Consider the following 57101-nt stretch of genomic DNA (forward strand, 5'->3'; position numbering starts at 1 on the left):
GGGACAGGAGTTTAATCAGGTGGAAATGGATCGATCCCGGACTGACTTTGTTGCCGCTGGCGAAGATATTTATCGCGTGAGGGATATGCGGGCGGGCCTGCTCATTCTGGCCGACGATATCTTCCTCGACGATGTCGCCGGGATCGCGCAGGCCGCACAGTTCAGGCTGCTGGATATCGTCGCGCTGGATCAGGCGATGCTGCGGCTCGACATGCAGGTGGGCTGCGATGTCATCCTGCTCTTCTGCACCCATCCATCTGTCATGCTCGAGCGGCTGCTGGTGCAAGTGGAGACGCTGGCGGTGCAGAATGACATGGCCGTCATTCTGGTCGCAGGTCTCGACACCGTGGACTTAGCCTTCGCCTGCATGCGAAGTGAGCGGACGCAGCTGCTCTGTACACCCGATCATGCCGATCTTGCCGCCGCGCTGCTGACGGCGGGCGGCACTACGCCGCAGCGGGCACTTCATGAGGTGAACCAGGAAAGCGAAGGCGTTCGCCTGCAGCAACTGAGCGAAGAAGTCAGCCGCCTCGCCCGGACGTTGGAGGCGCTGACGGCGCGCCCGCGCCATGCCATGCCTTCCTTTGCCTTGGGCCCCCGCATATCGGATCGTGCGAGCGACTATATCGGTATGCCCGCTGTCGAACCGATTGGCGAGCAGCGAGCGCCCGCCAAGGAAGCAACGCTTGGCGCGGCGCAGGTGCGGGACATGCTGCGCGCGCGGCGGCTGCGGGAGGATTTCCTGCCTGCCGACCTTTTCGCCGATCCTGCATGGGACATGCTGCTCGACCTGTTGGCAGCGCGTCTGGAGCAGGAGCGCGTGTCGGTCTCTAGCCTCTGCATCGCTTCGGCCGTGCCGCCGACGACCGCGTTGCGCTGGATCCGTACGCTGACCGACAAGGGCATCGTTCACCGGCAGGCTGACCCGCATGACGGGCGCCGCGTGTTCATCGCGCTGACCGACGATACCGCCGAAGCGCTGACAAGATGGTTCACCGCGAGCCGCCGTTTCCTGTGCGGGTAAACGGGCCGCTATCATCAAGGCTTGACCGGCGCGCGGATTGGCCTAGATAGCGCGCTCCGGCTGCATCGCCATGATGCGGCATCGGGCGATTAGCTCAGTTGGTAGAGCGTCTCGTTTACACCGAGAATGTCGGCGGTTCGAGCCCGTCATCGCCCACCATTTCCCATCGCTGCCAGAAAGCCCTGCCGGATATTGCGGTGCGATGGAGCCGCTGCTAATCGAACGCGTCATGATACAGCCGCCTGAAATTCTTCGAGTCACCAAGCCCCGCGTCGCGTGCGATGGTTCGGGCGACATCCCCGCTGCTCTGGGCCACCCCCGCGTGTTCCTGGAGATTGACGAACATGGCTATGTCGATTGCGGCTATTGCGACCGGCGCTTCGTCCTGATCGGCGGTCCGGCTGACACGCCCGAAGTCGCGGGGCTGCCTGACATCCCATCCGGCGCCAGCATCTGAAACGGGTTTCGCCATCGCGAATTTGATTGGGCTTGGGAAGCTGCGCCCCTATATCGGGCGGCATGACGGACATCGCTTCCCAGTTCACCGATGCGCGCGGCCTTCTTTACCGGCCGGGCCTGCTGGATCCCGATGGCGCGCGGCGGCTGACCGCCCAGGCGCTCGCCAATTGCGATGATGGCGAGCTTTACCTTCAATATCGGGCAAGCGAGAGCTTCGGATTTGACGATGGCCGGCTGAAGACGGCCGACTATTTGACCGATGCGGGTTTTGGCCTGCGCGGCGTGTCAGGCGAGATGACGGGCTTTGCCCATGCCAATGACATTAGCGAGGCCGCGATTCGCCGGGCGGCCGAGACGCTGACGCTGCTCGACCCAGCGAGGGGCCAACCCGCGCCGCCGCCGCAGCGGACCAACCGCCACCTCTATACCGACGCCAATCCGCTCGAGATCGTGCCCTTCGCTGAAAAGGTGACGTTGTGCGCGGCCATCGACGCAGCCGCGCGAGCGCGAGATCCGCGCGTTGCGCAGGTGTCGGTCAGCCTGGCGGGAAGCTGGTCAGTGGTGGAGATCGTCCGCGCCGATGGCTTTACCGCGACGGATATCCGCCCGCTGGTGCGGCTGAACGTCTCGCTGATCCTGGAAGAAAATGGCCGCCGCGAAACAGGCAGCTTCGGGATTGGCGGGCGCTATCTTTATGATCAGGTCATGGATCCCGCGATCTGGAACCGGGCCATTGACGAGGCGCTCGCACAGGCGCGGGTCAACATGCGATCAGTCGCCGCGCCTGCGGGCGAAATGACGGTGCTGCTGGGTCCAGGTTGGCCGGGCGTACTGGTGCATGAAGCGATCGGCCATGGCCTGGAGGGCGATTTCAACCGGAAAGGCACCAGCGCTTTTTCCGGCCGGATCGGCGAGCGTGTCGCGGCGCCGGGGGTCACGGTGGTGGATGACGGGTCCATCCTCAATCGCCGCGGATCATTGTCGATCGACGATGAAGGCACGCCCACGCATGAAAATATCCTGATCGAGGACGGCATCCTCAAAGGCTATATGCAGGATCGGCTGAACGCGCGGCTGATGGGTGTCGAACCGACGGGCAATGGCCGCCGCGAAAGCTACGCCCATGCGCCGATGCCGCGCATGACGAACACCTTCATCAAGGGCGGCCAAGACGATCCCGAAGAACTGCTGTCCCGCATGAAGTCGGGCATCTTCGCCAAGAGCTTTGGCGGCGGACAGGTCGATATCGTGTCGGGCAAGTTCGTTTTTTCGTGCACCGAAGCCTATAAGGTCGAGAATGGAAAAATCGGCGAGCCGATCAAGGGTGCAACATTGATTGGCGATGGGCCAACGGCGCTCACCAAAGTCATCGGCATAGGTAACGACTGGGCGCTGGATGAAGGCGTCGGCATGTGCGGCAAAGGGGGCCAGAGTGTTCCGGCCGGGGTCGGGCAGCCCACCCTACTGATGGACGGGTTGACGGTCGGCGGCACGGCGACCTGACAGCCGGACGCCATGGGCTGCGGAACCGGCCGCTCGCCTGATCTTTTCTTCCTGTATGAACATGCTCACGGACAGCCATGACGCGGTGACCGCCGACTGGGCGGCGGCTCTGCTCGATTTCTGGTTCAATCAAGTCGGTGAAGAAGGCTGGTGGAAGCATGACCCGGCGCTTGACCGGCAATGCACGAGCCGTTTCCAGCATCTGTGGCGGGAGAAGCAGGCGCTGCCCGCCGAGACGTTCCTGGAGCGTGCCGACGATGCGTTGGCAGCCGTGCTGCTGTTCGACCAGCTGCCACGCAACATGTTCCGGGGCACGGCTAAAGCTTACCAGACGGACGAGCTTGCCCGGACCATAGCCCGCGGCGCGATTGCCCATGGCTATGACATTCAAATCGGCGGCGCCGGGCGGAGATTTTTCTACATGCCGTTCCAGCATAGCGAAGCGCTGGAGGATCAGGAGTTGTCCCTCAACCTGTTCGAGGCGGCCGGCGATGAGCGGTCCATGGAATTCGCACGCCAACATCATGCAGTGATCGCGCGGTTCGGGCGTTTTCCCCATCGAAATGCGGCGCTGGGCCGCGCCAATGCAACAGGCGAAGAGGAAGCCATCGCGGCAGGTTCCGGATGGTAGCCGGAGCGTGCCCATTTTTTAGGCAAGGTTGATCACCTGCCCATTTTTTTTGCTGCCCTTTCGAACTCCCTAAGGAGAAAGCCCGGATCAGGCCCAGTTTTCTGAACTGGCACGGCTCTTGCTGGTATGTCGCCGCACACCATTAACAGGGGGCGACATGAAACTTGTCATGGCTATCATCAAGCCGTTCAAGCTTGACGATGTCCGCGAGGCACTCTCCTCGCTGGGCATCGCGGGTATGACGGTGTCCGAGGTGAAGGGCTTCGGCCGCCAGAAGGGGCAAACTGAAATTTATCGGGGCGCCGAATATTCCACGAACATGGTTCCGAAGATCAAGATCGAGGTCGTTTGCGACGACGATCTTGCACCGCGCGTAGTCGAAGCGGTCCAGACGGCAGCAAATTCCGGCGCGATCGGCGACGGCAAGATTTTTGTCCTGGATGTTGGTCAGGCCGTGCGCATCCGCACCGGCGAGACCGGCGAGACCGCGCTGTAAGAAGGGGGGAATAATGACCTTTGCCAAGAAATTCTCCGGCGTGATGGGAGCGGCTGGCCTTTCCCTCTTCGCCGCGCTGCCCGCTTGGGCGCAAACGGCGGCGGCCGCTGCGCCGACGCCTGACAAGGGCGATACTGCCTGGATGATGACCTCCACCGTGCTGGTGCTGGCCATGATCCTCCCCGGCCTGGCCCTCTTCTATGGCGGCCTGGTTCGTACCAAGAATATGCTGTCGGTCATGACGCAGATCGGCGCGGTCGCGGGCCTCGCGATGCTGATCTGGGTGATGTACGGCTACAGCCTGGCTTTCGCTGGTCCCAGCAACGGCTTCATTTCCGACCTGTCCAAAGCCTTCCTGAAGGGCATCACGCCGGATTCGACGGCTGCCACCTTCACCGATGGCGTCGTCATCCCCGAATATGTGTTCGTCAGCTTCCAGATGACCTTCGCCGCGATCACGATCGCACTGGTGCTGGGTTCGGTCGTCGAGCGCATCAAGTTCTCGGCGGTGATGGTGTTCGCAGCTGTCTGGCTGACGATCGTCTATTTCCCGATCGCCCACATGGTTTGGGCAACGGGCGGCCTGTTCTTTGAAATGGGCGCGCTGGACTTCGCTGGCGGTACCGTGGTGCATATCAACGCCGGCGTTTCGGCGCTGGTCGCGTGCCTCATCCTCGGCAAGCGCGTGGGCTTCCCCAAGGAACCGATGCCGCCGCACTCGCTGACGCTGACGGGCGTCGGCACCGGCCTGCTGTGGGTTGGCTGGTTCGGCTTCAATGCAGGCTCGGCTCTGGAAGCCAATGGCTCTGCGGCCCTGGCGATGATCAACACCTTCGTTGCAACGGCTGCTGGGGGCCTGTTCTGGATGATCGCCGAGCGCATCAACGGTCACAAGGGTTCGGCCCTCGGCTTCTGCTCGGGCATCATCGCCGGTCTGGTTGCCGTGACGCCTGCCGCGGGGAATTCTGGCCCGTTCGGTGCCATCGTGCTGGGTGCGGTCGCGTCGATCATCTGCTTCTACATGGTTACGGTCATCAAGCCCAAGCTTGGCTATGACGACTCGCTGGACGCCTTCGGCATCCACGGCATCGGCGGCATGATCGGCGCGATCGGCACCGGCATCGTCTACTCGCCGTCGCTGGGCGGTCCGGGCGGCGCTGACTTCTCGATGAGCAGCCAGCTCGTCACGCAGCTGTTGGCCACCGTCACGACCATCGTCTGGGCATCGATCGGCACCGCGATCGCCATCTTCGTCGCCAAAGCCGTCACCGGCCTGCGGGTCAGCCGCGACGTCGAACTGGAAGGCCTCGACCTCGGGGAACATGGCGAGCGCGCCTACAACCCCTGATCCTATTCGGAAGGGCGGGCCGCAAAGAATGGCCCGCCCGCCACACGATGTTCCTCCTGCGAACACACCTTGGGTCCGGTACGAAAGTGCCGGCCCTTTTTTTTTGGATCAGCCTCTAGGCCGGGTCCAGAGATGCGGTGGGCGAGGCGCGGATGCGGGCCAGCGGGACGAACGGCCGAAAATCTGAAATCCGGCCCGGCACACCCATCCCAGCTTCTCGCTCTTGGGCGTCATCACCCGGGCGTCCCAAGCGCGTTCTCCACGCCTCGCGACTTCCCGCGCTATGTCGCCATAAATGCCTGCCGCAGCCAGAACCGCCCAGGCGGCGCGCGGCGGCAAGGATCCGGTGCCATGGCGGGCGCTCGCTTCATAATCTGCGGCAAGGCTCGTAAGGCGGCCCGCCAAAAGGGTGAGTTGCGGGCGAAAGGCTGGCTCCATCTGGCTTCCCGGCGGGATCGCCATTTCCGCCAGCCATTGCTGGGGCAGGTAGCAGCGGCCGGCTTGCTGATCCTCGGCGATGTCGCGGGCGATATTGGCCAGCTGGAATGCCAAACCAAGGTCGCAGGCCCGGTCCAGCGTGGCTTCATCCTCAGGGCTCACACCCATGAGCACAGCCATCATGCATCCCACTGCCCCAGCGACATGATAGCAATAGCGCAGCATGTCGGCTTCGGTGACGGGCCGCCAATCCTGCGCATCCAGGGCAAAGCCTTCGAGCAGGTCATGGGCGTAGCGCGCAGGAATGGCGCATTCGCGCATGACGAAGCCAAAGCCGTCAAAGGCAGGGTCTCCGGTAGCTTCGCCGCGTAAAGCTGCATCGGTCTGCGCTCGCATGGCGGCCAAACGGACCTGCCCATCGGCCACGCCCGTCATCACACCCCCATGATCCTGCCCATCGGCGATGTCGTCGCATTTGCGGCACCAGGCGTAGAGGAGCCAGGCCCGCTCCCGAGTTTGCCGGTCGAACAGCCTGGACGCCATGGCAAAGGATTTGGAGCCACGGGCGATGCTGTCGCGCGCATGGGCGACGAGGGCGGGACGATCGAGATGGGTCACGCCGCCGACATGCCTCGCGACGATGATTGCCGCAAGGGTGGCGGCTATTACAGCTTATCCGCCTTCATCGCGAAAATCGGCTCGTGCGCCTCATAGGCTGTCATTTTTTCGAGCAGTCCATCGATCGTGTCGGCATGGGAGAGGATGCCGGCATGTTGAGGCCGGATGAATCCGGTGGCGATCATATGCTGGTTGAAGGCGATAAGCTGGTCATAGAAGCCCGCAACGTTGAGCAGACCGACAGGCTTGGCATGGTAGCCAAGCTGCGCCCAGCTGATCGCCTCCCATAGCTCATCCATCGTGCCGACGCCGCCAGGCAGCGTGACGAAGCCATCCGACAGGTCAGTGAAGAGTGCCTTGCGCTGATGCATGGTCTGGACGACATGGAGCTCGGTGCAGCCCTGATGCGCGACTTCGGCCCTGACGAGGGCTTCCGGGATGACGCCGATCACCTCCCCGCCTGCTTCGAGGGCAGCGTCGGCCACCGCACCCATCAGGCCGAGCCTTCCGCCACCATAAACGACGCCGATGCCTCGCCGGGCAAGGGTACGGCCGACCTGGCGAGCCGCTTCCACGTAAACCGGGTCCGCAGGTAGAGCCGAGCCGCAATAAACGGCGAGGCGCTTCACAGCAGGTCTTGCAGCATCAGCGCGGCGGTCGCCTTTGCGCTCCCGACGACGCCGGGGATGCCTGCGCCCGGATGGGTGCCCGCGCCGGTGAGGTAGAGGTTGGGGATTACGTCATCCCGGTTATGAGCGCGGAACCAGGCGCTTTGGGTCAACAGCGGCTCAAGGCTGAAGGCGCTGCCGAGATGGGCGGACAAGTCGCTCTGGAAATCGGGCGGCGCGTAATGGAATTGCGTGACGATGCGAGAGCGGATGTCGGGGATGAGGCGATGCTCGATCTCGTCCAGGATGCGCTCGGCATAGACGGGGCCGAATTGCTTCCAGTCGATCGGCAGCTTGCCCATGTGGGGCACGGGCGCAAGAGCGTAGAAGGTGGAATGACCATCGGGCGCCATCGACGGATCGGTGACGGTCGGATGATGGAGGTAGAGCGAGAAATCCTTCGGTAACACGCCATGATCGTAAATGTCGGTCAGAAGCCCATCATAGCGGGGGCCGAACAGGATCATATGGTGCGGGATGCCGGGCCAGCTGCCCTTGATCCCGAAATGCAGGACGAAGAGGCTGGGCGACCAGCGCTTTCGGCCAAGCTTCTCGGCCTGCTTCTGGCCGCGGGGATGGTGGCCGAGAAGATCGCGATAGCTGTGCATGAGGTCGCCGTTGGTAGCGACCGCATCGGCCTCTCCGCGCCAGCCTGAAGCAGTAGACACGGCGACGGCGCGGTCGCCATGGGTCTCGATCCGCACGACCGGGTCAGCCAGCCGCAGCGTGCCGCCGAGCCGTTCGAAATGCGTCGCCATGCCCTGCACGAGGCGGTTGGTGCCGCCCTTGGCGAACCAGACGCCGCCATCCTTTTCCAGCTTGTGGATGAGCGCATAGATCGCGCTGGTCTGCATCGGGTTGCCGCCGACCAGCAGCGTGTGGAAGGACAAGGCCTGGCGCAGCCGCTCATCCTTCACATAGGAAGAGACGATCGAATAGACCGACCGCCATGCCTGATGCTTGGCCAGCGCCGGAGCGGCGCGGATCATCGACGCGAAATCGAGGAACGCGACGGAGCCGAGCTTGCGATAGCCCTCCTCATAAACGCCGTCGGAATAGTCGAGGAAGCGCTGATAGCCTGCGACGTCCTGCGGGTTCAGCTTGGCGATCTGGGCGCGGAGGGCATTCTCGTCGTTCGAATAGTCGAAGTTCGTGCCGTCGCGCCAGTTCAGGCGATAAAATGGCGTCACCGGCACAAGGGTGACATCCTCCGCCATGTCATGGCCGGACAGGCGCCAGAGTTCCGCAAGGCAGTCGGGATCGGTGACGACGGTGGGACCGGCATCGAAGACGAAGCCGTCCCGCTCCCACATATAGGCGCGGCCGCCGGGGCGGTCCCGCGCTTCGACGAGCGTCGTGTCGACACCCGCGGACTGAAGGCGGATCGCCAGAGCCAGGCCGCCAAAGCCCGCTCCTATGACTATCGCTTTGCGGTTCATCAGGCGGAGGGGGTCAACAATGCGCGCATGGCGCTCCTTATGGGCACGGGCGGGCGTCCACACAAGATGCGGATGCGATCGGCCCAACTGGACTGCCCGGCATAGAAGCGGCCGATCAGATGCGGGTTGAGCCGGTAGAAGCGTTCGAAGATGCGCCAGCGCTGATACGGCTGGGCGGCGCGGAAAAGCATCTTGCCCAGCAGCCGGTAATAGCCCCCTGCCTGCCAGTGCGCCTTGGCGCGTTTGCGGGTCGCGGGGCCAAGCGTTTCAAGCGGCTGACCGCTGAGCCAGAGCGCGGTGGAGGTCGCGTCGGGAAGTGAATAGCCGGTCATCGGGTGGAACATCGCGGCGCGGACGCCGGCGCGAGCGACGGCATCCTGCGCTGGCCAGAAGCGATCGAAGTCGCCGCCATACACCACTGGCAGGATGCCACTTTCCTGATGGACGATTTCTTCGACCTGCCAGTTCTGATCCTGGGCATAGCTGGCAATCCGGCTGGCGAGCGCTGGGACGTCAAGTGAGGCGTCGTTGCTGTAATAGGTATCTTCGACGAATATCGTCTGTTGGTCGAAGGGAAGCAGATAGACGAAGCGATAGCCGTCGATCTGGGGAACGGTCGCGTCCATGATGACGGGGCGTTCTAGGCCGTGCGGTTGAGCCAGGCGGAGGACCTGGCCGACGAACTTCTGCCAGCCGCAATCAAGCGCCGACAGATCGCCGCCGCCGCGCGTATCGAGGACGGCGTCGGCTTTGATCTGGCTGCCGTCGCTCAAGGTGACGCAGGTGGGTGTGACGCTGGTCGCATCGGCGTTGAGGAGGACGCGCTCCCCGAGCAACGGGCGAGCATAGGCGTCCAGTTGAGTGGAGGAGATGCTGTTATAGGCGGTGTCGAGGTGCCGCTGATAGGCGGGGAAGCGGACCTGGTGTCCCTGGGGCCAGCGGTGGGTGACGAAGGGATCGATCAGCCAGCGATCGGCGGGCCGAACGTCGCTGTCGAAGAAGGACCAGAGATGGTTTCCGCCGAGCGTTTGGCCGCTTTCGATCAGGAGGACATTCACGTCGGGGCGCAGGCGGGTGAAGGCTAGAGCGGTGAGAGTGCCGGAAAGGCCGCCGCCCAGAATCGCGAGGTCGCAGTCGAAGCTTTTGGCCATGCTGTTCTGTTAGGAAGGGGGAAATCATGAAGCAAATGGTGAATTGGCGGCGTTTGACGAAAAAGTGAAGATAGTATAGGGGGGTATCCTATGCATATCATCGAGAACAGGGACAAGCTGCTGGCGCGGGTGCGGCGCATTGCAGGACAGGTGGGCGCGATCGAGCGGCAGTTGGGCGGCGACGCGGACTGTTCCGAGACATTGCAGCTGGTCGCGTCGGTGCGCGGCGCGGTGGGGAGCCTGATGGAGGAGTTGATCGAGCAGCATATGCGCGATCATGTCGCCCGCCCCGGCCTGACCGACGCGGAGCGGCAGGCTGCGTCGGAGGAGATGCTGGCACTGATCCGGCGATATGGGAAATGACGATGCACGACCAGGGCCACCATCATCACGGGAACCATCATCACGGAGACCATGCGCGAGTTAGCGCCCTGCCCCCTTCTCCCGTCAATGGAGACGAGGAGGAAAGCCATTATTTCGACCATATCTACCTCAGCGCCGGGCATGACAAGAATGCGCGGCGGACATTGTGGGTCGTATGGCTGACCGCGGTGACCATGGTGGTCGAGATCGCTTTCGGCTGGATCACCGGGTCGATGGCCCTGCTGGCCGATGGGTTCCACATGGCGACCCATGCCGGCGCGCTGGCGGTGGCCGCGGCGGCCTACAGCTATGCCAAGCGCCATGCCCGCAATCCCCGCTTCACCTTCGGCACGGGCAAGGTGGGCGACCTGTCGGGCTTTGCGTCCGCCCTTCTGCTGGGCGTGACCGCGCTGTTCATCCTGGTCGAATCCGTCCTGCGCTTCTTCGAGCCGGTGCCGGTGAAGTTCGGGGAAGCGACGCTGGTTGCGGTGGTCGGCCTGGCCATCAACCTGATCAGCGCGCTGCTGCTGGGTCATGACCATAGCCATGATCATGGTCACGGCCATGATGGGCACCGCCATGATCATCAGGACGGACATGCCCATAAGCATGGCCATGAAGATAATAATCTGCGCGCGGCCTATGTGCATGTGCTGACCGACGCATTGACATCGGTGCTGGCGATCGCGGCACTGCTTGCCGGGCGTTATATGGGCTGGTGGTGGCTCGATCCGGCGGTCGGCATCCTGGGCGCGGTGGTGATCGCCCGCTGGGCCTGGGGACTGATGAAGGACACTGCCGCCATCCTGCTGGACAGCGCGGAGCCCGCGCTGATGAAGCGGATCAAGACGCTGGTGGAGGCGGAGGGCGGCACCATTCGTGACCTGCATGTCTGGCGGATCGGGCCGCATGCCCATGCGGCGATCATCAGCCTGGCGCCCGGCAGTGATGCGGCGGCGGTTCGCGCGCGGGTGCGCAGCCTGCCCCGGATGGAGCACGTCACGGTGGAGTGCGGTTGACGGGATCTGAGATCCGGGCGTTCGCTGGGATGACGTTGATTGGGGCGGGTGATACATTGTGTCACCCAATCGAAATATAGCTGTCACTTGTTTGTCATCGAAATTTCATAGGCCGCACCTCGATTGAGACAGGGGATTCGTGGTGACAGGTTCAAACAGGAAGCGCATGGCTCTGGCAGTGAGCATGCTGGCGTTGATGCCGGAGGTGGCGCAGGCGCAGAGCAATGAGGAGTTGCAGCGCCAGATCAACGAGCTGAAGGCGCAGATACAGGCGCTGACCAGCGCACTGGCAAACAATGGCGGGCGCGGGAGCGCGAGTGCGAGCAATGCCGCGTCCCCTGCCCCATCAGCGAGCGCTCCAGCGCCGGCACCGGTGGCTGTCGCCGCTGCGCCCGGACAGCCGGTGGTGACGCAGACTGCGGCTCCCGAGAAGAAGTCGAAGCCCTGGTATGAGCGGCTGTCGCTGCGCGGTTACACGCAGATGCGTTACAACGCCTTCCTGTCGGGGGATGACACGGCTCCGGCAGGCCAATCGCGCCTGCGGTCGGTGCATGACAGCTCCATTTCCGACAAGAGCAGCTTCTCGCTGCGCCGGGCGCGCCTGGTCGTCCAGGGCGATGTTTCCGATCGGGTCTCGCTCTACCTTCAGTCCGATTTCGCTGCCGCGGTCAACAACCAGGCGGGTAGTGAACGGCGGGAAGGCTTTGTGCAACTGCGCGACGCCTATGCCGACATCTTCCTGGACAAGGCCAAGACATTCCGCCTGCGCCTGGGCCAGTCGAAGGTGCCCTATGGCTGGGAGAATATGCAGTCTTCGTCCAATCGCCTGACGCTGGATCGCAGCGATGCGATCAACAGCGCCGTGCCGGGCGAACGCGACCTGGGCATCGTCGGCTACTACACGCCGGCGTCGGTCCAGAAGATCTGGGACCGGCTGGGGCATGACGGACAGAAGCTGTTCGGCAATTATGGCGCATTTGGCTTCGGTGTGTTCAACGGTCAGGGGATCAACAGGACCGAGCAGAATCGAGGCCTGATGAAGGTCGCTTTCGCAACATGGCCGTTCGAGCTGGATGGTCTGGGCGGCATGTTCGAGGATCAGGTATTCGAAATCGGCGGATCGGCGATGATGAACGATGTGCAGCCGGAGGTGCGCAGCGGATCGACGACTGTGATCAGCTCGCAGGCTTATGACGATGATCGGGTCGGCATCCATGCGATGCTCTATCCGCAGCCCTTCGGCATTCAGGCGGAATGGAATTGGGGCAAGGGGCCTGAGTTCGATCGGGTGAGCCGGTCGATCGAGACGAAGAAGCTGAACGGCGGCTATGTCCAGATGATGTATCGCCTGCCTACCGATTCAATCGGCGTGCTGATGCCCTATGGTCGGTGGCAACATTATCGCGGGGGTTGGAAGGCATCGACCAACGCGCCGCGTCTGGAAACGGATGAGTTCGAACTGGGGCTGGAATGGCAGCCGTGGAAGGCGCTGGAGATCACGCTGGCCTATGCGCGGATGAAGCGGGCCGAAGCGGACGAGCGGCGCACGGGCCGTGCAACCGGCGATTTGATCCGCACGCAGGTGCAGTGGAATTATTGAGCTGGAAGTTGCGGGCGGTCAGCCTTCGCCGATCGCCTGCCCCGCCGCCCAGCCGCTGGCCCAGGCCCATTGGAAATTATAGCCGCCCAGCCAGCCGGTGACATCGACCGCTTCGCCGATCGCGTAGAGGCCGGGGACGCGGCGTGCCTCCATCGTGCGGGAGGAGAGTTCGGCGGTGGAGATGCCGCCAACCGTGACCTCCGCCTTGGCGAAGCCTTCGGTGCCATTGGGCGTGAAGGACCAGGACGCGAGGCGGCGCTGCGCCTCTTCCAGCTTGCGGTCGGCGATATTGCCAAGATCGCCGGGAAGCGCGAGGCGTTCGGCAAGGGCGTCGGCGAGGCGTGCTGGCAGAGAGGCGCGCAGCAGGCTGACCAGCGAGGCGCGGGGCTTGCCGCGCTTGGCTTGCGCCAGCCAGTTGGCAGGCATGTCGGGCAGGAAGTCCAATGCGACTTCGCCGCCATGACGCCAATAGGAGGATATTTGCAGGATCGCCGGGCCGGACAGACCGCGATGGGTGAGGAGCGCGGCTTCGCGAAAGGCGGTCTTGCCGTGGCGGGCGATCACCGGGGTCGAGACGCCGGATAGTTCGCGGAACAGCATGTCCTCGCCGCCAAGGGTGAGCGGGACGAGTGCGGGGCGCGGCTCCACCACCTTGAGGCCGAACTGGCGGGCAAGGTCATAGGCGAAACCGGTTGCGCCCAATTTGGGGATGGAGGGGCCGCCGGTGGCGATGACCAGCGCGGGGGCCTCTACGGTCCTGCCTCCATGAGTGACGCTGAACCGGCCATCGGCGTGGGTGATGGGGCCGAGCGCATGGCCGAGGCGGATGGTGACGCCGCCCGCCTCACATTCGGCGAGCAGCATGGCGACGATCTGCCGCGCGGACTGATCACAGAAAAGCTGGCCAAGCGTCTTTTCATGCCAGGCGATGCCATGGCGTTCGACCAGCGCGAGGAAATCGGACGGCGTGTAGCGGCCCAGCGCGGACTTGGCGAAATGGGGATTGGCGGAGAGGTAGCGGTCCGGCGCGGTGTGGATATTGGTGAAGTTGCAGCGCCCACCGCCCGAGATCAGGATCTTCTTTCCCGGCTGGTCGGCATGGTCGAGCACGAGGACGCGCTTGCCGCGCTGCCCGGCCGCTGCCGCGCACATGAGGCCTGCTCCGCCAGCGCCGAGGACGATGGCGTCGAATGGATCAGCAGGGCCGGACAAGATCAACCTGCGGCGAGCGCATCCATGATCTGGCGAATGGGGGCGAGATCATAGCCCGCCGCTTCCGCCTTTTCGCTCAAGACCGTGGGGTGATCACCGGCGCGGGCGCGCGTCAGTGCCCAAAGGAGCGTGCTGCGGGTGCCGGAGCGGCAATAGGCGAGCACCTTCCCCTCGCCTGCTTGGTCGAGAGCCGCCGCCATCGCATCGAGCTGCCATGGCGCGAAACCGCCATGGGCTACGGGAACGGCAGCGTAGGCGAGGCCAGCCGCTTTTGCCGCTGCTTCGATTTCCGCGCCGTTGGTCTGGCCCGCTTCCTCGTCATCGGGGCGGTTGTTGATGATGACGGTCACGCCCAATGCCCTGGCTTCTTCTACCTGATCCACGCTGATCTGGGGGGAGACGTAGAGGCTGGGGGTGATCTGACGGAACATGGGACGGGGACTCCTTCTGCCGCGAGCCATGCGCTTGTGGGGGGAGGGTTTCAAGGGGTTTTGGCAGGCGGAGGCGCACGGGCCGCTGGGGGGATGAATTATGGTTCACGCGGAGGCGCGGAGACGCGGAGGTGGATTGAGGTGAGGGTATTCGTGTCTTGGTGGATTTGCGGGAGACGGGCTGGTTTTACTGCGCTCCGCGCGCGAACGGCAGACGCGTCTCTGGGCAGTCTTCTCTCCGCGGCTCCGCGGCTCCGCGTGAACCAAGCTCTGCTTCCAAATAGGCCTAGCTGCTGAAGCAACAAGGCTCCCTGGCCTCTCCGCTGAAGGAGAGGATTAGAGGTGCGGGCGGATGGCGGCGAGGAAGGCGTCGCCATATGCGTCGAGCTTGCGCTGGCCGATGCCGCTGATGTGGCCGAGTTCGGCGAGGCTCGACGGGCGCTGTTCGGCCATTTCGCGCAGGGTGGAATCGTGGAAGATCACATAGGGCGGCACCCCCTGTTCCTGCGCGAGTTCGCGGCGGCAGGCGCGCAGGGCATCGAACAGCGGATCGCCTACGGGGTTTTCCGCCTTTCCGTTGCGTGCGTTGCGGCGGCGCTCCCGGCGGGGCGGGAGGACGAGGCTGACCGCCTCTTCTCCACGCAGGATGGGGCGAGCGCTCGGGCCGAGTTCGAGGACGCCATGTTCATTAGTTTGCAAAGCATCTTTTACCAGAAGCGCGCGGGAAACCGGGCGGAGGAGCGGCGTTTCTTCTCCCGACACGATGCCGTAGACCGAGATTTTGTCATGGCCGCGTTCGCGGATGCGGTCGGTTACGGCACCGGTCAGCACCTGTTCGATATGGCCGACGCCGAAGCTCTGGCCGGTGCGATAGACGGCGGAGAGGAATTTGCGGGCCGTCTCCGTCGCGTCGATGCTGGCGGGGGGATTGAGGCAGTTGTCGCAGTTGCCGCATGTGGCAGGCGGATGCTCGCCAAAGTGGCGGAGCAGGATGGCGCGGCGGCAGGTGCCTGTTTCGACAAGGCCGCCAAGTGCGGTGATGCGGGTACGCTCGCCCTGCTGGCGGGCGGGATCGAGTTCGGCGATGCGCTGGCGGGCCCGGGCGAAGTCGTCGGCGCCCCAGAAGAGGTGCGCTTGCGCGGGCTCGCCGTCGCGGCCTGCGCGGCCGGACTCCTGATAATAGCCCTCGATCGATTTTGGCAGCGCGGCGTGGGCGACGAAGCGGACGTCGGGCTTGTCGATGCCCATGCCGAACGCGATGGTCGCGACCATGACCATGTCTTCGCTGGCGATGAAGGCGGCCTGACTGGCGGCGCGGACGGCGGGGTCGAGCCCGGCATGATAAGCGCGGGTCGGGCGACCGGTGCGGGTCAGTGTCTCGGCCAGCTTTTCCGTCGCGGCGCGGGTGGGGGCATAGACGATGCCGGGGCCTTCGCTGGCGGCGATGAGCGCGGACAGCTGGCGCGGCAAGCCGTCGCGGGGATGGACGGCATAGCGGATGTTGGGGCGGTCGAAGCCCGCGATGATCAGGCCTTCGCGCGGGATGCCGAGCTGGACGAGGATGTCGTCGCGGGTGTGATGGTCGGCCGTCGCGGTGAGCGCCAGGCGGGGGACTTGCGGGAATTCGTCGAGCAGCGGGCGCAGCAGGCGGTAGTCGGGGCGGAAATCATGGCCCCATTCGGAGACGCAATGCGCTTCGTCTATGGCGAAGAGGGCGACTTTCGTGGCGCGAAGGAGATTGCGGAACCCCTCCCCGCTCGCGCGTTCGGGCGCGACGTAGAGGAGGTCGAGGTCACCATTGCGCAGGCGGTCCTGCGTCTCGCGCCAGTCGGCATCGACGCTGGTGAGGCTGGCGGCGCGAATGCCGACCGCCTGGGCCGCGCGGAGCTGGTCATGCATCAGCGCGATGAGCGGGGAGATGACTACGCAGCAGCCATCGAGCGCGACGGCGGGCAGTTGATAGCAGAGCGACTTGCCCGCGCCGGTCGGCATGATGGCGAGCGTGGGCTGGCCCGCCATGATGCGGCCGACGACCTGTTCCTGCACGCCCCGGAAGGCCGGGAAGCCGAAGATGTCGTGGAGGAGAGTGGGGATGTCGGGGCGCATCCGAGGGCTGTAGCGGTTGTGGCTGGAGAGGCAAATAATGGGTTAACGCGGAGGCGCAGAGGCGCGGAGATTTTGAGATGCGCTGCGCGCGGGCTTTTTGCCTCTGCGCGCTCTGCGCCTCGGCGCGATCAGTCCAGCGGGTCGAGCAGGCAGCCCCAGCCCTTGCGGTAGCGTGCGGTGCGGGAGGCGAGAAGCGGGACGCTGGCTTCGACGCTGCGCGATTCGGGGTCGTCGGAGAGGGTGACGAAGGTCATGCCGGGTTCCTTGTCATGCCTGCAGCTGTCCATGCCGCGCCCCTCCACATAACGGCAGGAGCAGGTGATCCGTGCGCCATAACCCGCGCCCACGGCGGCGCGGGCGCGCATGCCGCTCCAGTTCCACGCCAGCAGCAGGACGAGCAGCACTGCAATGGCGGCGAGCGCATAAATCCATTTCGGGCGTGTGGACATGCTCCCCTTTCCGATGAGCCGTGCTAAGGGCGCGGCTTATGAAGCTCGAGCGGAAAAGCGTAAAGCCTGTTGGCATCGGCGTCGCCATTTTGTCGCTGCTGGCGCTTGCTGGCGGACTGGCGGTGCGCGCGGCGGACCCGGCGCCCGGCTATCAGGTGACGGCGCCTTCGGGGGTGAGCGAAGCGGATCTGCGCGCGGCGATCGATCCGCTGTTCGAGGGTGAGGAGGATGTCGGCGAGACGCGGGCACTGATCGTCATGCACCGGGGCGAGATTATCGCGGAACGCTATGCGCCCGGGTTCGGGCCGGAGACGAAACTGCTCGGCTGGTCGATGGGCAAGAGCGTAACGGCGGTGCTGGTCGGGTTGATGGTCGCGGATGGGCGGCTGGCACTCGATTCGCCTGTGCCGGTCGCGACGTGGGGCCAACCGGGCGATCCGCGCGGGCGGATCACGCTGCGGCAACTGCTCGCCATGACGTCAGGGCTGGACCATGTAGAGGACGATGAGCCGCTGGCGCAGGCCGACACGGTGCGCATGCTGTTCACCGACGGCGCACAGGACATGAGCGGCTTTGCCGAGGCCAAGCCGCTCGCCCATGCGCCGGGGTCGCGCTTTTCCTATTCGACCGGCAACACGCTGATCCTCGGGGACCTGATGGCGCGGATGCTGACGAGCAATCCCGATCCCGATGCGCGGCGGCAGGCGATGCAGACCTTTATCGACGGGCGGCTTAAGATCCCGGCAGGGATCAGGAGCCTGACGGTGGAATATGACGCGGCGGGCACGATGATCGGCGGCAACTTCCTGCACATGACCGCGCGCGATTATGCGCGATTTGGCGAACTGCTGCGCAACCATGGGCGTGGCCCCAATGGACATCAGATCGTGCCGGAGAAGTGGGTCGATTTCATGCGGACCCCCTCTCCCCGCAATCCGGCTTATGGCGCGCATCTCTGGTTGAACCGGGAGAGCGACGAGAGCGCACTGATGCCGGGAGACGCGCCGCGCAGCCTGTTCGGCTGTGTGGGGCACGGCGGGCAATATATATTGGTGTCGCCGGGGCAGTCATTGACGGTGGTGCGGATTGGAGCGTCACCGGATAAGGAACAACGCGCAGCGCTCAAGCAGGGGCTGGCGAGATTGATGCGGCTGTTTCCGGCCTGAGGTTTAGACGGGTACGGGTGCCGCTATATTCTGACGGCCGGAGCGGCACTGCGGCCTGAAAGGCAAGTGAGGGGCCTCGACAAGCTCAGCCCGAACGGGGTGGCCGAAAGTCGGCTAATTTAGGTCGATGCGCCAGTGGCCAAAGGTCGACCCAGGCCAAAGCGGCCGAGCAGTTGCCGCCATCGGCGAAGCGGTTGCTTTATAGGCGGGTCGATCGGCGATATGCGATGCACGTCCAGCAGGTCGAAGCCCGACCGCCTTCCTTCGACCTTCACTCGCATTCCCAGATAGCGCCGTGCAGCTCGAGGCGCGTCCAGCTGCCAGATGCCACCGCCATCCGTTTCCAACGCACAGCCCCATCGGCCCGGGCGCAATATTCCGGTTTCCACATGACATAGGCCTCTAGGCATCCGGGTTCATCCCGGAAGCCGATGGCGGCGCAGTTCGGCAGCGCCATCTAAGGCTGACAGGCGATCAAAGATGGCGCGCTTGAGCAGCGGCGATGCGTGGATGAGATGTTGAAGTTCGCGGATCGCGCCATCAATCACGCCCTTGTCATAGTCACTGACTGCGGTGCGACGCGTGGATGGCGGCGTCGGATCGACGAAGAAGCATATGCTGTCCTGTTCGCCCGCCAAAAGCTCTACATGATGCTGCCTGAGCCGATCGATCAGCATGTCGGCGACATATTGTTCCCATTTCATATCCGTGCCCATCTTTCCAACGCTGGAGGTCTGTCCCGCACTCAACAGGTGAGCCCAAAAAAAGGGCGCGCCGAAATCGACGCGCCCAGTGCATGAGGAGAGTTGGATCAGAAACCGAAGCTGATACCGCCGCGGATCTGAGCCAGGCTGTTGTGCCCGCCGAAGCCGTAACCACCGGACAGGAACAGGTTGACGCGCTTGTTCACAGAAGCGTCGATACCCAGTTCGATCAAGCCATGACCATCGGGGTCGACGCCCTTCAGGTTGAAGGCATTGCCGCCACCCACATATTGAACGGTGCGGTCGCTGCCGATGTTGCCCTGGAAGCTGTACTGCACCTTGGCATAGGGGCGGTATGCGACGCCTTCGACGTCGCCCAGCAGGGCACCCGCCTTCACACCGATGATCGGCGAGAAGACCGTCTTCGACGCATCATCCACACGCAGACCGATGCCTGCGCCACCTTCTTCGGTGAAGCCGTTCATCGACCAGCGGCGCAGAGCCAGCTTACCATAGGGCGTCACGACCAGACCGTTGCCAGCCGCGAAGTCATAGCCCAGTTCCAGGCTGGCATCCCATTGCGAGCCCTTGAAGTCGCCTTCGATGGTGCGGGCAAGCAGGGTCAGGTCGCGTTCGACTTCGAACTTCGAGAAGCCGTAGGCGAACTGGAAGCTGCCGTAGAAGGGACCAAAGCCCTGGGTCGCATAGGCACCGATGGTGTAGGTGCGGACCTGCGCTTCTTCCGGCGAACCCTTGGCCGAAACGTCATGCTGACCATAGCCGAAGCCGATGCCGAAGGCGCCGTCTTCCTGATAAGCGACGTCGATACCGAAGGCGCCACCATAGCTGTTGGTCTTGATCTTCGACGCGCCCGAGCGGGTGCCGCCCGTCTTGGCGAAGTTGGCCGATGGATTGAACCAGATCTGGGTGCCCAGAGCCTCTCCATAACCGCGACGCGCCGCCAGACGGCTGACCGTGGTGTTGAAGACGGCATTCTGATCCACCGCAGCAAGCGAACCGTAGATCTCCGCCGAGGAAAGCTCGTTGAAGACCTGCGCCGCCTGTGCGCTGTTGAGGCGCCAGTCGAGGCCAGCCGCGATGTTCGCGATGTCCTGCGCATTGGCGATCTCGGTCGCGGTGGCAAAGCCGTTGCCGCCAGCAGCGTCCGTTTTAACGCGGGCGATGACGTCAGCAAGCGCGCTGTCCAGACCCACAGCCGCAGCAGCCGCGTTGCGGTTGGTCGCGCCAACAGCATAGCTGTTGCGGGTCGCTTCGATCGACACGGTCTTGGCAGCCGTGTCATGCGTCAGGCCGAAGGTCACGAATTGCGAGTTCAGCGACGAGGTGGCCGTTGCCGTGACATCGCCCGTTCCGGTGTAGGTGAACAGCGTGTAGCCGTCGCCGGTGGAATAGAGGCTGTCCTTCGACACGGTCACCGCGACCTTGCCAGCGAGGTTCAGGTTCCCGTCCACCGTGACGGATGACGGGGTCGAGAAGACACCGGTATTTTCCGGAGTGGTGAAGTAGGGAATCCCCACGCCGCCCGTGATCGGACCCAGGACTTCCGGAGCCGAACCGCCGTTGGCAATGCTGAGACCGGGGCGGATCAGCGAGGGATTGACGCCGACAACCGTCGTGCCGGTGGCACTCTGGGTGTAGTTGCCCTGCTGATAGACTTCGATGCCCTTGATAGCTTCCGGACCCGAGCTGACGATGCTGTTGCCGACCGTGCGGATAACGGTGGGTTCGCGGCGGCCGATGACCAGGGTCGCATCATTGTTGATGTTGCCCTTGATCCCGAAGACCGCATCAGCCGAAGCCCTGTCCAGCTGAAGCTCGCCAGCCTGCACGTTGAGGTTGCCGACATCCATCGTCCAGGCAGCAGGCGTGGAGCCTTCAGCCGGAACATATTCGGCACCCGTCACAACGAAGGTGCCAGCACCGGTCTTGTTGACGGTATTGACGCCAAGAACGCGAACCGCCGTCGGACCGAACAGGCCTTCAGCATCTTCCGGCAGGGTCGCGACCGGCGTGAAGTCGGCCGGGGCGGTCGAACCAGCGAGCTTGAGTTCGCTCGCACCCAGGAAGCCAGCGCCGTTCAGGTTGACGGTGGTGTTAGTTAGATAGGCGCCGCTGTCATCGCGCTGAGCGTCAATGTCGCCAAGCGTGATCGAGCCGTTGTTGAGGTTGATCGTGGCATTGATGTCAGCCGTCTTGACGGCGGCTTCGCCACCGACAGTCAGGTTGAATGCAGCCGGATCCACCTGCGACGGGTCAAGCGGAACTCCTGCGCCCGAAACCAGCGAGGTCAGAGCAGAAGCGACATCGTCCTGCGTCGATACCGCACCGGTGACGGTGAAGCCGCGGGAGATGCCGTTCTGGTCAACCGTGTAGGTCTGTGCAGCCGGAGCGGCGGTAACGGTGACGGCCGTCGTATTGACGGTCGCATCGACAGTGGCCGTGCCGCTGAACACCGACCCGCCGAGCGTCGTGGTGCCCGTCAGGATGCCGTTGTTCGTGACAGCGCCCGTGACGCCTTCCAGTTCTACGTCACCGAACGCGATACCGTTGTTGGTGAAGCTGGCGTTGCCGCCGACCGGAGCCGCCGTGATGCTTGCCGCGATGGTGCGTGTGCCAGCATTGGTCGGGTTGGTGTCGGTGATCGTGGCCGTGCCGCCCTGATCCAGCGCGGAAACGCTGAAGACATTGCCTGCGCCCGGCGTACCGAGCGAGCCATTGTTGACGAGCGAGGCAGAGGTGAGGCCTTCAACATCGACATCACCAAGGACGGTGCCGTTGTTCGTGACCGAGGCCGCCGCGCCGACTGGCTGGCCAGTGAGCGTCGTCACGATGCTGACGGGAGTGAAGCCGTCCGCCGCATAGGTGGTGACGGTTTCAGCGCTGCTGTCGAAGCCAGAGCTGCTGGCTGACAGGGTGCCGCCAGAGCCGTTGTCGGCGTCGCCAATTACGCTGCCTTCGCCGATGGTGATCGATGCGCCGCCCAGGCCCGAAGCGAAGACATCGCCCGCAACGCTGGGCACGCCCTGCTGCGAGGGAGCGTCCACGACTACCGAAGCCTGACCGCCTGCCGAGGTCAAGCTGCTGCTGTCGCTGCTGGTGGTCAGCGTGTCGATGCCGCCAGCGACGGTGTAATTGTCAACGCTCTCGCTGTTGAAGAGGTCGGTGCCGGACGAGGCAGATACCGATCCACCAACCGAGCCGGTGATGTTGGCGCTCGCATTGCCGAAAGCCGAAACAACGGTGCCGTCACCATCGATTCGCCCTGCATTGTTAAGCGTTGCATTGCCAGCAACAGCGGGAGCCGCTTGCGTCGAGGTGGTGGTGAAAGTGGCCGTGCCATCTCCAGCGGCATCTACCGTGCGCGTTGTGGAGGCTGTGGATGCCACATCAGCGGGCGTCGAGACGAAGGGCCCGATCTGCGCGGTGCTCACGAAGACATTGCCGCCAACGGACGCGTCGGCGCCGATGTCGGCAGATGCCGCAGCGCCACCCGAGACATTCACGCTGCCGCCCACATTGGCCGCACCCTGAAGCGCCACGGAAGCTGCGCCGCCGGTCTGGCTCTGGGTGAACTGAGTGCTCGCGGACGAACTGGTCCCCTGCAGGACGCCAGCGTCGTAGGTGTCGGTGCTTTCCGAGTTGGTCGTCACATTGATGGCGAAACCCTGGCTGGTCGAGCTGACATTGCCGGAGATCTGGCCGCCATTGACGTTCACCACGCTGCCAGCGTTGCCGAAGGACGTCACATCGCCATTGCGGCCGGAATCGCCAGGAGCAACCGTGCCGTTGACGTTTACGGTGCTGGTGCCGCCGGTGGAGGCGAAATCAGTGGTGTCGACGCTGGTGGCGACCACCGTGCCGGTGCCCGCGCCATCGCGAGAGTCGGTTGCAACGTCCGTGCTGGCAGTGGCGGATGCTATGCCCTGCGCGGTGGACGACACATCGCCATAGACACTGCCGCTGACGGTGGCCGTGCTGTTGGCGGCGGAGAACTGGCTGACGCTGCCGTCATTGCCGGTGCCGAAGTTCAACGAGCCGTTGATGCCTGCATAGGTGCCAGTGACGTCGCCGCCGATGGTCTCGCTCGAGCTGCTGGACTGCGTGGTCGTGGTCGTTCCCGAGACCGTCACCGTGGGACCAGTGCTGGTCGAGACCGTGCTGCCGCTCGACGCGGTGGTCTGACCCAGGACCTGGCCATTGTTCGCGATGGTGATCGCGCCTGTGCCCGACGCAGCATCAACGTCACCGCTGATGCGCCCTGCGGCCGCGTTGGTGATCGAGATCGCGCCATCCGTGGTCGAGGCAAAGGCATCGCCGCCGACCAAGCCGCTGTTCGCCAAGGTGACAGAACCGGTCGTTGCCGCGCCGACCAGGTCGCCATCGACAGAACCGTTGTTGGTGACCGCGACGTTCGCGGTGCCCAGGGCCGAGCCAATGAGGCTGCCGCTCACTTCGCCCGCCGGGCCATTCACCAGCGCCACATCGCCATAGGCCGAGCCGATAACGTTGCCGTCTACGACAGCATTGTTGGTGATCGAGGCTGTGCCGCCGAAGTCGGTTGCGCTGAGGCTGCCTGCTACTTCGCCATTGTTGGTGGCGGTGAAGCTGTTTGCCGCAGCCGTGCTTCCGACGCCGCCAAAGGCAATGCCTGTCACCCGGCCGTCATTGGTCAGCGAAACCGCACCGTCGCCTTCGCCAGCCGCATAGCCGCCCGCGACGAAATCATAGCCGACGGTGCCGCCGGTGATGTCAGCCCCAGCGGCGATCGTGACGTTCAGATCGGGATTGGCAGGCGTCGTGATCGCTGCATCGATGTCGGCGTTCACTGCAGCCGCCGTACCTGCGCCGGTGGGCACATTCACAGCGGCAGGAGCGGCAGAGGCTCCGCTGGCGTTGGCGAGGAGCGCCATCGCCGGCATCGAGGCTGACAGAAGCAGCATCCGATGCAGTTTCGAGTTAGTTCTCATTCGTCTTTCCCCTAGTCATCGTGCAAAGCCGCGAAGCCAAGCGGCGCAGGGGAGAAGGCCCGGGGCGACACCAGCCCGGCCTTTCCGCATCTAAATGCGCGGTGAAAAATCCCCTTCACCCCCTGCACAACGCCAGACGCACTTCGCGTGCGTGTGCGCAACTTGCGCAAACGTCCTATGCGCAATCCCTTTTCTTCGCAACGGCTTTTTGCGGTAGCGCAAACAGAAGCGCAAATGACTCCGAATTTATGAGCTTTTGTCTCCGCATCGGAGGGATTTGGATGAATTTTCTAGATATTCATGTGCGCAAATTGTATAGATGTTCAATATGCAATTGGCAGGTTTGCAGCGGAAATGTGAAGCCCTCTAGAAACCATTGATAGGAGGCCGGGCGTTTGCGCGGCTGCCGTTTCTATCGAAGTGGTCACACCGGTGTGCCCAGAGCAGGCGCGGAACAACATGCCTTTTGACTATGAATGGGATCAGCAGAAAGCGCGCGGGCTGATCAGTTGCCTGATCGAGGAAACCGGCCTTTCCGCGACCGAAGTCGCGCGGCGATCAGGCTTGTCACCATCGACGCTCACTCGGATCTACCCCACGCCATCGGTCGGCTATTCCCTCTCCGCCCGCAGCATCGCCAAACTCAGGGAAGCCTTTCCCGAGCCGTTCGCCATGTGCGAGGCGCGGGGCAGCGTGGCTTCGATCCCGAGCCACAGCCATATGGTGAAGGAACGGCCGCTGCCCTTTGCGATGCCTGGTGATCGGTCGATACCCGTCTACGCCGCTTCGCTCCTGTTCCCCGACGACGACAGCATATCGGTCGCAAATGATCTGGAAATCTGGGAAGGCGACTTTACGCAACCGGCTGCCTACATGCCTGCTCCGTTCGGCCGTGGCGACGCCAACCGCTATTTCGCCATCTACATCCCCAGCGAGGCCATGGAGCCACGCTTCCGGGCTGGTGAGCGCGTCATATTGGACAGGATCAAGCCTGCGTCCATCGACACAGATGTGATCGTGCAGCTGCGCGACGACGACGAGCGGTCCTTATGGACGATCGGCAAGCTGAGCGCCCGGGATCGCAACCTGATCGGCCTGACGCAATATAAGGATCGGGTGACCGCCTCCATTCACCGCAGCAAGGTGCGGCATATCTTTCCCATCATAGCGATGCTCGACGACGAAGCCTGAGGCAGCGCGGCTCTACAGCAAGAATTGCCCCTCTATTACCGTGCGGCAGGCTCCGGTCAGGGTGACGCGGTCGTCTTTCAGTTGGCAACTCATACTGCCGCCGCGTAGTGAGGCTTGAACGGCGCTGAGCTTCGTCTTCCCGAGCCGGGCTGCCCAGAAGGGAGTGAGCAGGCAGTGCGCTGAACCGGTCACGGGGTCCTCGTCCACGCCGCCGCCGGGCACGAAGACGCGGCTGATGATGTCGCTGTCTTCGCCTGGAGCCGTCGCGATGAGCATGATGTCGCCCAGCGCTTTCAGGGCCGCATAGTTGGGCTGGAGCGCGCGGATGGCGGCAGCATCGGGGAAAAGGAAGAGGCTATAGCCGCCGTCGCGCCAGTGGGACTCGATGGGGGCGCCGCCTAGCCCGGCGGCAAGGTCAGGCAGCGCTCGGGGCTCCATGTGCCAGGCGGGCAGCGAGAGGGCATAGCCGTCGCGATCCCTTGCCACCGTGAGGACGCCTGCATGCCGGGTGCGGAAGCGAAGCGCGGTGCGGCCGCCCATGAGCACATGGCCGCTCGCGAGGGTAGCGTGGCCACACAGCTTTACCTCGACCGCGGGCGTGAACCAGCGCAGCGCATAATCGGCGTCCGGATCATCAGGCAAGGGAACGGTGAAGGCGGTTTCCGACAGGTTGTTTTCCGCCGCGATCGCCTGAAGCGCGGCATCGTCGAGCCAGCGGCCGAGCGGCATCACAGCGGCCGGATTGCCAGTGAAAGGCGCGTCGGCGAAGGCGTCGACCTGGGTGAAAGGAAGGCTGGTCATGGAGATTGTCCTGGCTGGTGACGCCATGATGGCGGGATGCGGGGCGGGAAGACAGGGCCAGCGGAGACATATTGGTCTGGGTTCGAATATTGGGTGGGGAGCGACGTGGCGTTCGGTGTAGAGGCCCGAGATGCCAGCCTTCGCTGGCATGACGATGAGCAGGGGTGGAGACGATTGCCCGTCAGGCATGTCAAATCGCTGGCGTGGCCGCCGCATTCGGCGATGGAGCCAGCTTTACTGACTTGAGGTACAAACGAAATGGGCCAGCCACATGCATGGCTGGCCCGTGTTCGCGGCTTGAGGGGACGTTTTGACCGTCAGGCCATGCTCTGCATGGTGACGCTCCCCAGGCTTACGCACTGCCGCTCGCCCTCCCGCGGGCGATCGATGGTGCAATGTTAACGCAGATTTACTGAGTCGTCTCGCCTTTAGATGGCTTTCAACGGGAAATGCGCTCGGTTCAGCCGGTTAGACGCTGCCACATTGCGCGCGGTGGAGCAGTTTCTGGTCGGCCAGCACCAGCGCCATCATGGCTTCCACTACCGGCACGCCGCGAATGCCGACGCAGGGATCGTGACGACCCTTGGTGATGATGTCCGATGCCTCACCCTCCCGAGTGACGGTTTCCACTGGGATGAGGATCGAACTGGTCGGCTTGAAGGCGACGCGCAGCTTGACGGGCTGGCCGGTCGAGATGCCTCCCGCGATCCCGCCCGCGTGATTGGCGAGGAAGGCAGGACCATCTTCGCCGGGCCGCATGGGATCGGCATTTTCCTCACCCCGCAGCCGGGCTGCCGCGAAGCCATCGCCGATTTCGACGCCTTTGACCGCGTTGATGCTCATCATGGCGGCGGCCAGTTCGCTATCAAGCTTGGCATAAAGCGGCGCGCCCCAGCCCGCAGGTACGCCGGAAGCCACGCATTCCACCACGGCCCCCAAGGATGAGCCGTCCTTGCGCGCGTCATCCACCAGCTGCTCCCATCGCTGTGCAGCTTCCCGGTCAGGGCAGAAGAAGGGATTGTTGCCGATCTCCGCAGCGTCGAACCGGGCGTAGTCGATCGCGTCGTCGCCGATTTCGCTGACATAGGCGAAGATGTCGACGTCGGGCAGCACCAAGCGGGCGACAGCGCCAGCCGCGACGCGGGACGCGGTCTCACGCGCCGACGAACGGCCGCCGCCGCGATAGTCGCGAAATCCATATTTGGCGTCATAGGCATAGTCGGCATGGCCGGGGCGATACGCCTTGGCGACATCCGAATAATCCTTTGACCGCTGGTCGGTATTTTCGATCATCAGGCTGATCGGCGTGCCCGTGGTGCGACCTTCGAACACGCCTGACAGGATGCGCACTTCGTCAGGCTCACGGCGCTGGGTCGTGAATTTGGAAGTGCCGGGCTTGCGCTTGTCGAGGAAGGGCTGGATGTCGGCTTCGCTCAATGGCAGGCCGGGAGGACAGCCGTCCACGACCGCGCCGATGGCTGGGCCGTGGCTTTCACCCCAGGTGGAAAAGCGGAAGACGCGGCCGAATGTGTTGAAGCTCATGCCCTGCCTTTTGGTCCGCGGATCAGCCCTTGTCGAGTGCGATGTCGGGGGCGTCTTCGGCCTTCATGCCAATGACGTTGTAGCCCGCGTCGACATGGTGAACTTCGCCCGTCACGCCCGACGCGAGGTCGGACAGCAGATAAAGCGCAGCGCCGCCGACATCTTCAATCGTCACGTTGCGGCGGAGCGGGCTGTTCAGCTCGTTCCACTTCATGATGTAGCGGAAGTCGCCGATGCCGCTGGCGGCCAATGTCTTGATGGGCCCTGCCGAGATCGCGTTGACGCGGATATTTTCGGGGCCCAAATCCATCGCCAGATATTTGACGCTGGTTTCCAGCGCAGCCTTGGCGACGCCCATGACGTTATAGTGAGGGATGACCTTTTCCGCGCCATAATAGGAAAGGGTGAGCAGGCTGCCGCCCTCCGCCATCAATTCGCGCGCGCGTTTCGCGACGGCGACGAAGCTGTAAGCCGAGATGTTCATCGTCATCAGGAAGTTTTCGAGGCTGGTGTCGACATATTTGCCGCGCAGCTCATTCTTGTCGGAAAAGCCGATCGCGTGCACGACGAAGTCGAGCTTGCCCCAGCGCGCCTTCACCTCGTCGAAAGCCGTGTCGAGCTTTGCCATGTCCGACACGTCGCAATCGAGCAGGAAGTCCGATCCCAGTTCCTGCGCAAGCGGCCGCACGCGCTTTGCCAGCGCTTCGCCCTGATAGGAAAAGGCAAGCTCCGCCCCCTGTGCGCGCAGTGCCTTCGAAATGCCCCATGCAAGCGACTTGTCATTGGCGAGGCCCATGATGAGACCCCGCTTCCCCGCCATCAAGCCCGTCATTCTGATGTCCCGTTCCCTTTGCTGTCTGCGGCGGCCTGCTCCAGTTCCTCTTCGGGAAATTCAGCAAGCGCCGCATTGAGTTCCGCGCCAATTACCACGCCAAGGCCGACGAGGAAGAAAAAAATCAGCGTGATCATCACACCGGCCAGGCTGCCGTAGGTGCGATCATAGCCGCCAAGCAGCGAAAGCGTGGGCGGCAGCAGCATGGTGACGCCATACCACCATAATGCCGTGGCAACCGCGCCGGGCCATTTGGGGAAGCGTTTGTCCTTGTAAGCGCTCGGCGTCAGGGAAAAATAGAGATAGTAGAGGGCAAAGCAGAGGATCAGCATCGGCAGCACGCGGGTGAGGCTGACGATCTGGATCGCCTGGTCGGCAAAGGGCAGGATCTGGTGCAGGAACTGGTCTATGCCGGTGATGATGATCTGAAGCGAGAAGGCGAACATCACGGCAAACACGCTGACCAGGGTGATGCCGATGGCGGTCAGGCGGTAATGCCAGAAGGGGCGCGTGCTTTTCGTGCCATAGGCGCGGCGGAGGATGTCGCGGATCGTTTCGATGAGGCTGCCCACCGTCCAGAGGCCCACGAGGCCGCCGAGCCAGAGCAGCGGTCCGGTGCGGGCGTTGAGAACGTCGATGATCGGTTGCTTGACGACGCTCGCGACGCCAGGCGGCACTGTTTCGAGAAATGCGCCCACTGCCGCGAGACCGTCCTGCGACCGGCCGAAGATGCTGGCCACCGCCGCCGCCACGATGAAGAAGGGGAACAGCGTCATCAGCGAGAGATAGGCAAGGTTGCCCGCATGGATGAAGCCGTCGCTGTAGGTGCCGACGGCCACGCGCTTCATGATTTCGAAGGCATGGCTGCCGGGACGAACCTTGGCCATGCCCCGGTCGAAGCGGGCACGGGCGTCATGGGCAAGCTTTTTACGACGCGATTCAGGCGAATAGGGTGAAGGCTGCGGCATCCCTCCCCTAACGCCCTAGACGCCGAGATGGGCGCGAACGGCCCGGCTGTCCTGCCAGCCTTCGACGAAGGACTTGAGCGCCGCATCGTCGCCGGGCAAGTCGATGAGCAGACGGACGAGCTGATCACCCCGCTCGCCGCCCTTGTGCGTGAAGCCCTTGCCGCGCAGACGCAGTGTCTTGCCCGAGGTCGTACCAGCCGGGATGCCAAGCATCACGGGGCCGTCGACGGTCGGCACCTTCACCTTGCCGCCCTTCACCGCCTCGTCGAGCGAGATGGGAAGATCGAGAATGACATTGTCGCCATCGCGGGTGAAGAAGGGATGCGGTTTTATTTCGATCGTGACGATCGCGTCCCCCGCCCCAGCCGGGCCTGCCTGGCCCTTGCCCGACAGGCGCATCTGCGTGCCGCTTTCGACGCCAGCGGGAAGCTTCAGGTCGATGGTCTTTCCGTCCTGAAGCGTGATGCGCTGCGGGGCGAGCGTGGCGGCGTCGACGAAGGCGACGGCGAGCCGGTAAGAGACGTTCGCGCCCTTCTGCGGCGGCGCGCCCCGGCCGAAACCGCCAAAGCCGCCGCCGCGCTGGCGCGCGCCGCCACCACCGAACAGTCCTTCGAAGATATCGCCGAAGTCCCCGCCCTCGCTGAACTCGAAGCCGCCGCCCGCGCCGGGGCGGCCACGAAAGCCGCCACCATTGCCGCCAAAGCCGAACGGCGCGGTCGGATTGCCGTCGCCGTCTATTTCGCCCCGGTCAAAGCGGGCGCGCTTATCCTTGTCCGACAGAAGATCGTAGGCGCTGGTGACGGCCGAGAATTTCTCCGCCGCTTGTGGGTTATCCTGGTTCCGGTCGGGGTGAAGCTCCTTGGCGAGCTTGCGGTAGGCCGACTTGATCTCTGCCTCGCTCGCGCCGCGCGCGACGCCAAGTGTGGAGTAGGGATCCGCCATTGCCGATTGTCTATCCTTGTTCGTGAAAGCTGATTTGCAGCATATGTGGCGAAACTGTCACGATCGTTCAAGCGGCGCGACCATCGACATCGGCCAAATCGAGCCCTAGACCAGCGGCATGACCGATCCCTTCACCCTGTTCGACCAATGGTATGGCGAGGCCCGCGAGGCCGAGATCAACGACAGCAACGCGATGGCGGTGGCGACCGCCGACGCGCGCGGGCGTCCTTCGGTGCGGATGGTGCTGCTGAAAGGGCACGGGCCGGACGGATTTGTCTTCTACACCAATTTCGAAGGACGCAAGGCGGAGGAGTTGCTTGCCAATCCGCACGCGGCCCTGCTGTTCCATTGGAAAAGCCTGCGGCGGCAGATCCGGATCGAGGGGCCGGTGGAAACGGTGGAAGAAGCCGCCGCCGACGCCTATTTCGCGACGCGCAGCCGCGACAGCCAGCTGGGCGCGTGGGCTTCGGACCAGTCACGTCCGCTGCCTTCTCGCCATGTCTTCATGAGCCGCTATGCCGATGCCGTCGCCCGGTTCGAGGGCGGGCCGGTCCCTCGCCCGCCACACTGGTCGGGATTTCGCGTCGTGCCGCAGCGCATCGAGTTCTGGCAAGACCGCGAACATCGTCTGCATGAGCGGCGTTTGTTCGTCCGCGATGGAGAGGGATGGAGCGAGGGGCTGCTATATCCTTGAAACGAACATCCCCCCCCTCCCCGAGAAGATCAGGGCCTTGCCTTGGGCGAGGAAAGCGGGGCTCCGTTCGTTCAAAAGGTTAGGCGTCCGGGCGGGCGCTTGCTAGATGTGCGGCCAGCACGGCGAAGAGGACATGCATGCGGAATCGACTGACGGCCTTCATCCTCGCCGGCATGATCCTGGGCGTGGTGACCGGCTTCGCCGCCAATCTGTGGGTCGGCGGCGACAAGGCATTGGCGAAGGACGTCGCGGGCTATTTCCACCTGCTGGCCGACATATTCCTGCACCTGATCAAGATGATTATCGCGCCGCTGGTGTTTTCCACGCTGGTCGCGGGCATCGCCCATATGGGGGACAGCGCGGCGCTGGGGCGGATCGGCGGGCGTGCTCTTGCCTGGTTCATCATCGCTAGCCTGATCTCGCTGACGCTCGGCCTTATCTTCGTCAATTTCTTTGCGCCGGGCGAAGGGTTGAACCTGGTTCGATCCGGCGCCGAGTCCGGCGTCAACACCGAAGCGCTCAATTTCAGGGATTTCGTGCTGCACGTGTTCCCCACCTCCATGGTGGGGGCGATGGCGGAAAATTCGATCCTGCAGATCGTCGTCTTTTCCCTGTTCATCGGTGTCGCGCTGACGGCGATCGGAGAGAAGGGCAAGCCGATCATCACCGTCATCGAGGCGATGGTCGAATTGATGCTGCAGGTGACCAGCTATGTGATGCGGGTGGCGCCCCTCGCCGTGTTCGGCGCGCTGGCTTCCGCGATCACGACCGAGGGGCTGGGCGTTCTCAAGACCTTCGGCGAACTGGTCGGCGAATTCTATTTGTCGTTGCTGGCGCTATGGGTGCTGCTGTGCTGCGCGGGCGCGATCTTCCTCGGGCGGCGGATGATCAAGCTGCTCAAATATGTGCGCGAGCCACTGCTCCTCGCCTTCTCGACCGCATCGTCCGAAGCAGCCTATCCCAAGATGCTGGAGCAGTTGGACCGCTTCGGGGTTCCGCGTCGGATCTACAGCTTCGTCCTGCCGCTCGGCTATTCGTTCAACCTGGACGGGTCGATGATGTATTCGACCTTCGCGACGATCTTCATAGCACAGGCCTATGGCATCGATCTGCCGATCGCGACGCAGATCACCATCCTGCTGGTGCTGATGGTGACGAGCAAGGGCATCGCCGCCGTACCGCGCGCCTCCCTTGTCGTGGTCGCGGCAACGCTGGGGCAGTTCGACCTTCCGGTCGAGGGAATCGCGTTCATCCTGGCGGTCGACCACTTCATGGACATGGGCCGCACCGCGACCAACGTGCTGGGCAACGCCATCGCAACGTCGGTCATCACCAAATGGGAAGGCATGCTGGAAGTCGAGGAGCCAGACTATGTTCCGCATCCCAAGGCGCCAGCCCATACACCGGCGCACGGTCGTGCCGGGCTGGAGCTGGCGCCGGACATGGTAGAAGAGGACCATCGGCGATGAGCCTTGGAAGGCCGCGCAACTGACGGATTGAACCACGGGGAGCCTCATCCCCGACCTATGGCAACAGGAAGACTTATCGCGCGGCACATTGCCGCAGGGCTGCGCAGCCTGCAACATTACGCTGCGTCAACGGTTCTTAGTGCATGCGCGTCCTGGCAAGCATGAGATGACGATAGCGGGCAGACGAGCCCTGTCACTTCAGTGGCAGATGCTGGCCGGATTCCTGATCGGACTGATCCTGGGGCTGATCGTCCATGCCAGCGCGCCTGAAGCGGCCTGGGTCGATCAGGTCACCACCTATGTCACCGGGCCCATTGGCCAACTGTTCCTGCGACTGCTGTTCATGCTGGTGATCCCGCTGCTGGTGTCCGCTCTGATCGTAGGCATCGCCGAGATGGGCGAGATGCGCACGCTGCGCCGGGTGGGGATCAAGACCCTGCTCTACACGCTGCTGGTATCGAGCATCGCCGTCGTCATCAGCCTGGCCGCCGTCAACATCCTGCGCCCCGGCGACGGGGTCGATCCTGTTCAGGCGCGAGCGATGCTGGACGATGCCGGCGCGGGCGCCCGCGCCATCCTGGCCCGGGGCGGCGAAGCACCTCACGGGATGGACGCCCTGATCGCGATGGTGCCGGACAACATCGTCAAAGCGATGGCGAACAACGACATATTGGCGGTGATGGTCTTTGCTCTCTTCTTCGGCATCGGCCTGGTGCTGGTTCGAACCGAACAGAGCCGCTTGCTGCTATCGGCGATGGAAGGGTTGTTCGAAGTCACCATGCGGCTGATGGGATTGGTCATTCGGCTGGCGCCCGTCGCAATCACATGCTTCATGTTCAACCTGGCGGCGCAGTTCGGATGGGAATTGCTGGAGCGGCTGTCCGCCTATGTCGGTGTTGTCGTTCTGGCACTGCTGTTTCAAATGGTGGTCGTCTATTCGCTGCTGCTCGCGATTTTCGCACGACGATCGCCGATCGCCTTTTTCGCAGGGGCGCAGGAGGCGATCGTGATGGCCTTCGCCACAGCATCGTCCAACGCGACGCTGCCCACCGCGATTCGCGTGGCCGAGGAACAACTGGGCCTGCCCCGCCGGATCGCGCGGTTCGTTCTGACGATCGGTGCGACGGCGAACCAGAACGGCACGGCCATGTTCGAGGGGATCACCGTCTTGTTCCTCGCCCAGTTCTTCGGCATCGAACTGGATTTGGCCCAGCAGTTGATGGTCATGCTGGTGTGCATATTGGGCGGGGTAGGAACGGCGGGTGTGCCAGCCGGATCACTGCCCGTGATCGCGTTGATCCTGGGCATGGTGGGCGTGCCGCCAGAGGGGATCGCATTGGTGTTGGGCGTCGATCGCTTGCTCGATATGTGCCGCACCACGCTGAACGTCACCGGCGATCTGGTCGCCGCAGCCGTCATCTCGGCAGGCGAACCGGCAGAAGCGGTCAGCGAGCCGCCTTCGCCGCCTCTGCCCACCAAATGAGACTGTCGGCAAAGCCGTTGAATCCGCGCGCGAGCGCCGCGCCGCCGTCACCTTGCGGCTGGCCCTGCTCGTCAAGCGTTTGGCCGATCTGGCCGACGCTCAGGCGTTCGGGAATGACCGCCATGCCCATGGCGGAGAGCGTCACCGTCCATGCAGCGTGGCTGTTCACCCCGGCATAGCGGCCAGCCGAATAGCTGGCGATGCCTGCCGGGCGCTTGTCGAACTCCTTGAGATAATGATCGACGAGGTTCTTGAGGCCGGGTTGGACGCCGCGATTATATTCGCCCGCGACGAAGACGAACGCGTCGGCGGCAGTGAGGCGGTCGGCGAGCGCCGCCATGGCAGCGGGCGCTTCGCCGGGCGGATAGTCGCTGTAGCGCTGGTCGAGCATGGGGAGACCCACCTGCATGGCGTCGATCAGTTCCGCTTTGTGGCCGAGTTGCTGGAAGCCGTTGATGAGATAGTCGGCAAGGCGGATGCCCATGCGGCCACGGCGGTAGGAGCCGTAGAGGACGAGGATGTTGAGGGACATGCGGCCATTGTCGCAGACGGTGGAGGCTGCGTCCAGGGTTTGCAGATGGCCTTCGCCAGCGGCCTCCCTCTCCCGTTTACGGGAGAGGGAGGGGCCCGCCGCAAAGCGGTGGGAGGGTGAGGGCTAGCGGGCCACCCTCATCCAACTTCGCCTAGCCAGCACGCTGGCAAGGCTGCGTATCCTTTTCCCACCAGCGGGAGAAGGAGCAGGCGCGTCTTGTTCCGTTGGCGACCCTAGCGCAGCTTGGCGATGGCGAGGCCGTCCTGCTTGGCGCGAGCCTTTACCGACTCCTCGCTGCGCGTCAGGGCCTTGGCGATCGCCTTCAGCGCCATGCCCTTCTTCGCCAGCGTATGGAGCTTTTGCAGCTCGTCGGCCGTCCAGGGCTGCTTGTGCCGTTCGAAGCGATCGCCTGCCATGCTACTTAGTCCGCGAAAGGATCACGCACGAGGATGGTGTCCTCACGCTCGGGACTGGTGGAGACGAGCGTGACCGGGCAGCCGATCAGTTCCTCGATCCGGCGGATATATTTGATCGCCTGGGCCGGGAGGTCAGCCCAGCTGCGCGCGCCCGCCGTTGTGTCCTGCCAACCTTCGATATCCTCGTAGATCGGCTCCGCCTTCGCCTGGTCCTGCGCATGGGCGGGGAGATAGTCGAAGGTCTGGTCGCCGATCTTATAGCCGACGCAGATCTTGAGCGTGTCGAAGCCGTCGAGGACGTCGAGCTTGGTGAGCGCGATGCCGGTGACGCCCGAGACGGCGACCGACTGGCGCACCAGCACGGCGTCGAACCAGCCGCAGCGGCGCTTGCGCCCCGTCACGGTGCCGAATTCATGGCCGCGTTCGCCAAGGCGCTGGCCGACGTCATTTTCCTGCTCGGTCGGGAAGGGACCGGAGCCGACGCGGGTGGTGTAGGCCTTGACGATTCCGAGCACGAAGCCCGCGCCGTTCGGGCCAAGGCCCGTGCCGCTCGCCGCCGTGCCCGCGACCGTGTTGGACGAGGTGACGAAGGGATAGGTGCCGTGGTCGATGTCGAGCAAGGTGCCCTGCGCGCCTTCGAACAGGATGCGCTGGCCCGCTGCCTTTGCCTTGTTGAGCGCCAGCCAGACAGGCTTGACGAAGGGCAGGATGAACTGGGCGATGTCGCGGAGGTCCGCCATCAGCGCGTCGCGGTCGATCGGGGCTTCGTTGAAACCGGCACGCAGGGCGTCATGGTGGGCGGTCAGGCGGTCAAGCTGAGGACCAAGGTCGTCGAGATGAGCAAGGTCGCAGACGCGGATGGCGCGGCGGCCGACCTTGTCCTCATAAGCGGGGCCGATGCCGCGGCGGGTGGTGCCGATCTTGCCCGCGCCCGAAGCGTCCTCGCGCAGGCCGTCGAGATCGCGGTGGAAGGGGAGGATCAACGGGCAGGTTTCGGCGATCTGCAGGTTTTCGGGGGTGATCTCGACGCCCTGCCCCTTCAGCTTCGCGACTTCATCGCGGAAGTGCCAGGGATCGAGGACTACGCCATTGCCGATGACCGACAGCGTGCCGCGCACGATGCCCGAGGGGAGCAGCGAGAGCTTATAGACCTTCTCGCCCACGACGAGCGTGTGGCCGGCATTATGGCCGCCCTGGAAGCGGGCGACCACGTCGGCGCGCTCCGACAGCCAGTCGACGATCTTGCCCTTGCCTTCGTCGCCCCATTGAGCGCCGATCACGGTCACATTTGCCACAGATACAGTCCTCCGCCCGCCGCGCGGACCGGCCATGCCCTTCGACGGGACTCGGCATGCCGGTGGGATAGGATGGGCGCTTCACGCCCTATGCGGGGCGCGCGTTAGCCCCGCGCCACCCCGGGGTCAAGTCAGTAGGCGTGCGGTTCGTCGCCATTCAGCCAGTGAGTGCAGCGCAGCGCTTCGCCATTTTCTTGCGCCGTGAGGGCGGCAACGGTCTGCCAGCCATCTGCACGAAGTTGCGCGGCGCGACTTTGGTCGTGGTGGAGGGGAAGAAACAGGCGATTCGGACTACCCGCGCCGAAACCGGCATCGATCAGGGGATCGGGGTAGAGCGAGAAGCCCATGGCCGGTTCTTCCGATCCGTCGGCGCGGGTGATGGCGTAGCTTCCGCCCCGGCCGATCTCCCCAATGAACCCTTCCGCGAAAATGGAGAAGCCGAACCAGTTCTGATATTCGAAACCGTGGCGCTCGGTTGGGTCAAGCGTCAGCGTGATGTCCCAGCCGATCGGCTTGGCGATGGCGCGCAGCCCCGCAATGCGGCTGTCAATCGCGCCGCTTAGCTTCGCACTCAGCGCTTCGAGCTTTTCCATGGCGGGGTGGAAGGGCCCTGTCGCTTCCATCAGCGGGAGATAAGCAGCAGCGGCAGGGCTGATCGCGGCAAGCGCGCCAGCATCCTTGGCATCGAGTTCCGCGCGGACCGCTTCTATCTCGTCGCGCGCGAGCGGGAGCGGCCCGGCGGCAAGGCTATCGATCAGGTCCGGCAGGGTGAAGTCAATCGTGATACCCGTCACGCCTGCCGCCTGGAGTGCTTCGATCGCGACGTTCACGATCTCGACCGCTGCTGCGACGCTGTCGCTGCCGATGAGTTCGGCGCCGACTTGCAGCCTTTCGCGTTCCGGGCGGAGCTGGTTCGCCTTGAGGCGGATCACGGGACCGCCATAGGAAAGGCGGAGTGGGCGCGGCGCGCTGGCGAGGCGAGTGGCGGCGATGCGGCCGACCTGTGCGGTCATGTCGGGGCGAAGCGCCAGGCTGCGCTGCGATACCGGATCGATCGCACGGACGAGGTCCTGCGCGCGCATGGATTTCAAGCGGCTGACCAGCGTTTCTTCAAATTCGGCGAGAGGAGGCATGACGCGCTCATAGCCGTGCGATGCGACCGTATCGAGCACGCGGCGCGCGAGGCGCGCGGAGGCTTCGGCCTGCGGCGGCAGGCGGTCGGACAGTCCTTCGGGGAGGAGGCCGGGAGGGATGCTCATTTAAGCCCTCCCCCCTTGGGGGGAGGGTCTGGGAGAGGGGAATCCGCGCAACGCTTGAGCGATCACGCGAAGCACGCCCTCAATATTCCCTATCACATCCGGGTTGCCAAAACGAAGCACGTGATATCCTAGCGATTCCAGAAATTCCGTTCACCGTGCGTCATAGCGATCTTTGGCGGAATGTGTATCCCCGTCGATCTCGACGATGAGTTTCGACGCCTTGGACGCAAAATCTACAATGTAGGGCGCGATGATCGTTTGCCGGGTGAATTGCTGATTTTCTAAGCAGTTCGCGCGAAGGGCAAGCCACAGTCTCTGTTCGGCGGGAGTTGGATTAGCGCGCATTTGTCTCGCGCGTTCCTTGAGCTTTGGGTCGAGACGCACCGCTCCTCCCCCTCTCCCAACCCTCCCCCCGAGGGGGGAGGGCTTTTAAGCATCACGCGAAGCGCAGCAGCTTCACCGTCTTGACGCCTGCAAGCTTGCAGATGTCGTTCAGCACTGCTTCGCTGACCGCGCCGTCGACCGACAGCAGCAGCACGGCTTCGCCGCCCTGGCTGCGGCGGCCGAGGTGGAAGGTGCCGATGTTGACGCCTGCCTCGCCCAGCGTCGAGCCGAGACGGCCGATGAAGCCGGGCGCGTCCTGGTTGACGATGTAGAGCATATGGCCTTCGAGGTCGGCTTCGACCTTGATGCCGAACAGCTCGACAAGGCGCGGGCTGCCATGGCCGAACAGGGTGCCTGCGACCGACTTGTCGCCGCCCTCGGTCTTCACCGTGACGCGGACGAGGGTCTGGTAGTCACCCTCGCGGTCATGACGCACTTCGCGGACATCGAGGCCGCGTTCCTTCGCGAGGAAGGGCGCGTTGACCATGTTCACCGTGTCCGAATAGACGCGCATCAGGCCAGCGAGCACCGCCGCCGTGATCGGCTTCTGGTTGAGTTCGGCGGCATGACCTTCGACCTCGACCGAAACGCCCTGGATGCGATCGCCTTCCAGCTGGCCGACGAGGCTGCCCAGTTCTTCGGCCAGAGCCATATAGGGCTTGAGCTTGGGCGCTTCTTCAGCGGACAGGCTGGGCACGTTCAGCGCGTTGGTGATGCCGCCGTCGAGCAGATAGTCGCTGAGCTGTTCGGCGACCTGAAGCGCGACATTGACCTGCGCTTCGTCGGTCGATGCGCCGAGGTGCGGGGTGCAGATGAAGTTGGGCGTACCAAACAGCGGCGATTCCTTGGCCGGTTCGGTCACGAACACGTCGAGCGCGGCGCCAGCGACATGGCCCGAATCCATCGCTTCCTTGAGTGCGGCCTCATCGACCAGACCGCCACGGGCGCAGTTGATGATGCGCACGCCCTTCTTGGTCTTGGCGAGGTTTTCCTTGCTAAGGATGTTGCGGGTCTGATCGGTCAGCGGCGTGTGCAGCGTGATGAAGTCCGCCTTCGCCAGCAGCGTGTCGAGATCGGCCTTTTCCACGCCCATTTCGACGGCGCGTTCAGGGGTGAGGAAGGGATCAAAGGCGACGACCTTCATCTTGAGGCCAAGCGCGCGGCTGGCGACGATCGATCCGATATTGCCAGCGCCGATCAGGCCCAGCGTCTTGCCGGTGACTTCGACGCCCATGAAGCCATTTTTCGGCCACAGGCCCTGCTGGGTCTGGGCGTTGGCTTCGGGCAGCTGGCGAGCGAGCGCGAACATCAGCGCGATGGCATGTTCGGCGGTGGTGATCGAGTTGCCGAATGGCGTGTTCATGACGATCACGCCCTTGGCAGACGCGGCCGGGATGTCGACATTGTCGACGCCGATGCCCGCGCGGCCGATCACCTTGAGGTTGGTCGCGTGGTCGAGAATGTCCTTGGTGACCTTGGTCGAGCTGCGGATGGCGAGACCGTCATATTGGCCGATGATCGCCTTCAGTTCGTCGGGTGTCTTGCCGGTGATTTCGTCGACCTCGACGCCACGTTCGCGGAAGATCGCCGCGGCGCGGGGGTCCATCTTGTCGGAAATAAGTACCTTGGGCATGCAGAATTCCTATGTTTCCTCGTCACCCCGGACTTGATCCGGGGTCCCGCTTATCTGCGGGCGGACATGAAGAAGAAGCGGGACCCCGGCTCAAGGCCGGGGTGACGCGGTTAAGCTAACTCAGCCAGCCGTGGCCGTTGCGTAGGCCCAGTCGAGCCAGGGACCCAACGCTTCGATATCGGCGGTCTCGACCGTCGCGCCGCACCAGATGCGCAGACCCGCCGGAGCATCGCGATAACCTGCGACGTCGTAAGCGGCGCCTTCCTTTTCGAGCAGGCCAGCCATGCTCTTGATGAAGGCTTCGTCCGCGCCCTCGACCGTCAGGCAGACGCTGGTGGTCGAGCGGGTGGCGGGATCGGCGGCGAGATGGCCAAGCCAATCGCGCTCCTCGACGATCTTGTTGAGCGCCGCGGCATTGGCGTTGCTGCGCGCGATCAGGCCCTGAAGGCCGCCCAGCGACTTGCCCCATTCAAGCGCGAAGATCGCGTCTTCGACCGCCAGCATGGAGGGGGTGTTGATCGTCTCGCCCTTGAAGATGCCTTCGGCAAGCTTGCCCTTCGCCATCAGGCGAAAGACCTTGGGCAGCGGCCATGCGGGGGTGTGGGTTTCAAGGCGCTCAACGGCGCGCGGGCCGAGGATGAGGACGCCATGACCGCCCTCACTGCCCAGCACCTTCTGCCAGGAGAAGGTGGCGACGTCGATCTTGCTCCAGTCGATCTCGTAGGCGAACACGCCGCTGGTGGCGTCGGCGAAGGTCAGGCCTTCGCGATCGGCGGGGATCCAGTCGGCGTTGGGCACGCGCACGCCCGAGGTGGTGCCGTTCCAGGTAAACAGCACGTCATGGGCGAAGTTCACAGTGTTCAGGTCGGGCAGCTGGCCATAGTCGGCGCGGATAACCGTCGGGTCGAGCTTCAGCTGCTTGGCGGCGTCCGTCACCCAGCCCTCACCGAAGCTTTCCCAGGCGAGCGTCGTCACCGGACGGGCGCCCAGCATCGTCCACATCGCCATTTCGAACGCGCCGGTGTCGGAACCGGGGACGATACCGATGCGGTGGGTGTCGGGCAGGTTCAGCAGTTCGCGCATCAGGTCGATGCAGTAAGCAAGGCGGGCCTTGCCGATCTTGGCACGGTGCGAGCGGCCGAGGGATTCAGCGCTCAGCTTTTCGGCGCTCCAGCCCGGAGGCTTGGCGCAGGGACCGGAAGAAAAATAGGGGCGAGCCGGCTTCGTAGCAGGCTTGACCGCGGGCGCAATGGTGGCGTCGGCGGCATTCAAATCAGTCATGTACTGCGTCTCCTTACAGAGAGCACGCGCGGCGTTGGGACCGCGTGGCCCGCTGGCCGCCCTAAAGATCGCGGGCGAAGAGTCAAGCGGCCAATGAGTCCAAACGAAGGGCTGGATGCGATGAACCGATGCACTCGTTAACCCACAAAGCCGCAGATCGTGGTAAATGGATGGGCATGAACGAGCGGGTTTGGGGGACAGCGGCCAGAGAAGCGGTGAGGCGTCGCGCGGGTCAGGCGGCCTTGCTGACGCTTTGCGTGACATTGGCATCCTGCGGCGGCGACATCGTGCCGCGCGGGCGGGTGGAGCGTCCGTCCAAACCAGTGAAGAGCGTCCGTCCGGCCGCGCCGCCGCCGATGGAGTTGCGCCAGTGCCTGGTGAAGCTGCAATCGCAATCCGTGCTGTTCACCCCCCTGCCCGACCAGAATTTTGGCGGCGGATGTTCGGCGATGGGTAGCGTCAAACTGCTCGACATCGGCGTGCCTGCCACCAATCTAGGCGCGATGACATGTGGGCTGGCAGCCAATTTCGCGGCTTGGGCCCGCTATGGGGTGCAGCCTGCCGCGCGGCTGATCCTGGGCGCGGAGATCGAGAAGATCGAGACGTTCGGCACCTATAACTGCCGCCCGATCGCGGGGAGCGGCAAACTGTCCGAACATGCGCACAGCAATGCGGTCGATGTGTCGGCCTTTGTCCTGTCGGACGGGCGGCGGATCACCATCGAGCAGGGCTGGAATGGCGACCGGCAGACGCGGCAGTTTCTGGAAGTGGTGCGGGCAAGCGCCTGCAAGCGGTTTCGCACGGTGCTGAGCCCCGATTATAATGTCGCCCATCGCGATCATTTTCATTTCGATATGGGGGGACGGGGTGGCTTTTGCCGCTGACCTTCCTAAGTTGGGTTGAATGACAAGAAAAGAAATCGAAGAACGTAAATTCCGCCCCGCCCGTCAGGAAGCCGTCGATGCCCAGAAGGCGGTGGGCACGCCCCAGACCAGCAGCGCCGCCTATCGCCTGGCGTTTCAGGACACCGAATTCCTGCTGCGTGAGGATTTGCGGCCGGTGCGGTTCCAGCTGGAGCTGCTGAAGCCGCAATTGTTGATGGACGAGGCGAAGATCGAATCGACGTTCGTCTTCTACGGGTCGGCGCGCATCCCGGAGCCAAGCCAAGTGCAGGCGCGGATCGACGCTGCCGTGACGCCGGACCAGCGGCGGATCGCCGAGAATTTGGGGAAGAAGGCGCGCTATTATGAGGAAGCGCGCAAGCTGGCGCGGATCGCGGCGCAATATCCGGTGAACGAAGCGGGGTGCCGCCATTTCGTGGTCTGTTCGGGCGGTGGCCCTTCGATCATGGAGGCAGCCAATCGCGGCGCGGACGATGTCGGCGCGCAGACGATCGGCATGAACATCGTGCTGCCGCATGAGCAGGCGCCCAATCGGTTCGTGACGCCGGAGCTTTCTTTCCAGTTTCATTATTTCGCGCTGAGGAAGATGCACTTCCTGCTACGCGCGCGGGCGTTGGCGGTGTTTCCGGGCGGATTCGGCACGTTCGACGAGATGTTCGAATTGCTGACCCTGATCCAGACGGGGAAGATGAAGCCCATTCCGGTGCTGCTGTTCGGGAAGGAGTTCTGGACGCGGGTCGTGGATTTCGAGGCGCTGGCCGATGAGGGCGTAATTTCGCCTTCGGACTTGAACCTGCTGACCTGGGTCGAGACGGCCGAGGATGCTTGGAAGGCCGTGCAGACTTTTTATCAGGATAGTGACGCGCCGGGTTGTGGGTGAGGGCGCGCTGCTGCCCTACCCCTCATCCAACTTCGCCTAGGCCCATTTGGGCCAAGGCTGCGTATCCTTCTCCCCCGAGGGGAGAAGGGTTAGGCGCTTGCTTCGTGGGGCTGTGAAGACTAGGGCGCGGCCATGCTTGCGGCGCTTGATCATGTCGATTGCTGGATCTTCGATCTGGACAATACGCTGTACCCGGCGAAGGCGGACCTGTTCGCGCTGATCGACGTGAAGATGGGCGAGTTCATCCAGGGGCTGCTGGGGTGCGATGCCGACGTGGCGAAGGCGACGCAGAAGCGCTACTTCATGGAGCATGGCACGACGTTGTCGGGGCTGATGCACCATCATGGCATCGAGCCGCGCGCATTTCTGGACTATGTGCACGACATTTCCATGGATCGGCTGGAAGTGGATGAGGCGCTGAACGCGCATATCGCCGCGCTGCCGGGGCGGCGGCTGATCTTCACCAATGGCGACGCGGCCTATGCCGGGCGGGTGCTGGAAAAGCTGGGGCTTTCCGGCGCGTTCGAGCTGATCCACGACATCCATGCCTGCCAATATATTCCGAAGCCCGATCCGTCGGGCTATGCCGAACTGTGCCGGGTGCATGGCGTCGATCCGGCGCGCGCCGCCTTTTTCGAGGATATGGCCCGCAATTTGAAGCCCGCCAAGGCGATCGGCATGAGCACCATCTGGGTGAACAATGGCTCTGAAGCGGGCAATCACGAGCATCATCCCGACTTTATCGATTTCGAGACCGACCATCTGACGCCATTTCTGGCCGACATCATTGGGGAAAGACCATGAGCCAAGACCTGATCGCCACCATCGACGCCGCTTGGGAAGACCGGGCCAATGTGAGCCTGACGACGCAGGGCGAGGTCCGCCAGGCGGTCGACAAGGCGCTGGCGATGCTGGACAAGGGTGAGTTGCGCGTTGCTGAGCCCACTGCGGATGGCTGGCAGGTCAATCAGTGGGCGAAGAAGGCGGTGTTGCTGTCGTTCCGCCTCAACGACAATGCCATGATCGACAATGGTCCGGGCGCTGGCCATTGGTGGGACAAGGTGCCGAGCAAGTTCGCAGGCTGGGACGAGGCGGCTTTCCGCGCCGCCGGTTTCCGCGCGGTGCCGGGCAGCTTCGCGCGGGCGGGTTCGCACATCGCCAAGAACGTCATCCTGATGCCGAGCTTCGTCAATATCGGCGCGTTCGTCGATGAAGGCACGATGGTCGACACCTGGGTGACGGTAGGCAGCTGCGCGCAGATCGGCAAGAATGTCCACCTGTCGGGCGGCGTCGGCATCGGCGGCGTGTTGGAGCCGTTGCAGGCCGATCCGGTGATCATCGAGGATGACTGCTTCATCGGCGCACGGTCGGAAGTCGTGGAAGGCGTCCGCATCGGCAAGGGATCGGTGCTGTCGATGGGCGTGTTCATCGGCCAGTCGACCAAGATCGTGGATCGCACCACGGGCGAAGTCTTCATGGGCGAAGTGCCGCCCTATTCGGTGGTCGTGCCTGGATCGCTGCCGGGCAAGCCGCTGCCTGACGGCACGCCGGGGCCGAGCCTCTATTGCGCGGTGATCGTGAAGCGGGTGGATGCGCAGACGCGGTCGAAGACCGGGATCAACGAGTTGCTGCGGGACTAAAAAATCCTCCCCTAGAAGGGGAGGTGGCAGCCCATGGGGCTGACGGAGGGGTAGCGGCGCCAGAGTTGCGCTAATACCCCTCCACCGCTCCGCCGCCCCCCTCCCCTTTCAGGGGAGGACCGGATGGCCTACATAGCGCCTATGCCGCCATCGACACCTGACAACACGCCTCTTCCGCCTGTCTGGGCGACGCTGCGACGGTTTCTGCCTTATCTCTGGCCCGCTGATGCGCCTGCGCTGCGGCGGCGGGTGGCCATTGCCATGTTGCTGGTGGTGCTGGCCAAGGTCATCAGCCTGGTGATGCCCTTCGCCTACAAGGCCGCGATCGATCGCATGGCGCCGGGGCTGGAGCCGGGCGTGGCGCTCGCCATCGCGCTGGTCGTAGCTTATGCAGGCGCGCGGTTTGGCAGCGTGTTGTTCGACAATTTGCGCAATGCGGTGTTCGAACGGGTGGGACAGGAGGCCGGGCGGCGGCTGTCCGACGATGTGTTCGTCCATCTGCACCGCCTGTCGCTGCGCTTTCACCTTGATCGCCGCACGGGCGCAGTCACCAAAATCGTCGAGCGCGGCACCAAGAGCATCGACACGATGCTCTATTTCCTCCTGTTCAACATCGCGCCGACGGTACTGGAACTGGCGGCGGTCTGCGTCATATTCTTCGTGAAGTTCGGGCCGGGGCTGGTCGCCGCGACATTGGTGATGGTCGGGCTCTACATCTGGTTCACCCGCATGATCACGGAGTGGCGCAACCAGCTTCGCCGCGACATGGTGGACATGGACACCAACGCTGTCGCCCATGCCGTCGACAGCCTGCTCAATTTCGAGACCGTCAAATATTTTGGCGCCGAAGAGCGTGAGGCTGCGCGTTACGGCACGGCGATGCGCCGCTATGCCGAGGCGGCGGTGAAGTCCGAGAACAGCCTCGCCTGGCTCAACATCGGGCAGTCGCTCATCACCAACCTGATGATGGCAGGTGCGATGGGCTACACGGTGTGGGGGTGGAGCAAGGGCAGCTTCACCACCGGCGACGTGGTTCTCGTCAATACATTGCTTAGCCAACTATTCAGGCCGCTGGATCTGCTCGGCATGGTCTATCGTACGATCCGGCAGGGCCTGATCGACATGGAGGCGATGTACAAGCTGATCGATACGGAGGCGGAGATTGCCGATGCACCGGGGGCTCCAGCCCTCAAGGTAAAGGCTGGCGAAGTGCGGTTTGACCATGTCCGCTTCGGCTATGATCCAGACCGCGAAATCCTGCACGATGTCAGTTTCACCGTGCCGGCGGGCAAAACGCTGGCGATCGTGGGACCTTCAGGCGCGGGCAAATCCACGATCGCGCGGACGCTGTTCCGCTTCTATGACATTCAAAGCGGTCGCATCCTGATCGACGGGCAGGATATTGCCGAGGTGACGCAATCGTCGCTGCGCGCGGCGATCGGCATCGTGCCGCAGGACATGGTGCTGTTCAACGACACGGTCGGCTATAATATCGGCTATGGCCGGGCAGGCGCGAGCCAGCAGGAGATTGAGGCGGCGGCCAAGGCGGCGTCGATACATGACTTCATCATGCGGATGCCGCAGGGCTATGACACGCGCGTTGGCGAGCGAGGCCTCAAGCTGTCCGGTGGCGAGAAGCAGCGAGTGGCGATCGCCCGCACCTTGTTGAAAGACCCGCCGGTGCTGGTGCTGGACGAAGCGACGAGCGCGCTCGACAGCAGGACGGAAACGGAAATCCAGGATGTGTTGCGCAGCATTTCGCGCAAGCGCACCACGCTGGTGGTCGCGCATCGGCTTTCGACGGTGGTGGACGCGGACGAGATCATCGTGCTGGACCAGGGAAGGATCGTGGAGCGCGGCCGCCATGCGGATCTCGTGCGGTCCAATGGTCTCTATGCTACCATGTGGGCGCGGCAGGCGACGGAGCGGGAGGACATGCCCGTCGAGCCTGTGATCGAAGATGATTTTGCAGGGTCGCAGCCTGCATTGTCGGTCCGGTAAGGAGCTTGGGGATGACGCAGACGATCCGGAACAACTGGCGGATCGCGCCTTGGGTGGTGATCGCCATTATGTTGGCTGTGCCACTGGTGGCGATGCAATTCACCGACGAGGTGCGCTGGACCGGGTGGGACTTCCTTGCGGCAGGCGCGCTTCTGAGCGGCGCTGCGCTCGTCTATGAGCGGGGCGGGCGACGGATTACTGGGCGCTGGCAGCGGATCGCGGCAGCGGGCGCGCTTGTCTTGGCGGTCGCACTGCTGTGGGCGGCGGGGGCGGTCGGCATCTTTTCCTGAGAGTGAGGGAAGCGGCCCCGGCGCCAGACCGGAGGCCGCTTTCCTGAAATGATCAGCGGTTAGTGACGGTGGTCGTGGTTTTTTCGACGACCGTTGCCCGAGCCGGAGCAGCAGTGGTCTTGCGTACGACCTTGCGCTTCACCGGCGCTGCCTTGCGCACCGTGGCCGCAGGCGCGGTTTTCACGGTTTCGGTCGTGATGGTGGTGGCGGCGGGAACCGTCGCGGCAGCGGCGCGAGCGGCTTGCGCGTCGGCAGCAGCGGATGCGGCAGCGCGCTCGGCGGCATCGGCACGCGCGTTCGCGGCGGCGGCATCCTGCTGCGCGGCCGCTGCGGTCGAAGCCTGGACCTGAGCATCCGTCTTCACGCTCGCCTGGCTCTGGCCGATGGCTGTGTCAGCGAAGCCTTGCGCCTCCACGGCGGCCTTGATGGCGTCCTGTTCCTTGCCGCTCTTCAGCCGTTCCTGAGCGAGGCGCAGCGACGCCTGGGCGCGGGCGAGTACCGCCGGGTCGAACTGGCCAGCCTGCAATTTGGAGGCAGCGTCGATCTTGCCCTGGGCCTGCGCGATCGCCTTGAGCGCCTGTTCCTCGTCACCAGCGAGCGCGGGGCCGCTCGCGAGGAAAAGCGCCGAAGCCGCGGCAAGAGCGCGCAGGGAATAGCCGAATTTACGCATATTCTCTCCTGTCAATGTTGAGAGCCGGGTAACGTACCGAAACGAACCGGGTTCCAGATGCGCCGTTGCTGGAGAGGGGTGAGCCGCCGTCAGTCCGGCAGAAAGCGCGCGGCGACTTCGGCGGGGACGCGCAGGATGCGGCCGCTTGTCCGGTCGATGATAGCCCAGGTCGATCTCGCGCTGACCTTGACCTTGCCGTCAGGGCCGATGAACTCCATGTGGCGGTCGAACCGTGCACCCCTTGGCCCTTCTGGAATCCAGGTGCGGGCGGTTACGGTCTCTCCCTCCCGCACATTGCCGCGATAGTCGATCTCGTGCCTGGTCACGACCCACACATAGGCGTCGAGGTGCTCCGGCGCGGCGTCGCGGGTCCAATGTTCGGTCGCGACCTGCTCCATCCACCGCACCCAGACCGCGTTGTTCACATGGCCGAGCATGTCGATATGCTCGGAGCCTGCCGTGATCTGGGTGGTGTAGGTGGAGGACATTTTACCGATGCTCCGTTGATGGCTCGCTGCGCTCGCACCCTCCCCCAGCCCCTCCCGTAAGAGGGAGGGGAGATTGGCTTATTGGGACACGCCCAGCTGCCAGAGGATGAAGGCGAATTCCTCGGCGGTTTCCTGCAGGCTTTCGAAGCGACCCGATTTCCCGCCGTGGCCCGCGCCCATATTGGTCTTGAGCAGCAGGATATTCTGGTCGGTCTTGGTCGCGCGCAGCTTTGCCACCCATTTCGCCGGTTCCCAATAGGTGACGCGCGGGTCGTTGAGACCGGCGGTAACGAGCAGCGGCGGATAGGATTGCGGCTTCACATTGTTGTACGGGTCATAGGCAAGGATGGTTTCGAACGCCGCCTTGTCCTCGATCGGGTTGCCCCATTCGGGCCATTCGCCGGGCGTCAGCGGCAGGCTTTCGTCCAGCATGGTGTTGAGCACATCGACGAAGGGGACATGCGCGACGACCGCGCCCCAGAGTTCAGGATCGGAATTGATCACCGCCCCCATCAGTTCGCCGCCAGCCGAGCCGCCGGAAATGCTGATCCGGCCCTTTGACGTATAGCCGCGCTCGATCAGGCCTTTCGCCACATCGACAAAGTCGTTGAACGTGTTGGTGCGCTTGTCGAGCTTGCCGTCGAGATACCATTGCTGGCCAAGGTCATCGCCGCCCCGGATATGGGCAAGGGCAAAGGCGAAACCCCGGTCGAGCAGCGACAGGCGGCTCGTTGAAAAGCCAGGCTCCATGGCGATGCCATAGGCGCCATAGCCGTAGAGGTGAAGCGGCGCGCTGCCGTCGCGGGGCAGGTCCTTGGGATAAACGATCGACACCGGGATCGGCGTGCCGTCCCGCGCCGGGATGGTCAGCCGCTCGGTCGCGTAGCGGGTCGCGTCATAGCCTGAAGGAATTTCCTGAACCTTCAGAACCTCAAGCTCGCCGGTAGCGAGATGATAGTCGTAGATGGTATCGGGCGTGACCATGGATTCATAGCCGATGCGCAGCTTCGTCACGTCATATTCGGGATTGTCGTCAAGACTGGCCGAATAGCTGGCCTCCGGGAACGGAAGCCGCTTCGCCGAATGGGCGGCATAATCGCGCAGTTCGATCTGGTCGAGGCCGTCCTGCCGTCCTTCGGTGACGTAGAAGGTTTTGAACAGGGTGAAGTCGGTGAGGTAGAAATGCGGATCGGCAGGGATCACCTCCGACCATTCGCCCGGAGCCTCCAGCGACGCCTTCACCAGCCGGAAATTGGGGTGCGTGTCGTTGGTGCGAATGTAGAGCGTGCCTTCATGCTCATCGACATCATATTCACGCCCGGCCTTGCGCGCGGAGACGAGCAGCGGCTGGGCCAAGGGATTGTCAGCGGGAAGCAGCCAGCTTTCGGTGGTGACATGGTCCCCCGTCGCGATGACAATCCATTTTTCCGATGAGGTGAGGCCAACGGACACGCGAAAGCCGTCGTCATCCTCATGGAACAGTTCGACATCGCTTTCGACCGGTTGGCCCAGCCAGTGCAGCCGCGCATTGTCGGTGCGCCATTGATCGTTGGCGATGCCGTAGAGCAGCCCCTTGCTGTCACTGGTCCAGACGAGCGAGGACAGCGTATCGGGAATGACTTCGGGCAGGATTTCGCCCGTGAACAGGTCCTTGATCCGCGCTTCGAACCGTTCGGACCCATTATTGTCGATCGCATAGGCGAGATAGCGGCCGTCCGGGCTGACCGACAGCGCGCCGAGGCGAAAATATTCATGCCCCTCCGCCAGCGACGGCTCGTCAAGGATCAATTGATCTTCGCCGCCCGCCACGGGACGGCGATACCATTTGCGATATTGCGCGCCGGTTTCGAACGCCCGCCAGTAGACGTAATCTCCATCCTTTTGCGGCACGGAGCTGTCATCTTCCTTGATGCGGTCCTTCATCTCCGCAAAAAGCGCGTCAGTCAGCGGCTTGCGGGGCTGCATGGCGCTTTCGAAGAAGGCATTTTCCGCTTCCAGATAGGTGAGGACATCCTTGTCCTTCACGTCCGGATAACCCGGATCGCGCAGCCACGCCCACGGGTCTTCCACCTTGATCCCATGGCGCGTGAAGCTGTGCGGGCGGCGGGCGGCCGAAGGAGGCATGCTGTTTACGGTCATTCAGGGTCCTGATTCTTGTGCCGGAGGCACGCTGGCATAAGCGGCTTTGCCTGCTTATGTTGGCGGCGGCATGCCCTGCGCAAGGGTTCTCGATCAAGGAAATGCGATGTCCGCTTATGAAGACCGTCTGAAAGCCCTGCGTGAACAACTGGTGCGCGAGCGGCTGGACGGCTTTGTCGTGCCGCTGACCGATGAGCATATGAGCGAATATGTCGGCGAATATGCGCAGCGCCTTGCCTGGCTGACCGGCTTTCAGGGATCGGCGGGAAGCGCGGTGGTGCTGCCGGAGGAAGCCGCGATCTTCGTCGATGGGCGCTATACGCTGCAAGTGCGCGAGCAGGTGGATGCCGCCCACTGGCAGTTCGAAAGCGTGCCGCAGACCTCCGTCGCGGCCTGGCTTGGCGTTCACGCGCCGCAGGGCGGGCGGATCGGCTATGATCCCTGGCTGCACACCCGCGCATGGGTGAAGGCGGCCAGCGAGGCGCTGGCGGAACGCGGGGCGGAACTGGTGGCGGTGGAAACCAATCCGGTGGACGCCGTGTGGCCCGACCGCCCCGCCCCCAGCGACGCCCGGCTAGTGGTGCATGAGGACCGCTATGCCGGCCAGAGCGCTGCGGAAAAGCGGCAGGCGATGGCCGATTGGCTGACGGAGAAGAAGGTGGATGCCGTCGTGCTGTCGGCGCTTGATTCCATCGCCTGGGCCTTCAACATCCGGGGCAAGGACGTCTCGCGCACGCCGGTCGCGCTGGCCTATGCGATCGTGCATGATGATGCGACGGCGGATCTCTTTGTCGCGCCCGAGAAGATCGATGAGGCGGTCGTGCAGCATCTGGGCAATGCGGTGCGGGTGCGTTCGCGCGCGGACTTCGCCGGAGCGCTGCGGGATATGGCCGGCAAGACGGTGGCAGCCGATCCCGAACGCGCGGTGGCGGCGATCTTCGAGGCTCTGGACGTAGGCGGCGCGACGATTTTGCCAGTTCGCGATCCGGCCGTGCTGCCCAAGGCGATCAAGAACCCGGTCGAAATAGCCGGGCACAAGGCAGCGCAGGCGCGTGACGGGGCTGCCTTGTCACGCTTTCTCCATTGGATTGCGGTCGAAACGCCCAAGGGCGGTGTCGATGAGCTTTCCGCCGCCGCTCGACTGGAGGCGTTCCGCAAGGAGACAGGGCTGCTGGAGGACCTGTCCTTCGACACGATCAGCGGGGTCGGGCCCAACGGCGCGGTGGTGCATTACCGGGTCGAGGAAAAGACCAACCGGCCGATCGAACCGGGTTCCTTCTATCTGGTCGATTCAGGCGGCCAATATCGCGACGGCACGACCGATGTGACCCGGACGATCGCCATCGGCACGCCAAGCGAGGAGATGAAGCGCCGCTTCACTTTGGTGCTGAAGGGCCATATCGCGCTTGCCCGGGCGCAATTTCCCACAGGCACGCGGGGTAGCCAGCTTGATGTCCTCGCGCGCCAGTTCCTGTGGGCCGAGGGATTGGATTATGCGCATGGCACAGGCCATGGCGTCGGCAGCTTCCTGTCGGTGCATGAAGGACCGCAGCGCATCGCGACGGCGGGCGGCAATGACGAGCCGCTGCAACCGGGCATGATCCTTTCAAACGAGCCCGGCTATTACAAGACCGGCGAATATGGCATCCGCATCGAAAATCTGGTGCTGGTCGAACGGCGCGATGTGCCCGGAGCCGAGCGGGAGATGCTGGGTTTCGAGACTCTCACCTTCGCGCCGATCGACCGCAATGCCATCGCTGTCGACATATTGACGGCAGAAGAGCGGGCGTGGGTGGACGCCTATCATGCCAAGGTCGTCGAGATTGTCGGCCCGCAACTGGATGGTGACGCGCTTTTATGGTTGGAGCAGGCTTGCGCGCCTTTGTGATCGCCGCTTTAGTCGCCGTGCCGACCCACCTCGCCTGAAGAGGGCGGCGATTCACGGCTGCCCGCCTCTTCTCTCGCCTGCGCCTTGCGGCGGCGCAGATTGTCCCGCAACGCCTGTGCCAGCCTTGCCTTGCGATCATCCTGTCCACTGCTCATCACCGGGCCATAAGCAAATTGCTGCATCCACCGCAACCCGCCTTGACAAGCGGGACGCGCGCGGCCATAGGCCCGGCTCCGCAAGCCGAAAGGCATTGCGCGATGGTGAAAGTGCTGCCGTAGCTCAGTGGTAGAGCGCATCCTTGGTAAGGCTGAGGTCGCGAGTTCAATCCTCGCCGGCAGCACCATTTCCCAGCAGGCTAAAGTAGATCAGCCAAGCTATATTTTCCCTTTATTGATCGTTGTTGCGGCAACTAATCTATATTATTTGATTTACCTTGGAATCGGGGGATTCGGGGGATGAAGGTGCGTGAGCAACAGTCCGTTGCGCATGAGGTTTTGACTTTTCTTCAGCGTCAAAGTCTTGCGCCCACACCGCAAAATTATGCGATGGGCTATGTGCTGAAAAGCGGCTCCAATGAAGCGCTGTCCAAAGCCGTCAATGACGCGACTGACGGCGGCATTCGGATGAGTCAGCAGCAGGCGGACGATATCTTCATGCGCTGTGTCGGCAGCCTGGGCGGCGCTGGGGGCGCGCATGCGACCGACGCATTGAGGAACCAGACGCGCCACCAACTGCTTCGCCTGGCAGAGGTGGCAAGCAGCGCTGCCGAGCGGACCGGGGATTTCAACCGCGACCTCAGCACAGGCTATGAGAAGCTGGCCGACAAGGATGCGGCCGGGATCGGACTGATAATCTCCGACATGATCGAGCGTTCATTGCGGGCCGAGCAGGACCTTGCAGCTGCCGCGAGGGAGGTTGAGGTTCTTCGGCAGGAACTGGACACCGCACGCCATGACGCCAACCTCGATGCCTTGACCGGCCTGCCCAACCGCCGGGCGCTGGAAGCAGCGATGGACCGGTTGCAGAAGGGAAAGCTGCCCCATGCCGTGGCGATTTGCGACGTTGACCATTTCAAGCGTGTGAACGATCGATATGGCCATGCGGTGGGTGACCGGGTGCTGAAGATGGTCGCCACTTCCCTGGTGGAAAGCTGCGGCGGCCAACTGGTGGGCCGCTGGGGTGGCGAGGAATTTCTGGTGGTCGTGCAGGGACATGCGCTCGACGACACGGTCGAACTGTTGGATGACGCCCGCCGCGCGCTCGGGCAACGCGCCTTCAAGCTGCGTGAGACCGACGAGCCGATGGGGGCGATCACCTTCTCGGCCGGGGTTGCGCTCGTCAATGAAGGCGCAGAGTGGAGCAACGCGCTCAATTCAGCCGATGCGGCACTGTACCGGGCCAAGGCTCAAGGACGGAACATGGTTCTCAGGGGATAAGCACGGCAGCTGTCCGGCTTATCTCCCTCCCAGCAGAGCTCCGCCCCTCAGGGGAGCGGCTTTGGCAACCAGCTTAAATCCTGCGCCAGCGTACGGGACGGCACGCCGCTGAGCTTACGCAAGGCCGGCATATCGAGCAGTTCGATCATGTGGCCGTCCCGCAGGATCAGTTTCTTGTCCTCAAGCGTCCGGAAGACGCGGTTCACGTGAACGGCGGTCAGGCCGATGACGTCGCCGATCTGCTCCTGCGTCAAAGGATGTTCGAAACGCGGGCCAATGCCAGGCTGTATCACGCTCAAACGGCTGTGCAGGTGAACCAGAAAATCGGCGAGACGGCATTCGGCAGAGGTCCGGCCGATCGAGCAGAGCCGGTCCATCAGCATCACGCGCTCCTGCTGCACGCTAAGGAACATGAGAGCCGCCATGTGTGGCGCGCGCGTGAAAAGGCTGCCGAATGCCGACAAGCTGACCGAGCGCAGCTTGACGGGCGTGAGCGCCGTCAAGGTTTCCGCGGCCTTGTCTAGCGCCATGCTGGGCGTGCCCAGGATATCGCCGGGCAAATGCACCTTCAATATCTGCCTGCCGCCATCGGCCAGCGTCATGCTGCTGAGCGCCCAGCCATCCAGCAGCAGATAGACCGACTGTGGAGCGTCTCCTTCGCGCCGGATCGTCCGATTGCGCGCGATCTGCTGAACCGGGCCAGCCAGGCTGGAAAAGATTTCGAGCTCTGCCGGGCTTGGCGAGCGAAATTCAGCCAGTCGGGCCTGCGAGAAAGCTAGCGGAGAAGAGTCGTCTGGAACTGCGCGCACGGAACCTCGGAGCGGATCAATCCGGCCGCTCTAGCAAAGCGCAGGCCCCCTCTCTTTAAAATGGAGCAAGAAGCGCGAGATTCAGCGCGAAACGGTGAGGCCGATCCACAAGGTTCGGGGCGTGCCGAGATCCTCCGAGACGCCCGTGCTGCCGGTGACACGGCGGGTCAGCACCTCCTGGTCGAAGAGGTTCTCACCCCGCGCGATCAACTCCAAGCCGCGCCCGACCGGCAGGCGCGCGACAGCATCGAGGGTGAGGGCGCCGGGAAGGCGATCGGCATGCAGATCATCTTCATATTGGGCCGAGACATAATGCAGGGTTGCGGACAGGCGTGGCCCCTGCCGCAGCTGCCAGGCCACGGTGGCGCTGGCGGCATGGCGCGGAGTTTGCGCCGGGGACAAGCTGTCGAACAGATTGCCCGGCGCGCGAACCGTGCTGTGGCTGTAAGCATAGGATGCGGACAGGGACATCGCGCCCAAACGGCCGCTGGCGGTCAGTTCGACCCCCTTTGCAACGATCGCGTCCACATTGTCGCGCCTGCGGAGGTTGGTGCCAATGGTGACATTGGCGATGGCGTTATCCAGCCTGTTGTAGAAGGCGGTGGCCGAGAGCGAGAGCCCTTTCAAGGGATTGAGATCGGCACCGGCCTCCACCCCTTTCAGCTTTTCGGGTTCCAGCACGGGGTTCGCCTGCGTCGTGACGGGGAAAATGACGAAAGGCCGGTACAGCTCGTTCAGAGTCGGCAGGCGGAAGCCGGTATAAGCCGCCGCGCGCACGGCGATATGCTTGTCGACATGGAGCAAAGCACCCGCACGTGCTGAAGTCTCCCAGCCGGAACGGTTTTTGAAATCGGCACTGTTTGCAGGCGAGCCCGCCACGCGGAAAAAGCCGTCGCTGATCGTCCAGCGGTCCGCCCGCACACCGCCCGTCAGAACAAGACTGCCAAGGGTCCAATCGTCTTCGGCGAACATGCCGATCGTCCGCTGCCGTCCCCCGGCGTGGCGGCGTGCGGTCACCAATCCGGTCGCGGCGCTATAGGCATCCTCGAACATGTCGCCCATGGCGAAGCGGCTATCGATGCCAACACGCAACAGATGATCCTGCCCCACCGGCGGCCGCAGTTCGATCTTGCCGCCGATGCCGGTCGAGGGGGTGCTGCGCTGATCGAGCGTCTTGCGGAAGGGCGGGTTGGACGAGATAACGATGTTCGAAAAGTTGCGGGCCTGAACATAGGCCAGGGCATCGACCTGCCACCGGCCGCGCGACACATAGCGGATGCTGGCATCCTGCCCTTCGCTCAGGCTGTCGGCGCCGCGAAAGCGCAGCGTTCGCTCGTCATGGAACATGGTCGTGCGGAATTGCAGTTCGTCACTCGTGGAAATCGGAACAACCGCGCGAAGATTGGCCGACCAGCCATCATAGGCAGCAGGAACCGTCGCTGACACGCGCTGGTCGCGAGGTGTCGTTTGAAAGCCGTCGCCCCTGTCCCAGCGGCCAGAGAGGGACAGGAAGCCTCCGCCAAGGTCCGGGGTGAGGCTGGCGGACAATTCGGTCGCGTCCCGGCTGCCGTAAAGCGCCGTGGCGGAAAGCATCGGCAACTGATCACGCGTGGCGCTTGCCAGTTCGATGGTCCCGGCCACCGCCCCCGCGCCGAATGCGCCGACACCACCGCCACGAGTCACGCGGGCAGCGGAAAGCCGCTCCGGAACCAGCGCGCTGAAGGGGATATAGCCGAAAAAGGGGTCAGCCATGGGCACGCCGTCCAGAAGCACCAGCGTACGGCTGGACGCGTTGCCGCCCAAGGCTCGCAAGCTCGCGCCCTGCGCGGACGGGTTCGCCGACCGGCTGTCGGATCGCCGGAACTGCTGGAACCCCGCCACGTCTGTCAGAATGGTCTCGATCCGACCGGAGGCACTATCGAGGAGGCGATCCCGTTCGATCTGTACCGACCCATAGGCGGGAGTGCCCGGCGGCAAGGGCAAACCGGTGCCGGTGATGACGATGCGCGCCTGGGCGCTGCCGCGGTCGTCGGGCTGGGCCAATGCGGCGGATGGCAGCAGGACGGGCAACAGCCAAAGAGAGCCAGCTTTCATGACCACGCCCATAGCCGTGCCCTCTCACCCTGACAACGTAAGGGACAATTTGCGAACTCAGGCCAGGGCCGATCCTTCGCGTTGCGCCAGAAGCTTGTCGATGGTGAGCGGATAGTCGCGCAGGCGGATCCCGGTAGCGTTGTAGATCGCGTTCGCAACTGCCGCGCCTGCACCGCAAATACCGAGTTCCCCTACGCCCTTGGCCTTCATCGGCGAACTTTTATCATCCAGTTCGTCAAGGAAGAGCACATCCTGTTCGGGAATGTCGGCATGCACGGGGACGAGATATTCCGCCATGTCGTGATTGACGAAGAAACCGAAGCGCTTGTCGACATGCAGTTCCTCCATTAGCGCCGCGCCGACACCCATGGTCATCGCCCCGATGACCTGGCTGCGCGCGGATTTCGGGTTGAGGATGCGTCCCGCAGCGAAGGCGCCGCCCATGCGCCGCACCCGGACTTCGGCCGTATCGATATCCACCCCGACCTCGCAAAAATGGGCGCCGAAGGTCGCTTGCGCATAATCCTGCGTCAACTTGCCGAATTCGATCCGATCCTCGGCCCACATGCCCTCTTCGCCGGCCAGCGCGCCGATCGGTTGCGACTGATTGCCGAGCCGCACAAGCCCGTCTTCGAACACCGCCTCGTTCGCGGGGAAGCCTGCTTTAGCGGCAAGCTTCTCACGCAGGGCGACGCATGCGGCATAAAGGCCCGCCGTCGCGCTGTTCGCGCCGAACTGCCCGCCCGATCCCGCCGATTTGGGGAAGAGGCTGTCGCCCAGGCGCACCGTGACTGCCTCAATCGGCACCCCCAGCATTTCCGCGGCGGTCTGCGCCAGGATGGTGTAGCTGCCCGTGCCGATATCGGTCATGTCGGTTTCGACCACGACATGGCCACGCCCGTCGATGCCGACCCGCGCGCCCGACTTCGCAACGAGATTGTTGCGGAAGGCCGCGGCCATGCCCATGCCGACCAGCCAGCGCCCGTCCCTCACCCGCCCCGGCTGCGGCACGCGCCGTTCCCAGCCGAAGCGCTCTGCACCCTGACGCAGGCATTCGACGAACTTGCGGCTGGAAAAGGGACGCTGCGGCCCGGCTTCGGGATCATATTGCACATCGTTGCGAATGCGCAGCTCGACCGGATCGACGCCGGTCGCCTCCGCCAGTTCATCCATCGCGATTTCCAGCGCCAGCAGGCCCACCGCTTCCCCCGGCGCGCGCATGGCATTGGCTTCCGGCAAGTCGAGTTCTGCCAGACGATGGGCGGTGAGCCGATCGGTCCCGCGATAGAGCAGCCGCGTCTGCTGTGCCGCCACCTCCGGCCCGCCGCC

Annotated in this window: 51 protein-coding genes, 2 tRNA genes and 1 pseudogene (1 of these 54 running past the window's edge); 24 read left to right on the plus strand and 30 right to left on the minus strand. The window is 63.9% G+C overall.

Annotated elements, in window-relative coordinates; all coding sequences use genetic code 11:
- Positions 1-85 precede the first annotated feature (85 nt).
- The 7 genes from MU848_RS01755 to MU848_RS01785 all read left to right on the plus strand — a co-directional run bounded on the left by MU848_RS01755 (position 86) and on the right by MU848_RS01785 (position 5461).
- The gene (locus MU848_RS01755) at positions 86-1024 is read left to right on the plus strand and encodes a winged helix DNA-binding protein (RefSeq protein ID WP_247229828.1); all 939 of its coding nucleotides are present in this window, start codon (positions 86-88) and stop codon (positions 1022-1024) included.
- Between the two features lie 83 nt (positions 1025-1107).
- Positions 1108-1183, plus strand: a tRNA-Val gene (locus MU848_RS01760).
- A gap of 43 nt (positions 1184-1226) precedes the next feature.
- On the plus strand, positions 1227-1481 hold the full coding sequence (locus tag MU848_RS01765; RefSeq protein WP_097092461.1) for a zinc-finger domain-containing protein: 255 nt from the start codon (positions 1227-1229) through the stop codon (positions 1479-1481).
- A gap of 62 nt (positions 1482-1543) precedes the next feature.
- Positions 1544-2986 (plus strand): metalloprotease TldD, encoded by a 1443-nt coding sequence (gene tldD, locus MU848_RS01770; protein ID WP_201515785.1) that lies wholly within the window; start codon positions 1544-1546, stop codon positions 2984-2986.
- A gap of 55 nt (positions 2987-3041) precedes the next feature.
- Complete coding sequence (locus MU848_RS01775) at positions 3042-3617, plus strand: DUF924 family protein (protein ID WP_201515786.1); 576 nt, start codon at positions 3042-3044, stop codon at positions 3615-3617.
- A gap of 157 nt (positions 3618-3774) precedes the next feature.
- Complete coding sequence (locus MU848_RS01780; RefSeq protein ID WP_097092464.1) at positions 3775-4113, plus strand: P-II family nitrogen regulator; 339 nt, start codon at positions 3775-3777, stop codon at positions 4111-4113.
- Positions 4114-4126: 13 nt separating this feature from the next.
- Positions 4127-5461: an ammonium transporter gene (locus tag MU848_RS01785; protein ID WP_247229829.1), complete on the plus strand. Its 1335-nt coding sequence runs from the start codon at positions 4127-4129 to the stop codon at positions 5459-5461.
- Positions 5462-5569: 108 nt separating this feature from the next.
- Here the strand turns inward: MU848_RS01785 and MU848_RS01790 are convergent, their stop codons facing one another.
- The 4 genes from MU848_RS01790 to crtY all read right to left on the minus strand — a co-directional run bounded on the left by MU848_RS01790 (position 5570) and on the right by crtY (position 9775).
- Entirely contained in the window at positions 5570-6469 is a 900-nt protein-coding gene (locus MU848_RS01790) for a phytoene/squalene synthase family protein (protein ID WP_315862404.1), read from the minus strand.
- A gap of 95 nt (positions 6470-6564) precedes the next feature.
- The gene (locus MU848_RS01795) at positions 6565-7146 is read right to left on the minus strand and encodes an LOG family protein (protein ID WP_247229830.1); all 582 of its coding nucleotides are present in this window, start codon (positions 7144-7146) and stop codon (positions 6565-6567) included.
- Positions 7143-8624 carry a phytoene desaturase gene (locus MU848_RS01800; protein ID WP_247229831.1) on the minus strand — a complete coding sequence of 494 codons (1482 nt, stop codon included), beginning with the start codon at positions 8622-8624 and terminating at the stop codon, positions 7143-7145. Before MU848_RS01800 ends, MU848_RS01795 begins: the two co-directional genes overlap by 4 nt.
- Positions 8624-9775, minus strand: a complete 1152-nt coding sequence (gene crtY, locus MU848_RS01805; protein WP_247229832.1) for a lycopene beta-cyclase CrtY — start codon at positions 9773-9775, stop codon at positions 8624-8626. Before crtY ends, MU848_RS01800 begins: the two co-directional genes overlap by 1 nt.
- A gap of 90 nt (positions 9776-9865) precedes the next feature.
- Between crtY and MU848_RS01810 the strand changes: the two genes are divergently transcribed.
- The 3 genes from MU848_RS01810 (at position 9866) to MU848_RS01820 (ending at position 12757) form a co-directional block, all read left to right on the plus strand.
- Positions 9866-10138, plus strand: a complete 273-nt coding sequence (locus MU848_RS01810) for a metal/formaldehyde-sensitive transcriptional repressor (protein WP_201515791.1) — start codon at positions 9866-9868, stop codon at positions 10136-10138.
- Positions 10135-11157, plus strand: a complete 1023-nt coding sequence (gene dmeF, locus MU848_RS01815) for a CDF family Co(II)/Ni(II) efflux transporter DmeF (protein ID WP_247229833.1) — start codon at positions 10135-10137, stop codon at positions 11155-11157. The genes MU848_RS01810 and dmeF overlap by 4 nt, the downstream gene beginning before the upstream one ends.
- Before the next feature lie 166 nt (positions 11158-11323).
- Positions 11324-12757 carry a porin gene (locus MU848_RS01820; protein ID WP_097092472.1) on the plus strand — a complete coding sequence of 478 codons (1434 nt, stop codon included), beginning with the start codon at positions 11324-11326 and terminating at the stop codon, positions 12755-12757.
- Between the two features lie 18 nt (positions 12758-12775).
- Here the strand turns inward: MU848_RS01820 and MU848_RS01825 are convergent, their stop codons facing one another.
- From MU848_RS01825 to MU848_RS01840, 4 genes are all read right to left on the minus strand, one after another.
- The gene (locus tag MU848_RS01825) at positions 12776-13969 is read right to left on the minus strand and encodes a BaiN/RdsA family NAD(P)/FAD-dependent oxidoreductase (protein WP_281494265.1); all 1194 of its coding nucleotides are present in this window, start codon (positions 13967-13969) and stop codon (positions 12776-12778) included.
- Between the two features lie 2 nt (positions 13970-13971).
- Positions 13972-14400 carry a TIGR01244 family sulfur transferase gene (locus tag MU848_RS01830; RefSeq protein WP_201515795.1) on the minus strand — a complete coding sequence of 143 codons (429 nt, stop codon included), beginning with the start codon at positions 14398-14400 and terminating at the stop codon, positions 13972-13974.
- A 336-nt stretch (positions 14401-14736) separates the two neighbouring features.
- On the minus strand, positions 14737-16506 hold the full coding sequence (gene recQ / locus MU848_RS01835; protein ID WP_247229834.1) for a DNA helicase RecQ: 1770 nt from the start codon (positions 16504-16506) through the stop codon (positions 14737-14739).
- Between the two features lie 128 nt (positions 16507-16634).
- Entirely contained in the window at positions 16635-16955 is a 321-nt protein-coding gene (locus tag MU848_RS01840) for a hypothetical protein (protein WP_247229835.1), read from the minus strand.
- A 38-nt stretch (positions 16956-16993) separates the two neighbouring features.
- On the opposite strand from MU848_RS01840, the gene MU848_RS01845 reads away from it, so the two are divergent.
- Positions 16994-18121, plus strand: a complete 1128-nt coding sequence (locus MU848_RS01845; protein WP_247229836.1) for a serine hydrolase domain-containing protein — start codon at positions 16994-16996, stop codon at positions 18119-18121.
- 119 nt (positions 18122-18240) lie between these two features.
- Here the strand turns inward: MU848_RS01845 and MU848_RS01850 are convergent, their stop codons facing one another.
- The 3 genes from MU848_RS01850 to MU848_RS01860 all read right to left on the minus strand — a co-directional run bounded on the left by MU848_RS01850 (position 18241) and on the right by MU848_RS01860 (position 23765).
- The gene (locus MU848_RS01850; RefSeq protein ID WP_247229837.1) at positions 18241-18531 is read right to left on the minus strand and encodes a DUF5818 domain-containing protein; all 291 of its coding nucleotides are present in this window, start codon (positions 18529-18531) and stop codon (positions 18241-18243) included.
- A gap of 6 nt (positions 18532-18537) precedes the next feature.
- On the minus strand, positions 18538-18825 hold the full coding sequence (locus MU848_RS01855; protein WP_247229839.1) for a hypothetical protein: 288 nt from the start codon (positions 18823-18825) through the stop codon (positions 18538-18540).
- Between the two features lie 107 nt (positions 18826-18932).
- Entirely contained in the window at positions 18933-23765 is a 4833-nt protein-coding gene (locus MU848_RS01860) for an autotransporter domain-containing protein (RefSeq protein ID WP_247229841.1), read from the minus strand.
- A 507-nt stretch (positions 23766-24272) separates the two neighbouring features.
- Here MU848_RS01860 and MU848_RS01865 point away from each other — a divergent pair.
- Positions 24273-25004 (plus strand): hypothetical protein, encoded by a 732-nt coding sequence (locus MU848_RS01865; protein WP_141397854.1) that lies wholly within the window; start codon positions 24273-24275, stop codon positions 25002-25004.
- 12 nt (positions 25005-25016) lie between these two features.
- Here the strand turns inward: MU848_RS01865 and MU848_RS01870 are convergent, their stop codons facing one another.
- The 5 genes from MU848_RS01870 to MU848_RS01890 all read right to left on the minus strand — a co-directional run bounded on the left by MU848_RS01870 (position 25017) and on the right by MU848_RS01890 (position 30089).
- Positions 25017-25805, minus strand: coding sequence for a PhzF family phenazine biosynthesis protein (locus MU848_RS01870; RefSeq protein WP_247229843.1), 789 nt, complete (start codon positions 25803-25805; stop codon positions 25017-25019).
- Between the two features lie 468 nt (positions 25806-26273).
- A complete protein-coding gene (gene aroC / locus MU848_RS01875) occupies positions 26274-27347 on the minus strand; it encodes a chorismate synthase (RefSeq protein ID WP_247229845.1) in 1074 nt (357 codons plus the stop codon).
- A 22-nt stretch (positions 27348-27369) separates the two neighbouring features.
- Positions 27370-28179 carry an enoyl-ACP reductase FabI gene (gene fabI, locus MU848_RS01880; RefSeq protein ID WP_097092482.1) on the minus strand — a complete coding sequence of 270 codons (810 nt, stop codon included), beginning with the start codon at positions 28177-28179 and terminating at the stop codon, positions 27370-27372.
- Entirely contained in the window at positions 28176-29147 is a 972-nt protein-coding gene (locus MU848_RS01885; protein WP_097092483.1) for a YihY/virulence factor BrkB family protein, read from the minus strand. The genes fabI and MU848_RS01885 overlap by 4 nt, the downstream gene beginning before the upstream one ends.
- A gap of 15 nt (positions 29148-29162) precedes the next feature.
- On the minus strand, positions 29163-30089 hold the full coding sequence (locus MU848_RS01890) for a DnaJ C-terminal domain-containing protein (RefSeq protein ID WP_247229847.1): 927 nt from the start codon (positions 30087-30089) through the stop codon (positions 29163-29165).
- A 118-nt stretch (positions 30090-30207) separates the two neighbouring features.
- On the opposite strand from MU848_RS01890, the gene pdxH reads away from it, so the two are divergent.
- The 3 genes from pdxH (at position 30208) to MU848_RS01905 (ending at position 33735) form a co-directional block, all read left to right on the plus strand.
- Positions 30208-30783 carry a pyridoxamine 5'-phosphate oxidase gene (pdxH, locus tag MU848_RS01895; RefSeq protein ID WP_247229849.1) on the plus strand — a complete coding sequence of 192 codons (576 nt, stop codon included), beginning with the start codon at positions 30208-30210 and terminating at the stop codon, positions 30781-30783.
- Positions 30784-30920: 137 nt separating this feature from the next.
- Positions 30921-32252, plus strand: coding sequence for a dicarboxylate/amino acid:cation symporter (locus tag MU848_RS01900; RefSeq protein ID WP_247229852.1), 1332 nt, complete (start codon positions 30921-30923; stop codon positions 32250-32252).
- A gap of 166 nt (positions 32253-32418) precedes the next feature.
- Positions 32419-33735 carry a dicarboxylate/amino acid:cation symporter gene (locus tag MU848_RS01905; protein ID WP_247229854.1) on the plus strand — a complete coding sequence of 439 codons (1317 nt, stop codon included), beginning with the start codon at positions 32419-32421 and terminating at the stop codon, positions 33733-33735.
- Here MU848_RS01905 and MU848_RS01910 read toward each other — a convergent pair.
- The 7 genes and pseudogenes from MU848_RS01910 to MU848_RS01940 form a co-directional block, all read right to left on the minus strand.
- Entirely contained in the window at positions 33698-34267 is a 570-nt protein-coding gene (locus tag MU848_RS01910; RefSeq protein WP_247229856.1) for an NADPH-dependent FMN reductase, read from the minus strand. The two genes, MU848_RS01905 and MU848_RS01910, sit on opposite strands and share 38 nt — an antisense overlap.
- A gap of 233 nt (positions 34268-34500) precedes the next feature.
- Positions 34501-34683, minus strand: coding sequence for a hypothetical protein (locus MU848_RS01915; protein ID WP_247229859.1), 183 nt, complete (start codon positions 34681-34683; stop codon positions 34501-34503).
- 5 nt (positions 34684-34688) lie between these two features.
- Entirely contained in the window at positions 34689-35978 is a 1290-nt protein-coding gene (locus MU848_RS01920) for an adenylosuccinate synthase (RefSeq protein WP_247229860.1), read from the minus strand.
- A gap of 131 nt (positions 35979-36109) precedes the next feature.
- Entirely contained in the window at positions 36110-37237 is a 1128-nt protein-coding gene (locus tag MU848_RS01925) for an ATP phosphoribosyltransferase regulatory subunit (protein ID WP_247229862.1), read from the minus strand.
- A pseudogene (locus MU848_RS01930) lies at positions 37238-37621 on the minus strand (endonuclease domain-containing protein). It lies immediately after the preceding gene.
- A 52-nt stretch (positions 37622-37673) separates the two neighbouring features.
- A complete protein-coding gene (gene serA, locus MU848_RS01935; protein WP_247229864.1) occupies positions 37674-39254 on the minus strand; it encodes a phosphoglycerate dehydrogenase in 1581 nt (526 codons plus the stop codon).
- A gap of 120 nt (positions 39255-39374) precedes the next feature.
- On the minus strand, positions 39375-40535 hold the full coding sequence (locus MU848_RS01940; protein WP_247229866.1) for a phosphoserine transaminase: 1161 nt from the start codon (positions 40533-40535) through the stop codon (positions 39375-39377).
- Between the two features lie 176 nt (positions 40536-40711).
- Here MU848_RS01940 and MU848_RS01945 point away from each other — a divergent pair, with 176 nt between their 5' ends.
- From MU848_RS01945 to MU848_RS01970, 6 genes are all read left to right on the plus strand, one after another.
- The gene (locus MU848_RS01945) at positions 40712-41419 is read left to right on the plus strand and encodes an extensin family protein (RefSeq protein ID WP_247229868.1); all 708 of its coding nucleotides are present in this window, start codon (positions 40712-40714) and stop codon (positions 41417-41419) included.
- A 19-nt stretch (positions 41420-41438) separates the two neighbouring features.
- Positions 41439-42317, plus strand: a complete 879-nt coding sequence (locus MU848_RS01950) for an LOG family protein (RefSeq protein WP_247229871.1) — start codon at positions 41439-41441, stop codon at positions 42315-42317.
- 132 nt (positions 42318-42449) lie between these two features.
- Positions 42450-43121, plus strand: coding sequence for a pyrimidine 5'-nucleotidase (locus tag MU848_RS01955; protein ID WP_247229873.1), 672 nt, complete (start codon positions 42450-42452; stop codon positions 43119-43121).
- Positions 43118-43957, plus strand: a complete 840-nt coding sequence (gene dapD / locus MU848_RS01960) for a 2,3,4,5-tetrahydropyridine-2,6-dicarboxylate N-succinyltransferase (protein WP_247229875.1) — start codon at positions 43118-43120, stop codon at positions 43955-43957. The genes MU848_RS01955 and dapD overlap by 4 nt, the downstream gene beginning before the upstream one ends.
- Before the next feature lie 141 nt (positions 43958-44098).
- Positions 44099-45958, plus strand: a complete 1860-nt coding sequence (locus MU848_RS01965) for an ABCB family ABC transporter ATP-binding protein/permease (RefSeq protein WP_247230092.1) — start codon at positions 44099-44101, stop codon at positions 45956-45958.
- Between the two features lie 11 nt (positions 45959-45969).
- Positions 45970-46248 (plus strand): hypothetical protein, encoded by a 279-nt coding sequence (locus tag MU848_RS01970; protein WP_247229877.1) that lies wholly within the window; start codon positions 45970-45972, stop codon positions 46246-46248.
- A 52-nt stretch (positions 46249-46300) separates the two neighbouring features.
- Here the strand turns inward: MU848_RS01970 and MU848_RS01975 are convergent, their stop codons facing one another.
- The 3 genes from MU848_RS01975 to MU848_RS01985 all read right to left on the minus strand — a co-directional run bounded on the left by MU848_RS01975 (position 46301) and on the right by MU848_RS01985 (position 49545).
- Entirely contained in the window at positions 46301-46918 is a 618-nt protein-coding gene (locus tag MU848_RS01975; protein ID WP_201515816.1) for a hypothetical protein, read from the minus strand.
- Between the two features lie 89 nt (positions 46919-47007).
- Complete coding sequence (locus tag MU848_RS01980; RefSeq protein ID WP_247229879.1) at positions 47008-47406, minus strand: acyl-CoA thioesterase; 399 nt, start codon at positions 47404-47406, stop codon at positions 47008-47010.
- A 78-nt stretch (positions 47407-47484) separates the two neighbouring features.
- Positions 47485-49545 (minus strand): S9 family peptidase, encoded by a 2061-nt coding sequence (locus MU848_RS01985; protein WP_247229881.1) that lies wholly within the window; start codon positions 49543-49545, stop codon positions 47485-47487.
- A 106-nt stretch (positions 49546-49651) separates the two neighbouring features.
- Here MU848_RS01985 and MU848_RS01990 point away from each other — a divergent pair, with 106 nt between their 5' ends.
- Entirely contained in the window at positions 49652-51433 is a 1782-nt protein-coding gene (locus MU848_RS01990) for an aminopeptidase P family protein (protein ID WP_247229883.1), read from the plus strand.
- Between the two features lie 8 nt (positions 51434-51441).
- On the opposite strand, the gene MU848_RS01995 is transcribed toward MU848_RS01990, so the two are convergent.
- Positions 51442-51615: a hypothetical protein gene (locus tag MU848_RS01995; protein ID WP_247229885.1), complete on the minus strand. Its 174-nt coding sequence runs from the start codon at positions 51613-51615 to the stop codon at positions 51442-51444.
- Between the two features lie 86 nt (positions 51616-51701).
- On the opposite strand from MU848_RS01995, the gene MU848_RS02000 reads away from it, so the two are divergent.
- Both MU848_RS02000 and MU848_RS02005 read left to right on the plus strand, forming a co-directional pair.
- A tRNA-Thr gene (locus MU848_RS02000) sits at positions 51702-51776 on the plus strand.
- Positions 51777-51888: 112 nt separating this feature from the next.
- Positions 51889-52869 (plus strand): GGDEF domain-containing protein, encoded by a 981-nt coding sequence (locus MU848_RS02005; protein ID WP_247229887.1) that lies wholly within the window; start codon positions 51889-51891, stop codon positions 52867-52869.
- 47 nt (positions 52870-52916) lie between these two features.
- Here MU848_RS02005 and MU848_RS02010 read toward each other — a convergent pair whose 3' ends face one another.
- From MU848_RS02010 to paoC, 3 genes are all read right to left on the minus strand, one after another.
- Positions 52917-53678, minus strand: a complete 762-nt coding sequence (locus MU848_RS02010) for a Crp/Fnr family transcriptional regulator (RefSeq protein WP_247229889.1) — start codon at positions 53676-53678, stop codon at positions 52917-52919.
- 81 nt (positions 53679-53759) lie between these two features.
- On the minus strand, positions 53760-55772 hold the full coding sequence (locus MU848_RS02015; RefSeq protein WP_247229891.1) for a TonB-dependent receptor plug domain-containing protein: 2013 nt from the start codon (positions 55770-55772) through the stop codon (positions 53760-53762).
- A 57-nt stretch (positions 55773-55829) separates the two neighbouring features.
- Positions 55830-57101, minus strand: the 3' portion of a protein-coding gene (paoC, locus tag MU848_RS02020; protein ID WP_247229893.1) for an aldehyde oxidoreductase molybdenum-binding subunit PaoC. 945 nt of this gene lie beyond the right edge of the window; 1272 of the gene's 2217 nt are visible here — the last part of the coding sequence; its start codon lies off the right edge, out of view; it ends in the stop codon at positions 55830-55832.

The organism is Sphingobium agri (genome assembly GCF_023051225.1).
GTDB lineage: Bacteria > Pseudomonadota > Alphaproteobacteria > Sphingomonadales > Sphingomonadaceae > Sphingobium > Sphingobium agri.

Coding starts and splice junctions, on each gene's coding strand:
- MU848_RS01765 (WP_097092461.1), top strand. CDS start 1,227: ATGGAGCCGCTGCTAATCGAACGCGTCATGATACAGCCGCCTGAAATT.
- MU848_RS01885 (WP_097092483.1), bottom strand. CDS start 29,147: ATGCCGCAGCCTTCACCCTATTCGCCTGAATCGCGTCGTAAAAAGCTT.
- MU848_RS02005 (WP_247229887.1), top strand. CDS start 51,889: ATGAAGGTGCGTGAGCAACAGTCCGTTGCGCATGAGGTTTTGACTTTT.
- MU848_RS01845 (WP_247229836.1), top strand. CDS start 16,994: ATGAAGCTCGAGCGGAAAAGCGTAAAGCCTGTTGGCATCGGCGTCGCC.
- MU848_RS01780 (WP_097092464.1), top strand. CDS start 3,775: ATGAAACTTGTCATGGCTATCATCAAGCCGTTCAAGCTTGACGATGTC.
- MU848_RS01965 (WP_247230092.1), top strand. CDS start 44,099: ATGCCGCCATCGACACCTGACAACACGCCTCTTCCGCCTGTCTGGGCG.
- fabI (WP_097092482.1), bottom strand. CDS start 28,179: ATGACGGGCTTGATGGCGGGGAAGCGGGGTCTCATCATGGGCCTCGCC.
- MU848_RS01940 (WP_247229866.1), bottom strand. CDS start 40,535: ATGACTGATTTGAATGCCGCCGACGCCACCATTGCGCCCGCGGTCAAG.
- MU848_RS01945 (WP_247229868.1), top strand. CDS start 40,712: ATGAACGAGCGGGTTTGGGGGACAGCGGCCAGAGAAGCGGTGAGGCGT.
- MU848_RS01985 (WP_247229881.1), bottom strand. CDS start 49,545: ATGACCGTAAACAGCATGCCTCCTTCGGCCGCCCGCCGCCCGCACAGC.
- aroC (WP_247229845.1), bottom strand. CDS start 27,347: ATGAGCTTCAACACATTCGGCCGCGTCTTCCGCTTTTCCACCTGGGGT.
- dapD (WP_247229875.1), top strand. CDS start 43,118: ATGAGCCAAGACCTGATCGCCACCATCGACGCCGCTTGGGAAGACCGG.
- MU848_RS01820 (WP_097092472.1), top strand. CDS start 11,324: ATGGCTCTGGCAGTGAGCATGCTGGCGTTGATGCCGGAGGTGGCGCAG.
- MU848_RS01755 (WP_247229828.1), top strand. CDS start 86: ATGCGGGCGGGCCTGCTCATTCTGGCCGACGATATCTTCCTCGACGAT.
- MU848_RS01890 (WP_247229847.1), bottom strand. CDS start 30,089: ATGGCGGATCCCTACTCCACACTTGGCGTCGCGCGCGGCGCGAGCGAG.
- MU848_RS01800 (WP_247229831.1), bottom strand. CDS start 8,624: ATGAACCGCAAAGCGATAGTCATAGGAGCGGGCTTTGGCGGCCTGGCT.
- serA (WP_247229864.1), bottom strand. CDS start 39,254: ATGCCCAAGGTACTTATTTCCGACAAGATGGACCCCCGCGCCGCGGCG.
- recQ (WP_247229834.1), bottom strand. CDS start 16,506: ATGCGCCCCGACATCCCCACTCTCCTCCACGACATCTTCGGCTTCCCG.
- MU848_RS01830 (WP_201515795.1), bottom strand. CDS start 14,400: ATGTTCCGTCAGATCACCCCCAGCCTCTACGTCTCCCCCCAGATCAGC.
- MU848_RS01975 (WP_201515816.1), bottom strand. CDS start 46,918: ATGCGTAAATTCGGCTATTCCCTGCGCGCTCTTGCCGCGGCTTCGGCG.
- MU848_RS01910 (WP_247229856.1), bottom strand. CDS start 34,267: ATGTCCCTCAACATCCTCGTCCTCTACGGCTCCTACCGCCGTGGCCGC.
- MU848_RS01970 (WP_247229877.1), top strand. CDS start 45,970: ATGACGCAGACGATCCGGAACAACTGGCGGATCGCGCCTTGGGTGGTG.
- MU848_RS01810 (WP_201515791.1), top strand. CDS start 9,866: ATGCATATCATCGAGAACAGGGACAAGCTGCTGGCGCGGGTGCGGCGC.
- MU848_RS02015 (WP_247229891.1), bottom strand. CDS start 55,772: ATGAAAGCTGGCTCTCTTTGGCTGTTGCCCGTCCTGCTGCCATCCGCC.
- crtY (WP_247229832.1), bottom strand. CDS start 9,775: ATGGCCAAAAGCTTCGACTGCGACCTCGCGATTCTGGGCGGCGGCCTT.
- MU848_RS01955 (WP_247229873.1), top strand. CDS start 42,450: ATGCTTGCGGCGCTTGATCATGTCGATTGCTGGATCTTCGATCTGGAC.
- MU848_RS01990 (WP_247229883.1), top strand. CDS start 49,652: ATGTCCGCTTATGAAGACCGTCTGAAAGCCCTGCGTGAACAACTGGTG.
- MU848_RS01775 (WP_201515786.1), top strand. CDS start 3,042: ATGAACATGCTCACGGACAGCCATGACGCGGTGACCGCCGACTGGGCG.
- MU848_RS01905 (WP_247229854.1), top strand. CDS start 32,419: ATGACGATAGCGGGCAGACGAGCCCTGTCACTTCAGTGGCAGATGCTG.
- MU848_RS01995 (WP_247229885.1), bottom strand. CDS start 51,615: ATGCAGCAATTTGCTTATGGCCCGGTGATGAGCAGTGGACAGGATGAT.
- MU848_RS01785 (WP_247229829.1), top strand. CDS start 4,127: ATGACCTTTGCCAAGAAATTCTCCGGCGTGATGGGAGCGGCTGGCCTT.
- MU848_RS01980 (WP_247229879.1), bottom strand. CDS start 47,406: ATGTCCTCCACCTACACCACCCAGATCACGGCAGGCTCCGAGCATATC.
- MU848_RS01925 (WP_247229862.1), bottom strand. CDS start 37,237: ATGAGCATCCCTCCCGGCCTCCTCCCCGAAGGACTGTCCGACCGCCTG.
- MU848_RS01915 (WP_247229859.1), bottom strand. CDS start 34,683: ATGGCAGGCGATCGCTTCGAACGGCACAAGCAGCCCTGGACGGCCGAC.
- MU848_RS01870 (WP_247229843.1), bottom strand. CDS start 25,805: ATGACCAGCCTTCCTTTCACCCAGGTCGACGCCTTCGCCGACGCGCCT.
- MU848_RS01865 (WP_141397854.1), top strand. CDS start 24,273: ATGCCTTTTGACTATGAATGGGATCAGCAGAAAGCGCGCGGGCTGATC.
- tldD (WP_201515785.1), top strand. CDS start 1,544: ATGACGGACATCGCTTCCCAGTTCACCGATGCGCGCGGCCTTCTTTAC.
- MU848_RS01900 (WP_247229852.1), top strand. CDS start 30,921: ATGCGGAATCGACTGACGGCCTTCATCCTCGCCGGCATGATCCTGGGC.
- MU848_RS01950 (WP_247229871.1), top strand. CDS start 41,439: ATGACAAGAAAAGAAATCGAAGAACGTAAATTCCGCCCCGCCCGTCAG.
- pdxH (WP_247229849.1), top strand. CDS start 30,208: ATGACCGATCCCTTCACCCTGTTCGACCAATGGTATGGCGAGGCCCGC.
- MU848_RS01855 (WP_247229839.1), bottom strand. CDS start 18,825: ATGAAATGGGAACAATATGTCGCCGACATGCTGATCGATCGGCTCAGG.
- MU848_RS01840 (WP_247229835.1), bottom strand. CDS start 16,955: ATGTCCACACGCCCGAAATGGATTTATGCGCTCGCCGCCATTGCAGTG.
- MU848_RS01850 (WP_247229837.1), bottom strand. CDS start 18,531: ATGCCTAGAGGCCTATGTCATGTGGAAACCGGAATATTGCGCCCGGGC.
- MU848_RS01860 (WP_247229841.1), bottom strand. CDS start 23,765: ATGCCGGCGATGGCGCTCCTCGCCAACGCCAGCGGAGCCTCTGCCGCT.
- dmeF (WP_247229833.1), top strand. CDS start 10,135: ATGACGATGCACGACCAGGGCCACCATCATCACGGGAACCATCATCAC.